The 57,671-nt window shown below is 50.6% G+C and carries 41 protein-coding genes (2 of these 41 only partly in view); 36 read left to right on the top strand and 5 right to left on the bottom strand.

Annotated elements, in window-relative coordinates; all coding sequences use genetic code 11:
• A protein-coding gene (gene serC, locus T320_RS11905) for a 3-phosphoserine/phosphohydroxythreonine transaminase (RefSeq protein ID WP_037356121.1) crosses the window boundary here: on the bottom strand, positions 1 to 473 show its start. 619 nt of this gene lie to the left of the window's left edge; 473 of the gene's 1,092 nt are visible here — the first part of the coding sequence; its start codon is at positions 471 to 473; its stop codon lies off the left edge, out of view.
• A gap of 615 nt (positions 474 to 1,088) precedes the next feature.
• Here serC and trpD point away from each other — a divergent pair.
• The 30 genes from trpD (at position 1,089) to T320_RS11755 (ending at position 46,291) form a co-directional block, all read left to right on the top strand.
• Positions 1,089 to 2,120, top strand: a complete 1,032-nt coding sequence (gene trpD / locus T320_RS11900; protein WP_037356118.1) for an anthranilate phosphoribosyltransferase — start codon at positions 1,089 to 1,091, stop codon at positions 2,118 to 2,120.
• Positions 2,117 to 2,923: an indole-3-glycerol phosphate synthase TrpC gene (gene trpC, locus T320_RS11895; RefSeq protein ID WP_037356116.1), complete on the top strand. Its 807-nt coding sequence runs from the start codon at positions 2,117 to 2,119 to the stop codon at positions 2,921 to 2,923. Before trpD ends, trpC begins: the two co-directional genes overlap by 4 nt.
• Entirely contained in the window at positions 2,920 to 4,110 is a 1,191-nt protein-coding gene (gene trpB / locus T320_RS11890) for a tryptophan synthase subunit beta (RefSeq protein WP_026761199.1), read from the top strand. The genes trpC and trpB overlap by 4 nt, the downstream gene beginning before the upstream one ends.
• Positions 4,103 to 4,876: a tryptophan synthase subunit alpha gene (gene trpA, locus T320_RS11885; RefSeq protein ID WP_037356113.1), complete on the top strand. Its 774-nt coding sequence runs from the start codon at positions 4,103 to 4,105 to the stop codon at positions 4,874 to 4,876. The genes trpB and trpA overlap by 8 nt, the downstream gene beginning before the upstream one ends.
• 245 nt (positions 4,877 to 5,121) lie before the next feature.
• Positions 5,122 to 6,291 (top strand): efflux RND transporter periplasmic adaptor subunit, encoded by a 1,170-nt coding sequence (locus T320_RS11880; RefSeq protein ID WP_197019430.1) that lies wholly within the window; start codon positions 5,122 to 5,124, stop codon positions 6,289 to 6,291.
• Positions 6,291 to 7,307: an HlyD family secretion protein gene (locus T320_RS11875; protein WP_026761196.1), complete on the top strand. Its 1,017-nt coding sequence runs from the start codon at positions 6,291 to 6,293 to the stop codon at positions 7,305 to 7,307. Before T320_RS11880 ends, T320_RS11875 begins: the two co-directional genes overlap by 1 nt.
• Positions 7,308 to 7,311: 4 nt before the next feature.
• A complete protein-coding gene (locus T320_RS11870) occupies positions 7,312 to 9,543 on the top strand; it encodes an NHLP family bacteriocin export ABC transporter peptidase/permease/ATPase subunit (protein ID WP_051608769.1) in 2,232 nt (743 codons plus the stop codon).
• 14 nt (positions 9,544 to 9,557) lie between these two features.
• Positions 9,558 to 12,320 (top strand): NHLP bacteriocin export ABC transporter permease/ATPase subunit, encoded by a 2,763-nt coding sequence (locus T320_RS11865; protein WP_051608768.1) that lies wholly within the window; start codon positions 9,558 to 9,560, stop codon positions 12,318 to 12,320.
• A gap of 46 nt (positions 12,321 to 12,366) precedes the next feature.
• Complete coding sequence (locus T320_RS11860; RefSeq protein ID WP_051608765.1) at positions 12,367 to 13,728, top strand: TolC family protein; 1,362 nt, start codon at positions 12,367 to 12,369, stop codon at positions 13,726 to 13,728.
• On the top strand, positions 13,725 to 14,279 hold the full coding sequence (locus T320_RS14100; RefSeq protein WP_051608764.1) for an RNA polymerase sigma factor: 555 nt from the start codon (positions 13,725 to 13,727) through the stop codon (positions 14,277 to 14,279). Before T320_RS11860 ends, T320_RS14100 begins: the two co-directional genes overlap by 4 nt.
• 84 nt (positions 14,280 to 14,363) lie before the next feature.
• Complete coding sequence (locus T320_RS11850; RefSeq protein WP_037356107.1) at positions 14,364 to 14,591, top strand: hypothetical protein; 228 nt, start codon at positions 14,364 to 14,366, stop codon at positions 14,589 to 14,591.
• Positions 14,592 to 14,658: 67 nt separating this feature from the next.
• Positions 14,659 to 14,988: an STAS domain-containing protein gene (locus tag T320_RS11845; protein WP_037356104.1), complete on the top strand. Its 330-nt coding sequence runs from the start codon at positions 14,659 to 14,661 to the stop codon at positions 14,986 to 14,988.
• Positions 14,989 to 15,028: 40 nt separating this feature from the next.
• Positions 15,029 to 17,164 carry a SpoIIE family protein phosphatase gene (locus T320_RS11840; RefSeq protein WP_037356100.1) on the top strand — a complete coding sequence of 712 codons (2,136 nt, stop codon included), beginning with the start codon at positions 15,029 to 15,031 and terminating at the stop codon, positions 17,162 to 17,164.
• Between the two features lie 5 nt (positions 17,165 to 17,169).
• The gene (locus T320_RS14095; protein ID WP_156032845.1) at positions 17,170 to 19,344 is read left to right on the top strand and encodes a SpoIIE family protein phosphatase; all 2,175 of its coding nucleotides are present in this window, start codon (positions 17,170 to 17,172) and stop codon (positions 19,342 to 19,344) included.
• Between the two features lie 135 nt (positions 19,345 to 19,479).
• Positions 19,480 to 21,066, top strand: a complete 1,587-nt coding sequence (gene serA, locus T320_RS11830) for a phosphoglycerate dehydrogenase (protein WP_026761190.1) — start codon at positions 19,480 to 19,482, stop codon at positions 21,064 to 21,066.
• Positions 21,067 to 21,268: 202 nt separating this feature from the next.
• A complete protein-coding gene (locus T320_RS11825; protein ID WP_037356095.1) occupies positions 21,269 to 21,622 on the top strand; it encodes a hypothetical protein in 354 nt (117 codons plus the stop codon).
• A gap of 113 nt (positions 21,623 to 21,735) precedes the next feature.
• Complete coding sequence (locus T320_RS11820; protein WP_037356092.1) at positions 21,736 to 22,329, top strand: helix-hairpin-helix domain-containing protein; 594 nt, start codon at positions 21,736 to 21,738, stop codon at positions 22,327 to 22,329.
• 16 nt (positions 22,330 to 22,345) lie between these two features.
• Positions 22,346 to 24,736, top strand: a complete 2,391-nt coding sequence (locus tag T320_RS11815; protein ID WP_037356090.1) for a DNA internalization-related competence protein ComEC/Rec2 — start codon at positions 22,346 to 22,348, stop codon at positions 24,734 to 24,736.
• A gap of 119 nt (positions 24,737 to 24,855) precedes the next feature.
• On the top strand, positions 24,856 to 25,047 hold the full coding sequence (locus T320_RS11810) for a hypothetical protein (protein ID WP_037356087.1): 192 nt from the start codon (positions 24,856 to 24,858) through the stop codon (positions 25,045 to 25,047).
• 101 nt (positions 25,048 to 25,148) lie between these two features.
• Positions 25,149 to 30,530 (top strand): autotransporter family protein, encoded by a 5,382-nt coding sequence (locus T320_RS11805; RefSeq protein WP_037356085.1) that lies wholly within the window; start codon positions 25,149 to 25,151, stop codon positions 30,528 to 30,530.
• Positions 30,531 to 30,611: 81 nt separating this feature from the next.
• Positions 30,612 to 31,046: a hypothetical protein gene (locus tag T320_RS11800; RefSeq protein WP_051608760.1), complete on the top strand. Its 435-nt coding sequence runs from the start codon at positions 30,612 to 30,614 to the stop codon at positions 31,044 to 31,046.
• Positions 31,047 to 31,061: 15 nt separating this feature from the next.
• The gene (locus tag T320_RS11795) at positions 31,062 to 33,650 is read left to right on the top strand and encodes a 3'-5' exonuclease (protein WP_037356083.1); all 2,589 of its coding nucleotides are present in this window, start codon (positions 31,062 to 31,064) and stop codon (positions 33,648 to 33,650) included.
• Positions 33,651 to 33,796: 146 nt separating this feature from the next.
• Positions 33,797 to 35,146: an NADP-specific glutamate dehydrogenase gene (gdhA, locus tag T320_RS11790; RefSeq protein ID WP_037356082.1), complete on the top strand. Its 1,350-nt coding sequence runs from the start codon at positions 33,797 to 33,799 to the stop codon at positions 35,144 to 35,146.
• Between the two features lie 127 nt (positions 35,147 to 35,273).
• Positions 35,274 to 36,317, top strand: a complete 1,044-nt coding sequence (holA, locus tag T320_RS11785; RefSeq protein WP_037356080.1) for a DNA polymerase III subunit delta — start codon at positions 35,274 to 35,276, stop codon at positions 36,315 to 36,317.
• A gap of 20 nt (positions 36,318 to 36,337) precedes the next feature.
• Complete coding sequence (locus T320_RS14430) at positions 36,338 to 38,440, top strand: NAD-dependent epimerase/dehydratase family protein (protein ID WP_051608759.1); 2,103 nt, start codon at positions 36,338 to 36,340, stop codon at positions 38,438 to 38,440.
• Complete coding sequence (locus T320_RS11775; RefSeq protein ID WP_037356078.1) at positions 38,440 to 39,351, top strand: hypothetical protein; 912 nt, start codon at positions 38,440 to 38,442, stop codon at positions 39,349 to 39,351. The genes T320_RS14430 and T320_RS11775 overlap by 1 nt, the downstream gene beginning before the upstream one ends.
• Positions 39,344 to 41,170, top strand: a complete 1,827-nt coding sequence (locus T320_RS11770; protein ID WP_037356075.1) for a DUF2194 domain-containing protein — start codon at positions 39,344 to 39,346, stop codon at positions 41,168 to 41,170. Before T320_RS11775 ends, T320_RS11770 begins: the two co-directional genes overlap by 8 nt.
• Positions 41,167 to 42,591, top strand: a complete 1,425-nt coding sequence (gene pelF / locus T320_RS11765; RefSeq protein ID WP_037356072.1) for a GT4 family glycosyltransferase PelF — start codon at positions 41,167 to 41,169, stop codon at positions 42,589 to 42,591. Before T320_RS11770 ends, pelF begins: the two co-directional genes overlap by 4 nt.
• A gap of 6 nt (positions 42,592 to 42,597) precedes the next feature.
• Positions 42,598 to 44,091, top strand: coding sequence for an exopolysaccharide Pel transporter PelG (pelG, locus tag T320_RS11760; RefSeq protein WP_051608756.1), 1,494 nt, complete (start codon positions 42,598 to 42,600; stop codon positions 44,089 to 44,091).
• Positions 44,075 to 46,291: a hypothetical protein gene (locus T320_RS11755; RefSeq protein WP_037356069.1), complete on the top strand. Its 2,217-nt coding sequence runs from the start codon at positions 44,075 to 44,077 to the stop codon at positions 46,289 to 46,291. Before pelG ends, T320_RS11755 begins: the two co-directional genes overlap by 17 nt.
• A 57-nt stretch (positions 46,292 to 46,348) precedes the next feature.
• On the opposite strand, the gene T320_RS14425 is transcribed toward T320_RS11755, so the two are convergent.
• The gene (locus T320_RS14425) at positions 46,349 to 47,350 is read right to left on the bottom strand and encodes an endo alpha-1,4 polygalactosaminidase (RefSeq protein WP_051608754.1); all 1,002 of its coding nucleotides are present in this window, start codon (positions 47,348 to 47,350) and stop codon (positions 46,349 to 46,351) included.
• Positions 47,351 to 47,576: 226 nt separating this feature from the next.
• On the opposite strand from T320_RS14425, the gene thiT reads away from it, so the two are divergent.
• The 4 genes from thiT (at position 47,577) to T320_RS11730 (ending at position 52,257) form a co-directional block, all read left to right on the top strand.
• A complete protein-coding gene (gene thiT / locus T320_RS11745; protein WP_037356066.1) occupies positions 47,577 to 48,185 on the top strand; it encodes an energy-coupled thiamine transporter ThiT in 609 nt (202 codons plus the stop codon).
• Positions 48,186 to 48,894: 709 nt separating this feature from the next.
• Entirely contained in the window at positions 48,895 to 49,464 is a 570-nt protein-coding gene (locus T320_RS11740; RefSeq protein WP_037356063.1) for a flavodoxin family protein, read from the top strand.
• A 192-nt stretch (positions 49,465 to 49,656) separates the two neighbouring features.
• A complete protein-coding gene (htpG, locus tag T320_RS11735; protein ID WP_037356060.1) occupies positions 49,657 to 51,621 on the top strand; it encodes a molecular chaperone HtpG in 1,965 nt (654 codons plus the stop codon).
• A gap of 144 nt (positions 51,622 to 51,765) precedes the next feature.
• Positions 51,766 to 52,257, top strand: coding sequence for a hypothetical protein (locus T320_RS11730; protein ID WP_037356057.1), 492 nt, complete (start codon positions 51,766 to 51,768; stop codon positions 52,255 to 52,257).
• Between the two features lie 63 nt (positions 52,258 to 52,320).
• On the opposite strand, the gene T320_RS11725 is transcribed toward T320_RS11730, so the two are convergent.
• A complete protein-coding gene (locus tag T320_RS11725) occupies positions 52,321 to 53,376 on the bottom strand; it encodes an AI-2E family transporter (protein ID WP_037356055.1) in 1,056 nt (351 codons plus the stop codon).
• A gap of 17 nt (positions 53,377 to 53,393) precedes the next feature.
• Complete coding sequence (locus T320_RS11720; RefSeq protein ID WP_037356052.1) at positions 53,394 to 54,467, bottom strand: M48 family metallopeptidase; 1,074 nt, start codon at positions 54,465 to 54,467, stop codon at positions 53,394 to 53,396.
• Positions 54,468 to 54,673: 206 nt separating this feature from the next.
• On the opposite strand from T320_RS11720, the gene T320_RS11715 reads away from it, so the two are divergent.
• The gene (locus T320_RS11715; protein ID WP_231465899.1) at positions 54,674 to 55,699 is read left to right on the top strand and encodes a nucleoside/nucleotide kinase family protein; all 1,026 of its coding nucleotides are present in this window, start codon (positions 54,674 to 54,676) and stop codon (positions 55,697 to 55,699) included.
• Positions 55,700 to 55,791: 92 nt separating this feature from the next.
• Here T320_RS11715 and T320_RS11710 read toward each other — a convergent pair whose 3' ends face one another.
• A complete protein-coding gene (locus T320_RS11710) occupies positions 55,792 to 56,082 on the bottom strand; it encodes a hypothetical protein (protein ID WP_026761172.1) in 291 nt (96 codons plus the stop codon).
• 174 nt (positions 56,083 to 56,256) lie between these two features.
• Here T320_RS11710 and rny point away from each other — a divergent pair, with 174 nt between their 5' ends.
• Positions 56,257 to 57,671, top strand: the 5' portion of a protein-coding gene (gene rny, locus T320_RS11705) for a ribonuclease Y (RefSeq protein WP_026761171.1). It continues 133 nt past the right edge of the window; only the first 1,415 of its 1,548 coding nucleotides appear in the window; the start codon lies at positions 56,257 to 56,259; its stop codon lies off the right edge, out of view.

Genomic DNA, 57,671 nt, shown 5'->3' with positions numbered 1-57,671 from the left:
GTACCATAAATGGTGTTGTTGTAGCAAAGGTGTACGTAGGCAGCATTCGGATTGATTTTGAGTTCTTCCTGAATAGGAATATGCTTGAAATCTCTGTCCTTGCTGGAAGCGGCGATTTCGCCTACGCCTAAGAGTTCCGCTTCTTTGTAGGCTTTGGAGGCAAAACTGCCGGACAGGACATAGCTGCCGGGATGGTCTTTGCTTGCAAAATTCAGCGGAATCATGGCGAATTGCTGGCTGGCGCCGCCCTGGCAGAACAGAACTTCGTAATCGTCGCCGAGGCCCATGAGTTCCTTGATATCGGCTTTGGCCTGCGCATGTACGGCGGCATAGGGTTTAGCGCGGTGGCTGATTTCCAGAATGGACATGCCGCTGTCACCGAAGTTTAAGAATTCTGCCTGTGTTTCCTTGAGTACCGACAGGGGCAGGGTAGCCGGGCCGGGGTTAAAGTTATATACGCGATTTGCTTCCATGGAGTACCTCCTAAAAGTAAAAAACTTACAATGTTACATATAGCGGATATTTTTCTTTATTTTACCCCTAATTTTTTATAAAAGCAAGGGCAAAAACAAATATTGTTTCTCTATAAAATACAGATGATGAAGCTGGAAAGATAAATTTTACAGATTTACGAAAAATATCTTGACATACCTGCGGAATAATGATAAGCTTACATCAATTTCAAAATTAAACAATAAGGAACTGCGATAAATAATATTGTAAGATTATTTTATCGTAGTGACCTAAACCGATGAAGCGGAGATAACGGCTTTTACGCCTTTACAGAGAGCCTGCGTTGCTGGAAGTCAGGCAAGAAACGAATTGTCAAATGGACCGCCGAGGGTGCAGTCAAATGGTTTGACCTGTCAGGCCAGAGTATTCTGCAACGTGAGGAACGCGTGAGTTTCCGGGGATATGGTTGTATCCTGCAAAGCGCATGGCCAAAAGCCATGAAAACAAGGTGGCACCGCGGATAGTGTGAAAACTTTTCGTCCTTGATAGAATGGATAGTTCTGTCAAGGGCGTTTTCTATTGCCTGAGTTATGGCAGAACCGTGCCGGAGTTTTTGTATCGAAGGAGGATTTACCATGATTGAGCAGGCTATTGTAAAGATTGTCAGCAAAGAGGATTTGACTTACGATGAAGCTTATGCCGTGATGAATGAGATTATGAGCGGCAAGACTAGTCCTACGCAGAATGCTGCGTTTCTGGCGGCACTTTCCACCAAGAGTGCCCGCGCGGAAACCACGGAAGAAATCGCCGGTTGTGCGGCGGCGATGCGTGACCATGCGACGAAGGTGGACACGGGCATGGATATCTGCGATATCGTCGGCACGGGCGGCGACCATTCCCAGAGCTTCAATATCTCGACTACGGCAAGTTTAGTTGCAGCTGCGGGCGGCGTAAAAGTGGCCAAGCATGGCAACCGGGCAGCATCTTCCAAATGCGGTACGGCAGATTGTCTGGAGGCGCTGGGCGTAAATATCGAGCAAAGCCCGGAGATGTGCAAGAAACTTCTCGATGAAGTGGGCATGTGTTTCTTCTTTGCGCAGAAGTATCACACCTCGATGAAATATGTCGGCGCTATCCGCAAGGAACTCGGTGTGCGGACGGTGTTCAATATCCTTGGCCCGCTGACCAATCCTGGCAGCCCGACCCGTCAGCTCTTGGGGGTTTATGATGAATACCTCGTGGCACCGCTCGCGCATGTGCTCAGCAGTCTTGGTGTTAAACGGGGCATGGTGGTTTACGGCAAGGATAAATTGGATGAGATTTCCCTGTCAGCGCCCACGGCGGTTTGCGAAATCCGCGATGGCTGGGTCAAGGCTTATACCATTAAGCCAGAGGACTTCGGCATGGAGCGCTGCACGAAGGACGATTTGGTGGGCGGCACGCCCGCAGAAAACGCCGCGATTACCCGCAGTATTTTGCAGGGCGAACGCGGGCATAAACGCAATGCCGTGCTCCTAAACGCTGGAGCGGCGCTCTATATTAACGACAAGGCACCGACTTTGGTGGAGGGCGTAAAGCTGGCGGTAGAGCTTATTGACTCCGGCAAGGCCATGGAAACTTTGGAGAAGTTTGCCGCTATAAGTCAGAAAGTGCAGGCGGTGGCATGAATGTATTAGAGCGATTAGCAGGTTACGCCCGCGAACGGGTGGAGGCAGCGAAAGAAGAAAAGCCGCTCGCGCAAATCCGTGAGGAAGCAATGGCTTTGCCCAAAGGGGATTTTGCCTTTGAACAGGCCTTGCGGAAAGGAAAACTGTCCTTTATTTGCGAATGCAAGAAGGCTTCGCCGTCTAAAGGACTTATTGCGCCGGACTTTCCCTATTTGCAGATTGCCAAGGAATACGAGGCTGCTGGCGCTGATGCAATTTCCGTGTTGACGGAGCCACGCGAGTTTTTAGGCAGTGATGCTTATCTGCAGGAGATTGCGGCGGCGGTGAACATTCCCTGCCTGCGCAAGGATTTCACCGTGGATGAATATATGATTTATGAAGCCAAACTTTTAGGCGCGGCAGCGGTGCTCCTGATTTGCTCCCTGCTGACGGAGGGGCAGATTCGGAAATACTTGGCCATCTGCGATAAGCTGGGGCTGTCAGCGTTGGTGGAAGCCCATGATGAAGCAGAAGTCAAGATGGCCTTAAATGCGGGGGCGCGGATAATCGGCGTCAATAACCGCAACCTCAAGGATTTTTCCGTAGACCTCAATAATAGTGTCAACTTGCGTGAACTCGTGCCTGCAGATATTATTTTTGTAGCCGAAAGCGGCATCAAGGATGCAGAAGATGTCAAAGCCGCTGTGAAGATGGGTGCCAGTGCCGTGTTGGTGGGAGAAGCCCTGATGCGGGCAGAAGATAAGAATGGAAAACTAGCGGAGTTTTATACCGCTGCGGATAGAGTAAAGGAGAGTTTGCAATGACCAATCCTCAGGGGAGATTTGGCATTCATGGCGGGCAGTACATTCCCGAAACCTTGATGAATGCCGTTATCGAATTAGAAGAAGCCTATAACCACTATAAAAATGACCCGCAGTTCCAAAAGGAACTTACGGAACTCTTAAACGACTATGCCGGCCGTCCATCACGGCTTTACTACGCGGAGAAGATGACCCGCGACTTGGGCGGGGCGAAAATCTATCTCAAGCGCGAGGACTTAAATCATACTGGTGCCCATAAAATCAACAATGTGCTGGGACAGGCACTCCTCGCGAAAAAGATGGGCAAGACCCGCCTGATTGCCGAAACCGGCGCGGGCCAGCATGGTGTGGCTACGGCTACGGCGGCGGCACTTATGGGCATGGATTGTGTAGTCTTTATGGGCAAGGAGGACACGGAGCGGCAGGCGCTCAATGTCTACCGTATGCGCCTGCTCGGGGCAAAGGTCGTAGCGGTTACTTCCGGTACGGCAACGCTTAAAGATGCCGTATCTGAAGCCATGCGCGAATGGACGACCCGCATCAGCGATACCCATTATTGCTTAGGTTCTGTTATGGGGCCGCATCCGTTCCCGACGATTGTCCGCGACTTTCAGGCGGTTATCTCGCAGGAAATCAAAAGTCAGATGTTAGAGAAAGAAGGCCGCCTGCCAGATGCGGTGCTGGCCTGTGTAGGCGGCGGTTCCAACGCCATCGGCAGTTTCTATCATTTTATTGAGGATGAGCAGGTACGGCTGATTGGCTGTGAAGCTGCTGGCCGGGGCATTGATACCTTTGAAACGGCGGCGACCATCAATACAGGACGTGTGGGGATTTTCCACGGCATGAAATCCTATTTCTGTCAGGATGAAAACGGTCAGATTGCACCGGTGTATTCCATTTCAGCGGGCCTTGACTATCCCGGTGTTGGCCCGGAACATGCCCACCTGCATGATATCGGGCGGGCAGAGTATGTGGCGATTACTGATGATGAAGCGGTGGAGGCGTTTGAATATCTCTCGCGGACGGAGGGCATTATCCCGGCGATTGAGTCCTCCCATGCCATCGCCCATGCCATGAAACTGGCACCGCAGCTGGACAAGGACAAAATCATCGTTGTAACGGTATCCGGACGGGGCGACAAGGACTGTGCCGCTATTGCCCGCTATCGGGGGGAGGATATTCATGAGTAATATTGCAAACGCATTCAAAAACGGCAAAGCCTTTATACCCTTTTTTACCTGCGGTTTTCCCGATATGGAAACGAGCAAGGCCGCGATTAAAGCGGCTGTGGATAACGGCGCTGACCTTATCGAACTGGGGATTCCCTTCTCTGACCCCACCGCCGAAGGGCCGGTAATTCAGCGTTCCACATTGGGCGCGCTAAAAAATGGCGTCAATACCAACAAGATTTTCAAAATGGTCAAAGAACTGCGGCAGGAAGTCAAGGTTCCGCTGGTCTTTATGACCTATGCCAATGTGGTGTTCTCCTATGGCGGGGAGGATTTCTTTGCCAAATGTCAGGAAGTCGGCATTGATGGCCTTATCCTGCCGGACTTGCCCTATGAGGAAAAAGAGGAATTTTCCGCACTTAGCGAAAAGTACGGCGTGGATTTGATTTCCATGATTGCGCCGACGTCCCATGAGCGCATCGCCATGATTGCCAAGGAAGCCACGGGCTTTATCTATGTGGTCAGCAGTCTGGGGGTTACCGGCGTGCGTAAGGAAATCACCACGAATCTGACGGAAATGGTCGAGGAAATCCGCAAGGTTACGGATGTGCCCTGTGCCATTGGCTTTGGTATCGCCAATCCTGACCAGTCCAAACGCATGGCACAGATTGCTGACGGCGTGATTGTGGGGTCGGCGATTGTGAAATTGCTCGAAAAATACGGGAAGGATGCGCCGGAGTATGTGGGTGCTTATGTGAAGTCTATGCATCCGCGAAATCTGCTGTAAGTTCCAAATTGTAGCCAGAAGATAGAATCACACTGGGATTAGCTGGCTAGGCTGAGCTGCCCGTTGACATGTCAAATTGACTTGTCAACGGGTTTTTCTTATGTGCAGGAATCTGGAATGATGTCCTAAAAGCAGGAATTTTACGAATTAAAGAGAAAATTATTAACTAATAAAGATAATTTTATATTTTTATAGAATAGGGGAAACACCGCGGAGAAATGGATTGGGAAAGGATATAGATGATTATGAAAAAATATTTTTATATTGGTATTGTCGTTATCCTCATGATATCCCTGGCTATTGTTGGTTATGGGGCATGGCTTAATTACAGTGATGAGAATCAGATAGCCAGTCGCATGGACAACAGAACGCTGCAGCTCAAGGCGGCCAAGGCGGAAGTTCGGGAGATGCAGCCCATCATTACCATGGAGACGGTGCGCTTTGTCAGTGAGCGTATGACGGATGCGGTGGCCCTTACGGATGGACGTATCCTGCAGTGGTATGTGGAGAAGAACAGCAACGTGAATAAGGGGCAGGTATTGCTCTCCATGGCTAATGACCAGATTCCGTTGAAGATACAGCAGGCAACCAGTGCGGTAAGCCGCGCTGAGGCAGCTCTGGCGCAGGCCAATAGCTCATACCGTCGGCAGCAACGGCTTATGGCCAAGGATGCTACTTCCCATGAGAAATACGAGGAGGCAGAGGCCCGCTACCTGGCTGCCAAGGAGGCCCTGCGCGAGGCTGAAAGCCAGCGGGATCAGTATCTGGTGCAGAAGAATTGGCTCTCTGTGACTTCACCGGTGGATGGGGATGTGCTCCTTATCTATCAGCGGGAAGGTGCTTATGTACAGGCGGGTACGCCCGTGGCGCTGGTGGGCAATTTCGACCGGCTGACCTTCGCACTGACGGTAGCAGACAGCAGTACCCGCCGAATGGAGCTGGGAGAGTCTTTCGAACTGAAATTCCCCAACCGCTGGAGTATGGGCAAGGCTTATGATACGGAGTTTGGCGCTGGCAATCAGGGCTGGAATCAGAAGGTGAAGGCGACGCTCCGGGAAATCGTGCCGCCGCTGTCCGAGCCTGCTGATGTGCGGCGGGCTGTATGGGAAGTGGACAACCGCACGCATCTGTTGGAGCCGCTGACCTATACGGGCGTCATTATGCAGGCTGTTAATCCCTATAAGTGCCTGACCGTGCCATTGAGCTCCATGTATGACAACGCGCGCAATGCGGTTTTTGTCGTGGATGGAGACGGCATTATCCATCTGCGTTCCGTGGTGACCGGAGCGGATGATGACAAGTATATCGAGATACGCGAGGGCCTGGCTGAAGGAGATATCGTGCTAGTGGGCAACTTCGAGGGCCTGGAGGATGGCATGAAGGCGGAAATCGTGCTGGAAGGGGAGAATAGCTGATGGACAAGCAGGAAAAGGATAATAAATCCCCAGAGGGCGCAGCAGAGCGCTGGACGCGCAGCAACAATCAGATTTTCAGCCAGGAGGCGCTGGACAAGATGCGCTCCCCGGAGAAACTGGATACGGTGCTGCCCATCACCACCCCACTCGGTTGGATGGGACTGGTGGCAGTAGCAGTAATGGTTTTTGCGGTGGTTATCTGGTCTGTTTTTGGTTCCTTTACCGTCAAGGCTGACGGCATGGGGCTTATCATGGATGTTTCCGGCGTGGCAAAGATTTCCACGGTATCCGGCGGCACCATTGATGAACTCTTTGTCCGTCCCGGTGTCAAGGTGAAAAAAGGGGAGATTGTCGCGCATCTTTACCAGTCCCAGGAGACAACGGCTGCCCGCATGGCCCAGTATGGGCCGGAGCTGGCTGCCAACAGCCGGGATGCAGTGAACCGGGTGCATGAGTTCGATTCGCGGCGCAATCAGAAGGAGGCGGCGGAGTATATTCACTCCCCCTATGACGGTACTGTGAGTGAAGTCCTCGTGGCTGCCGGTTCCGTGGTAGGCGGCGGGGTGCCCATCGTCAACGTGCGCGTGGAAAATACCAGCGGCGACCTTCGAGGCGTGCTCTATATCCCCGTGGACAAGGGCGGCAAGCGGGTGGAGAAAGGACAGACAATCCAGCTGGCCCCCAATGGCGTGGATGTTTCCCAGTCGGGCAGCTTGCTGGGCATTGTGCGCTCTGTCTCCGAGTATCCCATTTCGCCGCAGGCCATGCAGAAGGAACTCGGCAACGAACAACTGGCGCAGTGGATTCTCCAAAGTCAGCAAAGTGCTGTGATGGAAGTGAACTTTGATTTGGTGAAAGACCCCGGGTCGCAGTCGGGTTATCTTTGGACTTCTTCCGTAGGCGAGCATAAGCCTATAACACCGGGCAGTTTCTGCACCGGCTCCATCATCATCGAGCGGCGTCCGCCCATCGAGAAGGTTTTCTATAAATTGAGCCAATGGCTGAGGAACAGGTGAGGCCATGTTAGAGAAAGTGAAACGCATATTCACAAGGGACTGCAGCCGGGTAAAAGTTCCGACCATCCTGCAGATGGAGGCTACGGAATGTGGCGCGGCGGCTCTGGCCATGGTGCTGGCTCATTACGGCCTTTGGATACCGCTGGAAAAGCTTCGGGCTGAGTGCGGTGTAAACCGCGATGGTTCGAAAGCAAGTTGTGTCATACGGGCGGCACGGAACAGAAAGTGTCAGGCAGATGGCTACCGCTGGTCAACGGATGACCTGTTGGAGCTCCTGCCGGAAAATCCCTTTCCCTTGATTATTCATTGGGAATTCAATCATTTTGTGGTGCTGGAAGGTATCAAAAACGGCAAAGCCTATCTCAACGACCCCGCCATGGGGCGGCGCACCGTGCCGTTGGAGGAGTTTCGTACATCCTATACGGGTGTATCCCTCTATATCGAGCCGGGCGAGGACTTTGTAAAAGCCGGTCACCGCTACAATGTTTTCAAAGATTTGGGCAAAAAGCTCATGGAAGACCATTGGGCAGCCCTGTTCATTCTCATACTGGAATTTTGCGCCATTATTCCCGGTCTGGCCGGGCCGGTCATGAGCCAGATTTTTCTGGATGAAATTCTGACACGGAAGCATCTGAACTGGATGACGAGTTTTTGTATGGCCATGACGGCCTCCTTTATTCTGTCGGGCATCATGACCTGGCTGCGGGCGGTTGTGCTCACCCAGTGGCAGAGAAAGCTGACACTGGCGGATTCTTCCAGCTATTTTTGGCATCTGTTGAAGCTGCCCATGCAATTTTTTCATCAGCGCTATGCTGCTGAAGTAGCGGGCCGCGTGGGATTCAATGAATCCATTGCTGGTGTCCTTTCAGGGCCTGCAGCTACGGCTGTGCTGGACTTTTTCGTAGCGTTATTCTATCTGTTGCTGCTCTTGCAGTACAATGTGACTCTGACCATTATCGGCGTACTCTTCAGCTCGGTGGAAATCGTGTTGTTCCTGGCTATGCGGCGGCATCTGACCGACCTCAATATGCGCATACAGCAGGATGCAGGCAAGGCTTATGGTGTGGCCATGAATGGACTGCGCATGATTGAGACCATCAAGGCCAATGGGGATGAGTCGGATTTCTTCACCAAGTGGGCAGGCTACCAGACGAAAGTTCTTACCGCCTCTCAGGAGACGGCTCTTTGGGCCATGTCGGTGAAGATGCTGCCCACATTGCTCTCGGGTATCAACGGTGCCCTCATCATGACCATCGGCGGCTTCTCCATCATGGAGGGCGCCATGACTGCCGGTATGTTTATGGCTTTTCAGCATCTCATGCGCAGTTTTGAAGCTCCTGTCAATGCATTGGTGGGGCTGGGGAGCACCCTGCAGACCACAGAAATGCAGATGCAGAGGCTCAATGATGTGCGCTGCTATGAGGTGGACAGTCTGAACTTTCCTGCAGATGAAGAGGAAAAGAGCAAAAAATTTCCCATGGATAGGCTTTCGGGGGAGGTAACCCTTGATGATGTGAGCTTTGGTTACAGTCCGTTGGAGCCGCCCCTGCTGGAACATTTTAACCTCCATGCCAGCCCTGGCGACTGGGTTGCGGTGGTGGGTGCCTCCGGCAGCGGGAAGTCCACTTTTGCGAAAATCATCACGGGTCTTTATGAGGAATGGACTGGCACGCTGGCCTTTGACGGCACGCCCCGGCGGCAGGTGCCGCGGCAGGTCATCACGAGTTCGCTGGCAGCAGTAGACCAGGACATCTTTCTGATTACCGGCACGGTGGCAGAAAATATTGCCCTCTTTGACAGCACTGTGCGCAAGAGCGACATCATCGCGGCGGCCAAGGATGCCTGCATACATGAGGATATCCTGCAGCTGGATGGTGGCTATGAGGCCCAGGTGGCCGAAGGCGGCGTGAATTTCTCCGGCGGTCAGCGCCAGCGGCTCGAAATCGCCCGTGCGTTAGCCGTGAATCCCTCGATTCTCGTGCTGGACGAGGCCACCAGCGCCCTCGACCCCATTACGGAAAAGAAGGTGCTGGAAAATATCCGGCATCGTGGCTGCACCTGTCTGATTGTGGCCCACAGGCTGTCCACTATCCGGGACTGCGATGAAATCATCGTCCTCTCCCATGGCAAGATAGTGGAGCGCGGCATCCATCGGGAAATGGTGCAGCATGATGGCCCTTACCGTAGGCTTATCGAGGAGCGGGAGAAAGAAGAAATGGAAACTATGGATGAATGAAGGAGGTAATGCCCATGAAGGAAAATATGCGTTTATTAGCAGGGCAGCGCTTTCTTCTTGAGGACGATAAGAGCTTTTGGCAGGTGCTTTCCGGACAGGTGGAAGTCTATGCGGTGCCCAGCAGCGGCAAGCTTTCTTTCCGCCGCTGCTATCTTATGGAGCTGACCTCCGGGGAAGCAGTCTTTCCGGCCATGGATGAGTTCGAGGAAGTCCGTATACAGATTTATGCCGTAAATGATGCCGTGCTGAGCGGTGCTCCCTTGTCAGGGACAGAGCTCGCTGAATTGCGCCCGCTGATGGAGCACTGGTTCCGCAGTCTGGTGCGTATTCCCTGGCTGCGTCTTATCGCAGACAAGGGCGACGATATGCTCCGGCAGTGGCAGCAGGCAGATATGCTGGCAGGCTTTACAGACAAGGAGTCCCTGCTGGAGGAGTTCGTCCAGCATGAGGAGCTTTTATCCACGCTGCTTGGAATGCGTTTCGGAGCGGAGGACGAGCGTCACTCCCGCCGCATTTTGCAGAAGAAGAATGCCAAGAAGACGATGGTGGAAAACGGCATCCGGAGTCTTTTGGGAGAGGAACAGCTCTTTGCCGGGACGTGGACGCAAAACCGCAGCAACCATCTGCTTTCGGAAGTGGAATATGTGGTGGAGCAGGCCGCCAAGGCCCTTTCCATGCCGACGACGTTTCTGGGCAATATGAAGGATAAGGTGCAGGACAAGGAGCCTGTGGCGCTATTGCGCCGCTTCATCCAACAGGGCAATATGCAGATGCGCTTGGTGAGCTTGCCCGAGGGCTGGTACAAGAAGGACACAGGCGTCATGATTGGCTTCTACACCCCGCCGGGGCATCATGAGAAGCTGTTGGCGGCTTTTATTCCCGACAGCCCGGAAAGCTATCGTATTCTGCTGCGGGAAAAGCCGGAGGGCATCCCGCTTACGGATGCAGAGGTGAAGAACATAGCTAAGGATGCCTTCCAATGCTATGCGGGCTTCCCGTCCCGTGCGCTGAAACTATGGGATTTGGTGAAGTTCATGTTTCACCAGTGCTGGAAGGCAGACTATCGCACGATTATCATTTGCAGCCTGTTTGCGGGACTTATTCCTTTGGCAACACCGATTATCACGGAAACCATATTTCAGGACATTATACCGATTTTAGACAGGCAGGGACTTGCTACAGTCACGCAGGCGCTGATGGTGACGAGCTTCACCACGGCGGCGCTGGGCATCGTGCGCTCCGTGGCGGTGATGCGCATATCCAGCCGCATTGAGATTTCCGCCGAAGCTGCTATGTGGGGCAGGCTCATGAGTCTGCCGACGAAGTTCTTCCGCCGGTTCACCGTGGGAGAACTGGCCAGCCGCATGGCCGGTATTGGCATTGCCAAGAATCTGGCTTCCGGCGAGTTTGTAGGCTCCATTCTCAGCTTTATCTTCTCATTCTGGAGCATTTTCCTCATGTGTTACTACAGCCTGAAGCTCACGGCGGCGGCCATTGGCGTCTGGATTGTCTATAGCTTGTTCGTGGCCTTGGTGCTCAGACGGGTGCTGTTTTTCCAACGGAAAATCATTGAGGCGGGCAATAAGTCTGCGGGCACTGTGCAGCAGATTTTCGCCGGACTGTCCAAATTCCGGGTGCAGGGGGCCGAGGAACAGGCGTACAATCTCTGGACGCGTGCCTTTGGTGAGCACTGGAATTGGAGCCTCAAGCTGCGCTGGCAGAACAACTACACGAGCATAATTTCCAGCATCCAGCCCTTCATTCTCACGCTGATTCTCTACTGGATTGCCGTCTATGGTATGAATGAAGTGGGGCCGGACGGCAGGACGGTGAAGCAGGGCATCGGCTATGCGCAGTTCATCGCCTTCAACGCCGCTTACTCCAGTTTCAACGGAGTAGTAGGCGGTGTGATTGGCCTCGTGAGCCAGTATTTTGCCATCCAGCCGCAGCTGGAGAATCTGCGGCCCATTTTGGAGGCCGTGCCGGAAAGCGGCGAGGAAAAGCATGAGGCCGGCCGCCTTACCGGTGCTCTCGAAGTCAGCCATGTTTCCTTTGCCTACACCCATATGGTGACTGACGATAAGGGCGGCGTCAAGGAAGTCGAGGGCAAGGAAGTGCTTTCGGATGTGAGCTTTTCTGTGGCGGCAGGAGAAAACGTGGCCATCGTGGGCAAATCCGGCAGTGGCAAGAGTACTTTGGTGCGTCTGCTGCTGGGCTTCGAGGAACCCAAGCGGGGTAGCGTTTCTTTTGACGGGCAGGATTTATCGGAACTGTCCCTGCCCTCCGTGCGCTCGCAGATGGGGGTGGTGCTGCAGAATGGCCAGCTCATGACAGGAGATATTTATACCAATATTGTCGGGACGCGGCTGCTGACGCAGGAAGATGCCTGGCAGGCAGCGGAAGCGGCGGGCATTGCCGAGGACATCGCCGAGATGCCCATGGGTATGCAGACGGTCATCAGCGAGGGCAGCAGCAATATTTCCGGCGGCCAGCGACAGCGCCTGCTCATTGCCCGTGCTCTGGTGGGAAAACCCCGCCTGCTGATTTTTGATGAGGCAACGAGTGCTTTGGACAACCGTTCACAGGCCATTGTTACCAAGAGTCTGGACCGCCTCAGGGCAACCCGCATCATCGTGGCGCATCGTCTTTCGACCATCCGAAATTGTGACCGCATCATCGTCATGGATGATGGCAAGGTAGCTGAACAGGGGACTTTTCAGGAACTATTGGAAAAGGGCGGTCTGTTCTCAGAATTGGTAAAACGGCAGGTAGCATGATTGACACAAAAGTTATAGCAGATAGATTTAGAAGGTGAGACTTCCCATGAAAAAGACGATTTTACTGACATTGACGGCACTGTCCTGTGCTATGACTCCGGTTAGTGCCGTACCCTACGGGGAGATGTACGGGGAGAACAATGAGCCGGTGCAGCTGACTCTGGCCCAGTCCATCGAGATGGCGCTGGCAACGGATGAGCGAATTGAGGCGGCCCAGGCGGGCAGGGATGCTGCCAAGTGGAGCCTGTCGGCCACGCGGCGGTCCACAGGGCCAAGTGTCACATGGAACAGCCAGGCCTACCGCATCGGCGGAGAAAACTACAGGCTTTCTGGCTATCGCAGCACCTTTGCCAACAGTTGGAACCTCACGGTGCCCCTCTATACCGGTGGCCAGCTGGAAAATCAGCAGGAGGCCAAGGGTTATGCGCTGAACCGGGCGGACATGACGCTGGAGAATACCCGGCAGACCGTGCGCTTTCAGGCGGCGGAGGCTTACGCCAATCTGGTTCATCGGGTCAATCTGGAACGCATTGCCCAAAAGGCGGTGGACATGGGGGGCGCCCAGCTAAAACTCATCAACGATCAGTACACCGAAGGGGCGGTGGCCAAGGCCGATGTGCTCTTGATGCAGGTCCGGTTGGCCAACTACCAGCAGAATCTCAATTCAGCCCAAGCGGCCGTGGAAGTGGCAGAGTCAACTCTAGCCAGCAAGCTGGGGTTGCCCCAGAATACAGATATCGAAGCCGTGGATGTCTTTTCCTATGAGCCGTATGAAAAAGATTTGCCAGCCTGTGAGGCATATGCGCTGGCGCATCGTCCGGATGGGAAGGCAGCTGAACTGGCAGTCAAGAGCGCCGAAGCGGAAAAAGACGCGGCCAAGTCCGGCTACCGCCCCAGAGTCAATGGTGTGGCAGGCAAGAGCATTACCGGCACCAAAGCCTTCCAAAATGAGCGCAGTGACAGCTGGGAGGCGGGGATTACCCTGTCCTGGAACATCTTTGATAACGGCGTCACGGCAGCGAAGGTACAGCAGGCCAAGGCCGATGTTAACCAATATCAGGCCGAGGCCAACCGCATCAAAAAGACCATTCAGCTCGAAACCCGCTCGGCTTACATTCAGATGAAGACGGCGGAGGATAATATAAAAGCGGCGGCAGCAGCGGTGAAGCAGGCTGAAGAAAGCTATACCATAGCGCAGGTGCGCTATGAAGAAGGTGTGGACATCCTGCTGAGTGTCGCAGATGCGCAGGAAAAGCTCACACAGGCCCGGTCAAACTACAGCACGGCTCTTTATCAATATAATCTCTATCGTGCGACGTTGGAAAAGGCCATGGGAATCCCTGTGATTCGCTCTGATAAGGAGAGAAACCGGACAGAGGACATCCAGGCAAAGGAGGAACATACATGACCAAGGATATTGCTTATTGGAGCCAGGTGGCCCAGAATGCCGTCAAGGATGAGCAGGCCTTTACGGAGCTGTATGAGCATTATTTCCCCAGAGTCTACCAGTATCTTTTGAAGAAAACCTGTGACCATCATCTGGCAGACGAACTGGTGGAGAAAACCTTCATCAGCATGTATGAGAAACTCTCCCAGTACGACCCGGACAAGGGCGCTTTCTCCACCTGGCTTTTCCGCATTGCGCAGAATGCGCTGAACAAACATTTTGGCAGCAAGGCTGTCACCATGCACGCTACCTGGGAAGATAATTTTGACCCGGCCGCAGATACGGCTACCCCGGAGCAGCAGACGCTTAACACGGAGGAAATGACGGAATTGCGCGAGGCCATTATGCAGCTCTCTGAGCGTGAACAGAGAATTTTGGAGATGACCTACTGGCTGGACATGAAGTCGGGAGAAGTGGCCAAAGCGCTCGGCATGACCCCGGATAACGTGCGGCATGTGCTCATGGAGGCCCGGAAGAAGCTGCGGGTGCTATTGTCGGCAAAAGAAAAGTAATTTTTTTTGAAAACCCCTCACAGTTTTTGCTGCCAGGGATATAAAGGACAAGAAAGATAGAGAACAAACAAAGGAGGGAGAAAGATGAACGAGATGGAACTGGAACAGAAACTGAGAGCCTTTGATTATACGACACTGGATACCGTTAAAGAAAATCTGAAAGACAAAATTCTGGCCATGCACCGCCGGGATAATCAAACCGTCCTGTCCTTCCGCTCCAAGTGGAACGATAAGAGACTCAGCGAGGACGAACTGGACTATGCAGCAGCTGCAGGCACTCCTGGATGCCAGGAAAAAAAGAAGGAAAAATAAAATGAATAGGATAAAAAGCAGAGCCAAATAGCAAATTGGCTCTGCTTTTGGAACGGAGGAAATGAAGATGGATACACTGGAATTTGAAACGGGCAAGCAGAACGATTGGGTAGTGGTGAAAGCCAAGGGGCGGCTGGACAGATTGAATGCTGCCGATGTCAGTGTGGAGTGGGAGAAGATTCAGGAAGAAAGCCAGAAAATGGTTCTGGAACTTTCCGAAATGGATTATCTTTCCAGTGCGGGCATTCGGATTTTGCTGCGCCTGTCCAAAAAGGCAAAAGCGGAGGGCAAGGAATTTGCTCTTTGCTGCGGGGAAGGTTTTGTGAAAGAAGTGCTGGAAGATTCCAATATGGATATGCTGGTCAAAGTTTATGATAGTCTGGATGAATTGGCCTGACCATAGGGCAGAAACTATTAAAAGATAGGGGGCAGGGGCGATGAAGATGAATATCCACGGCAAGGCCCTGCTCTTTATTTGTGCGGCAGGTGTTTCCACTTCCTTGCTGCTGGGGAGCATGTTCTTCCTAGGGTTAAAAGAAGCGGAGAATCTGCTTGACCGTCAGGTGGTCACTCTGGCGGGGAATATTACGCAGGAAGCAGAGAACTTTGCCGAGGACGAAGTGCGGAAGCGCATGGAATCTGTCATTTTGCAAAAGGCCTATTATGTGGAAATATTTATGCAAGAACTGGAAGGCGATGTCGCTATCCTGGCCAAGAGCATGACAAATCTTACGCAGGAGAATAGCGCTGCTTCCGCATACCGTATCTATGACCCGCGACAGGAGAATGTGCGCTCCGGGCAGCTGTATTTTCTCGCAGGCGCTTCCGGAGGCAGCCCCTCGCCAAAGGCCTTGCAAAGTGCCAATATTGGTGATGTTATGCATCGCTTGGCCAAAAGTTATGAGGCAGCTCCCATGCTGTTCTATATTGGTTCCAAGGATGGCTGGAGCCTGCGCATGGATTTTATGTCGAATCCGGATGAATTGATTGTTCTGCCTGCGGAGGCTCTTACGCCTGCTTATGATACCAGAGACAGGTATTGGTATAAGCTGGGGAAGGAAGCCGTGGGCAAAGATGTGGCGGAGATTATTCCCATATACGCGTCTCTGGGCGGCGAGACACTGCTGGCCTGTGTCATGCCTTATGAGGATGCAGACGGCTTTGCCGGTGTGGTGGGCATTTCCATTGCGCCTGTTGTTTTGCAGCAGGAAATAAAAAAAGAGGTACTCACCGAGGACAATATCAGTTTTCTCATAAATCCCCAAGGGCAGATTGTCTTATCCTCCGCAAAAGAGGGAACCTTTGCCCCGAATCGTCCCGACTTTGACTTGCGGAAAACGGATAATCAGGCGCTTTCGCAGGCAGCAGAGGATATGATTGCCGGGAACAATAATTCAAAGCGTGTGCAGGTTGACGGGGAAGATTGTTATCTCGTATATGCCCATGTGGGCGATAAAGGCTGGAGTTATGGGGAACTGGTGAAGCTGGAGGAAGTCCGGTCGGATGCGCAGTTCATTGGCCTTTCGACGAAAAAGGAACTGCAGGAACTGCAGGGAATGGCGGCGCCGTTGCTGGAAAAAATTCGCATTTATTTATTCTGCGCTATGGGCATGTTGCTCGTGGTATTATTTTGGGTGAGCTGGCGCTGGGCAAAGAATTTTACGCGGCCCTTTACGGAACTGGCGGAAGGTATGCGCCGGGTGGCAGGTGGTCATTTCGATGAGAAAATCCATATTTCCACCGGGGATGAGATAGAGAAATTAGCAGATAGTTTCAATGCCATGACAGATGACTTGAACGTATATATGCAGGAACTTTCTGAGGCGCAGGCGAAAAAGGCCCAGGCTGCAGCAGGGCTGGACGTGGCCATTGGTATTCAAAAGGGCCTGCTGCCCAAAGCGTTTCCAAAAAGCGAGAAATTTTCTTTGTTTGCCCGCATGGAACCGGCTAAAGAAGTGGGCGGGGATTTTTATGATTTTTACTATCTGGACAAAAATCGTCTGGTTCTGACTATGGCCAGTGTCGATAGCAGTTCCCATGATATGGGGAAGGGCATACCTGCGGCACTCTTTATGGCGGTGGCGAAGAATATTCTCAGAAATTGCCTGAATACGAACCGGGGAAAAAATCCAGCGGCTGCCTTGCAGCAGGCCATGGAACGGCTGGCGGAGGAAAATGTGGAAAAATTATCCGTCAATGTTTTTGTCGGGATTCTCGATACCGGGACAGGCGAGCTTTCCTTTGCCAATACTTCGCCGACTCCGGCGCTCTTATGTCATGGGGAGGATATTGAGGAACTGGCTAAGCGGGAAGATGTGGGCGAGTTAAAGCAAGGCAGGGCAGTTCTTGCGCATGGCAATGTACTTTTCCTCTATACGGACAATGTATGGAGCCATAGCGGAGCGGACGGGAGCTATTTGGATTTGGCCTGGTTCCAAAAGACAATGGCGCCGATGGCTACTGAATCTGCCGAGAATATTACGCTTACCATGGAAGCGGCCATGAAATCTTATCGGCAGAAGTCCGGACAGGAAGGCGATATTGCCCTGATGGTACTGCGCTGGAACGGGTGAAAATCATGACAGACTGGTGGGAAAAGGATGTGTTGACAATGAGGCCGGGCATAAGAAAACGGCTGTTCCTGCTCATGTTATTGGGGTGTACTTTGGGCATTCTCTTTTTGGGAATGCCTATGCTTTATGGCATTTATGAAATGCAATCCCTGGTCAGCGGGAAAGACGAGATTATCTCACGCGCCGTTTCCTACTATACAACGGATTTTGCCAAGGAGCAGGCGCAGGAACAGATTGAGGGGGAAGCGGAAATCCGTGCCGGCATAATGGGGTATGAAGCGGGGATGGTGCAGGCAGATGTGCAGTATATTTGCGATGAATTGAACAGCATTCTGCAGGCACCCGGCAAGTATTCGCCCAAGACAATTCCCAATGCACTTTATGAGGATGTTCCGCGGGGGACGGTTTATGTCCATTTTAGCCCCGAACTGGTACAGAAAGGTGTTTCGCCGGAGTTGGAGCAGGAAATACGGAGAGTCGCCAATATCGCGACGACCATGACCAAACTGGGCGAATATTATCAATGCGTATTTGTGGTTTCCAAACATGGTTATATTATCCGCTTCGACGCAAAAAAAGAAGCAGACGCTATTTCGCAGTTGAGTAAAGAACCTTGGCGACATACATATGATGCCAGAAAGGGGAATTGGTATAGCAGCGGCTTAAAACATTCGTCACCTGCGTATACCGAGAGTTACCTGGGAACGGATGGCGAGCTGGTGCTGCCCTGCGTCACGCCTTATTATGATGCCAATGGTATTGCCGGTGTGGTAGGCGTGGATTGCAAACCCGACAACTTTCTGCCGGTCGAAGAGGAAGGCAATATTAATTTCTTTGCCTTGGGTAGCAACGGCGAAGTTCTATTAAAGGAGTTAGAAGAGAAATTTACTGCGGACTTTCCCTTGGGACAGGATTTGCAGAAAAGCAATATCACCAGTTTGTCTTTTGCAGCCCGCCGTATGGTGAAGGGCAATATTGGCTATCGAAAATTGAATTTCGAAGGGGAGGAATATTATCTTTCGTATGCACCTGTGCCAAGGCAGACTTGGAGCGTAGGCACTTTGATGGAGAAAGCCAGGGTGACAAAGGCGGCTAAGGATGCCCAAGGACGGATGATGGGCAAGATGGATGAACTGAATGCCTCGTTGCAGCGAATGGTGGCGCTTTTCGCGGGGCTGCTGATTATCAGTGTAATGCTCGCTGTAGCCTTGGTATCCTATGGAAGTGCCCGTGCATCGGAATTCTTCTGCCGCCCGTTGCGCAAGCTAATGGAAGCGGCCAAAGAAATTGCTAAGGGGAATTTTTCGCATAAATTGGAAGTGATACCCGAGGGGGATGAAATCAATCATCTGGCCGCCTGCTTCAATGGCATGACGGATGAATTGGAACGCTACGAAGATGAAATTGCCCGCATATCCTTTGAAACTTCCCGCATCGAGGCAGAGCTGGCTGCGGCAGCTCAAATTCAAATCAGTCTGCTGCCGGCCCCGCTGCCTAAAAATGAGGCGTTTCAGCTGGCCGCAGCCATGTATCCTGCGAAGGAAGTGGGGGGCGATTTCTATGATTTCTTTTACGTTGACCAGAATCACCTGACAGTAATCATTGCGGATGTGTCGGATAAAGGCGTATCGGCCGCCCTGTTCATGGCCGTAGCCAAAACGGTGCTCAAAAATTCCATCTTGTCGGGCAAGACGGAAAGGAGTTTGGCAGAAGCTGTGGCTCTGGCCAATGACCAACTGTCGGCCGAAAATGAAGAGGGACTCTTTGTGACGGTGTTTGCAGGCATTTTAGAGCTGAACACGGGAGATTTTACCTATGTCAATGGCGGTCATAATCCGCCCTTGCTGCTGGAGGGAGATATGCTGTCCTACTTGCCTTTGACCAAGAAAAGTCCTGTCCTGGGCATGATGGAAGGAATTCCCTTCGAGGAAAAAAAGATGTGTCTGGGCAAAGGTTCCCGGCTATTCCTTTATACAGACGGTGTGACAGAGGCCATGAATGTGAGTGGGCAGATGTTTACCAAGGAACGTCTGGAAAAGAAATTGTCCCTGCTATCTGTCAAGGCGGAGCCGGGGGAAGTCATAGAAGATGTGCTGCTGGAGGTCCAGCGTCATGCAGGGGCGGCTGAGCAGTCGGATGATATCACCATGGTGGCTCTGAATTATGCGGGCAGGGGATAGTTACATAAAGAATAAATTAATAGCATAAGGCTAAAACAAAAAATAAATCTTGTTTTTCTGCAAAATACACTTGCTGATATAAAGTGGATAAACTATAATGGAATAGTGTTATTTTGATTATAAGGAGCGATGGATATGAAGGTTTTGGCTGCTGATGGCATTTCGCCCAAGGGCATTGAGCTTTTGCAGAAGGAGTTTGAAGTAGATGTGCGGGACAAAATTTCCGCCGAGGAACTGTTGGAAGTAATTCCGCAGTATGATGCATTGATGGTGCGCTCTGCCTCTAAGGTGACGGCTGAAGTCATCAATCGGGCAGAGAAGCTCAAGATAATCGGTCGTGCTGGTGTTGGCGTGGATAATATCGACATTCCGGCAGCTACGGCCAAGGGCATTATCGTTATTAACTCTCCCGGCGGCAACACCATCGCCGCTACGGAACATACCATGGCCATGATGCTGGCCATGTCCCGTAATATTCCCATTGCCAATGAAACCATGCAGAAGGGCGAGTGGAATCGCAAGCAGTATGTGGGCGTGGAATTGCGGAACAAGACGCTGGGCGTTATCGGCATGGGCCGTATCGGTTCTGGCGTGGCCAAACGCGCCATGGCCTTCGATATGAATGTTATCGCCTATGACCCCTATATCAACGAAGACCGTGCCAAAGATTTGGGTGTGACGGTCGGCACGCTCGACGATGTCATCACGCAGTCGGACTTCATCACGGTGCATATGCCGCTGACGCCTGACACCAAGGGCATGATTGGCATGGAACAGATGAAGAAGATGAAAAAGGGCGTGCGTCTGGTGAACTGCGCCCGCGGCGGCATTATCGTCGAGGAAGATTTGGCCGAAGCTGTGAAGCAGGGGATTGTGGCCGGTGCAGCCATCGACGTATTCACCAGCGAGCCTGTCGGTGCAGACCATCCGCTCGTCGGTGTGCCGGGCATTGTGCTGACGCCGCATCTGGGTGCATCCACGGTGGAAGCGCAGGTCGGTGTATCTCTCGATGTATCCGAAGGTATTCTCGCAGCTCTCAAGGGTGAGCCGGTGGCAACGGCAGTCAATATGGCGCCGGTTTCTCCGCAGGTCATGAAGGTTATTGCGCCTTACCTTACGCTGGCTGAACGCCTGGGCGGCACTGTGGCATCTTTGGCTGAAGCTCCCGTCAAGAAGGTGGAGGTTACCTACAACGGCGAGATTACGGAAGTCAACACGGGCATGCTGACCACGGCAGTAATCAAAGGCCTCTTGAATCCCATTATGGAAAACGATGTGAACTACGTCAACGCACCGGGACTGGCCAAAGAACGCGGCATCAAGGTGACGGAAGTCAAGAAGAAGGAAGCCGAAGACTTTGCCAACCTCATTACGGTCAAAGCCGATATTGGCGGCGGCAAGAACCTCACGGTGCAGGGCACACTCTTTGGCAGCGAAGCCCGCATTGTGCGCATCAACAAGTTCCGTGTGGACGTTGACCCGCAGGCCCGCATTCTCGTGTGCCCGCATATCAACAAGCCCGGCGTTATCGGTACGATTGGTACCTTCCTCGGCGTGCATGGCATCAACATCTCCGGCATGCAGGTGGGCAAGACGGAAGTCGAAGGCACGAGCCTGATGGTGCTGACCGTTGACCATGACATTCCGGCAAGCGTGCTGAAAGATGTCAAGGGCATTGACGGCATCATTGATGCCAAGCTGGTCAATTTCTACGCCATTTGACAAGTCAAAACTGTATATAAAGCTAAAACAAAGCTCTGTGTTCAATGGACACAGAGCTTTGTTGTTTGGGAAGGTTTGCATTATGTATACGCATCGCTAACATTCACATAATTCAGTAAACAAAATTTTAAGTATACATGCATACAATTTGCGAACAATGTAAACTTGTGCTATTATATATCCACGGTAGGAGGTGCTGTGTATGTATACGAAAGAACTTTATATAACGAGAATTAAACTGATTGCTCTGAGCCGTATTCGTCAGATTGGGGAGGCGGTGCTGGAAAGCCCGGGCGATTTCCGCAAGGATACGCGGGACTATCTGGATGCCATGTATGAGGGGATTTCCTACATGCGTCCGGAGCGTCTGGCGGAGGTAGTAATGACTGTCTATGACGGCTACGCCGAAGCAGGGAATGCTGACGATGGCTGTGTGGCAGACTCTTTGATGTCCATTGCGCTGGCAGAATACCAGAACGAGCTGGGCGAGGATAATATCTACGATTTGGGCTGGAACAGCTGGGTGGAAGATTTCTTCCGCACAGAAATCGCGTAATCATAAGCAATCATTATATTTTATGCAAAAACTTCTGCAACTGGCAGGAGTTTTTTTATTGCCCGCGAAGCATTGATGTATAATGACAGGGGATAAAGGATGGTGGTTGTATTATGCCAATGTACAAGAAACAACTATTTGTCTTAATAATTATTCTGCTGGCGGCTATTGGCGGCACTTATTACGGCTTGTACAGCGAGGAGCAGTCTGCCGTGCTGGAATCCTTTCCACCTGCTGAGAATGCATTGCCTATTAAGGAAATAACCATCTATGTCACAGGGGCGGTCAATAAACCGGGATTGGTGAAAGTGGCCGAAGGTGCGCGGGCCGCTGATGCCATCAATGCCTGCGGGGGACTGCTGCCCATCGCGGACAGCGAGAAAATCAATCTGGCCCAGAATCTGAAGGACGGCCAGCAGCTAAAGGTGCCGGAAAAAGAACGGTCAAATAGCAACGTTGACAAGTCAAAAATTGACAAGTCAAAAGCTGACATGTCAAAGAATGGCGGCAGTGGCGAACTGGTCAACATCAATACCGCGGATGAAAAGGTTTTGGACACCCTGCCGGGCATTGGCCCCGCCATGGCCAAACGGATTATCGAGTACCGGGAGACGGAAGGCCTGTTCCAGTCCATTGAGGATATCAAAAAGATTCGGGGCATTGGCGATGCCAAGTTCGAGAAGCTGAAGGATAAGATTTGCATTTGATGTGGGATGTGAGGCCATGAAAATCGGTCAGGGGCAGGAAATATTTTTAGCGGGACTGCTCATAGCCTTGGGGACAGGGATTGGCTGTGCGAGCCTGCTGACATTGCCTGGAAGCATCATTCTGCCGTTGCTGCTCTTGGCATTGAGCTTATCTATCTTTGGCGCTTGGCAGGGACGGCAATGGACATGGATGGCTGTGCTGGCTGCGTTTTTTTGCGTGGGTATGCTGCGCTTTATGGCGGCGGATTATCTGTCGGAGCAGGATATTAGCAATTTTGCGCGAGAGACGGTGAAGGTGGAGGGGATTCTGCGGGAGGAACCGCGGCTGACGGAAGACAATCAGGGACAGCAGAAGCAGCGTTATCTGCTGGATGTGACGCGAGTAAGAATTAAAGGGCAGGAATGGCAGAAAGCCAGCGGGGGAATCTATGTCTATGCCCGCCATCGTGAGGCGCCTGCCGTGCGCATTGGCGATAAAGTGACGGCTGCGGGAAAGGTGCGCTCGCCGCACGGCTATCAAAATCCCGGCCAGCTGGATACGAAACTGCTGCTCAAGAGTCAGAGGATAACGGCTTCGCTGTCAGCAGGTAAGCAGGGCATCAAAGTGGAACCGGTGGAAACTGCCGCTTTTGCTCGCAAGCTGGCAGATGTGCGCAGCCATTATCGGGAACGAATGCAGACGGTCATGCCCAAAGAGGATGCGGCGGCTATCTTTGCCATGCTCTTTGGCGGCTATGATGGCGTTAATGAAGATTTGGTGCAGAATTTTACGCTCACGGGACTCATTCATCTGCTCTCGGTATCCGGCTCGCATATCAGTCTGCTGGCGGCGGTGATGGCGGGGGTGGGCACATTGCTGCGCATGCCTAAAGCCGCTACGACTGTGCTGGTGGTCGGGCTTATCGTTATCTATAGTCTGCTGGCTGGGGCGGTACCGCCGGTTATCCGTTCTGCGATTATGGGCGGACTGGCCTTTGTGGCTTTGGCGTTGGACAGGGAACGGGATGCCCGGCGGATTTTGCTCGTAACTGGCTTGGTGATGCTTGTAATCTGGCCGTTATTGCTCTTTCATATCAGCTTTCAGTTGTCCTTTTTGGCTACAGCGGGGCTGTTGTATTTGGCACCGAAATGGCAAAGTTTTCTGCGGGAGCGCGGCATAAACTCTTTTGTGGCGGCGGGGCTTTCGATTACGCTAGCGGCGCAGCTGGCTACCCTGCCTATACTAGCCTGGTATTTCAATCAGCTGTCCCTGTCCTCACTGCTGGCCAATCTGGTGGTGGTGCCACTGGTGGAACTTTTGATTGTGCTAGGACTCTTTGCCGGCGTGCTGGCTTTCGTCCTGCCGTTTGCCGGCAGTGTGGTCTTTGCCTGTGACAGTCTGCTCTTAGGTGTTGTGGAAGAATTGACCGCCAAAATCGCGGCTCTGCCAGCTAGTGCCATTTGGATTCCTTCTTTGCATTTCAGCGGGGGATTGCTTTACTACGTTTTGTTGGGGCTGTTTCTGTTAACGGCAGAACAGCGGGAAAAATTATGGGAGGGGTTGAAAGCCCGGCGTAAAGTGCTGGGGATGGCGGCGTTGGTCTTATTTGTCTTTGTCATCAGTTGGCAAATAGCAAGGCCCAAGGAAATGCAGGTGCATTTTATCGATGTGGGGCAGGGAGATGCGGCGCTTCTCATCACGCCGCATGGTCATGCCTTTATGTTTGACTGTGGCGGCACCAGAGATGGGGCCTTTGATGTGGGAGCCAAGGTGGATGTGCCCTATCTGCTGCATTATGGCGTGTTGAAGCTGGATGCTGTATTCCTTACCCATGCTCATGAGGACCATGCGGCAGGCTGTGGCTCGCTGATGAAAAAAATTCCGGTGAAGCAGGTGGTCACGGCAGATGAGGGGATTAGCGATTATGCCCGCAGTATGCGGCTGGGGGATAATGACCCGCTGCTGCATAAATTCCATACTGCCCGGCAGGGGGAGGAACTTATGGTTGATGGTGTGCGGATTGAAATCCTCTATGCGCCAAGTGTCAGTGGCGGAGAAAACAAGACTGGCAACGAAGCCTCGAATGTCTATCGCGTGAGCTATGGAAGAGCTAGTTTTCTCTTTACCGGGGATTTGACTAAAGAACGGGAAGCAGAACTTTTGGCAGCAGGAATAAATCCGCAAAGCACCGTGTTGAAGGCAGGCCATCATGGCAGTGATACATCAAGTTCGCCGGAATTTTTAGAGGCCGTCCGCCCTAAGTTCGGTATTTTTTGCGCGGGTGCCGATAATTCTTTCGGGCACCCGAAGCCGGAGATTGTCAAGCGCTTCCGCCAGATGGGAATCAAGACATACCGCACGGATGAAGATGGCGCTGTGGTGTTTTATACGGATGGGGAGAGAATGCGGGTAGAAACCTATAACTGACACCAAAGATGCTAAACATGGTGGCTTGAAGTTTTTGCGGGGACTGGGCAGGATTTTGCCTTAGAATGTGGAATTGTTAAAAATAGTATTAGTATGAAACAGCAGAAGGGATGATTTTTATGACAGCAGAAGAATTCAAAGATGAAGCCAGAAAGCTGGGCATTACGGAAGCGGCAGCTGACCAGGCCATTGAACTGCACGAGAAGTTTCTGCGCATGGGCATGACTCCGGCCAGCTATGAGGAGATACTGGCAGCGAAGCAGAAGAAATCCTGTGTGGAAGTGTTCGAGGCGGCGCTGGGAGCGCAGTAAAATAATATTACAACAAATGTCGCAAATTTAAGAAAAAAGGATTTGCTGCGATATAAGGGATAGAAGTACATAGGGATTAGCACTTGGGGAGGCGCAAGGGAATGGTTAAGCAAAAGAATAAGTGCAATGAGGAGCGGCTCACTCGCGCTGTTTTATTAGGATTAGCAACGACTACAGCACTGATGTCTTTTGGTGGGACAGCTTCGGCAACGACACTAACGGAGTATAAGGCACAACTGGCGGCGCAGGAGGCTGTGGAGGCAGGTAGTGGTGAAAAGGTGCTGCTGAAAGAAGTCAATGGTGATAAAAGTAGTGGCAAGGTGATTCATGCTAGTGATGGAGGGCAGATTTTTATTGCTGATACACCTGTTGCGGATGTTGCTAGCTACCAGAGTACGATGGCAGATACGGTGGCAGGACATTGGAATACGAAGTCTAATGTAGTAGTTGATTTGACCAACGATGTGTTTTTTGCCGAGGGCGAAGACAGCAAGATTACCATTGAGAATGGTACGGTGTTGGCCAAGGCCAGTAATTTATATGGGCACGGGGAAACGGAATTAACGGAAATACCTTATGAAGATAATGGAAGCTCATATATTAAACGTTATGGGGAAAAATCATATTATGATGCTGAACAAGGGAAAACTGTCGAGGAAAAGTTTTTAACACCTGAATATCCCGCAGGTATAATTGAAATTGGCGATGTGAATGAGTATAAAAATTGGCAAACTGAATCAAATACAGGTGCTTATGCAACGTTAAAGCTGATTGGCAATACAAAGTTTAATAACAGTGGTTGGACAAATGAAGTAGGCGAAGCAATAAATAATAAGAATTTTATTGTGTTGCGAAAAAACGGCATATTGGAGGCAGAGTCTGCGCAGATTTTTAATTTTGGACTTGGTGATGGCACGACAATAAGCACAGGTGGTGTGCGAAAAGATGCAAATGATGCCATTTTATTTGAATCAGGCGTAGTTTTACTAGGGGATGATAAATATAATAATGAATACCTTACGGATGCGAATATAGCTGTAAAAGCAGCAGATAATGGTAATACTGTTGTAGAGGTGAAAAGTACAGCAAAAAAAGTAGACGTAGGGACAGACGTGGGTAGTATTAAAAGTGAAATAGGGAAAAGTGACTATTGTTTAGAAGTTCATGAAGGTACTAATTATTCTTTGAACAATTGGTGGAACTTGGACGATGAATATATAAAGGGATATGTAGAAGACGGGAATAATCTGCACAATTATTATTGGAATACAAAGCATAATAGTATGCGGCATAACTATGTGCGTAAGCTTTATGTGGAAGATGGTACCGTGGTTAAGCCAATGACTGTGGCTGCCGGGTTTAATGATTCATATTCAGGTGATGTGTACATGATACACAGAGAACCAGATAGTGAAAGTAGTAATCTTTATTACCACGATCCAATAAAAGAATTAAATACTGTTGTGGATATGTCAAATGTGGTTTTTAAGGTTTCACCTGTTAATGGAACATACAAGTCAGGAAACACTGTAGAGGAGACATTGCCTACAAGAAATGTGATTGAATTTTGCAATGGTACAACGCTAGTAAAAGCATCAAATCTTTATGGGGACGAAAAAAATGTTATCAATGTAGCTAGTGTTCCTTATGATTATGAGTCCATGATTAATGACCACGAATATCGCGTCAATAATGCAACAGAGCCTCCATCAGCTACGTTAAAACTGATAGACAATGAAAAATTCAATTCTATATGGCAAACTGATGCCGGTGATATTGTTAATGGCAAGAATTTTATTGTTATCAATGCTACTGGTACATTAGAGGCTAATTCTGCGCAAATCTTTACTGTCGGCCTTAACAAAGCTGGCGATATTATGAGTCCGAAGTCTATCCGTGTGGATGCGGACAACGCGATTTACTTTAAGTCTGGCGTATTGATGTTGGATGATGAGAAGTATAATGTGGATTATCTGAATGAAGCCAACAAGTTGGTAAAAGAGGCTGATGGTGGTAATACAGAGGTAGAGGTTAAGCTGACGGCAGTAAAAGTAATAGGTAATCCTAGTGCGATGCCTGATTCAGAGGAAGATAATAACAATGATACAACTGTGTCTAAGTATAGAAAACAGTTCTCAGCAAATGGACCAGTGGTGTTAGCAAATGATACTCCTAAAACCATTACTGTAACAGATGATGTTTCTGAGTTTAGAGTTGAAAATGAAGTGTCATTAATGAGATTTGCTGATGATACAAAAAGCAAAGGTACATTGATTAATGTTAAGGCTGTTGCTTTGGAAATTGGTAATGTAGAATATAATGCAGAAAGTCAGAGTAAAATATATGGAAAATCTGAGGCTGTTACAGATTTAACCAATGATGTTTTTTTTGCAGAAAGTCCTATTATTTTCCTAAATGGTACATCTGAGGTAAAGGCTAGTAATCTGTATGGTAATGGCTGGGGGAAAGAAGTGCATTACTATATGGATGACTCGAATGAAGGGGGATTTATATCCTATTCATTGGGGACTATAGAAATTGGTAATGTATTGACTGGAGGCTGGAATTATAGTCAGGCGGAAGCGGCTGATGTAACGGCGACATTAAAACTCGTAGGAAATACTAAGTTTAATAACCATGGATGGACCAATGAGAATGGGGACATTAAAGATGGCAAGAATTTTATTGTCTTGCGAAAAAATGGTGTTTTAGAAGCGAACTCTGCTCAGATTTTTAATTACGGTCTTGGTGCTGAGGGGACTATAACAACTACGGGGGGCGTACGCACGGATGCTAATGATGCTATTTTATTTGAGTCAGGTGTGGTGTTACTAGATGATGAAAAGTACAATCTGGATTATCTGAATGAAGCCAATAAATTGGTCAAAGAGGCTGATGGCGGTACTACGAAGGTAGAAGTTAAGCCTAATGCAGAGAAAGTGGAGGGAAATCCTGATGCCGTGCCAGACATTAAACCAACACCTACAGATGATGATAATAAAGATTCGGTAATTCGAGATATTGGAGATGTGCCTGATGATTCGTGGTTCGGCCCAGTAACTACACAGAATACAGATATAACTATAAGTGATGAAGCAGGGGCTGATTCCAATGCGGATAAGCTTAATGCACAGTCTTTGGATATGGCAGAGCCGGCGGTTGGCAATACCAATAGTATTACCATCAATGGTAAACAGCTACGTTTGGGGAGCAGTACGCCGGGGCAACATCTGTTGACTGTTGGGGGGAAAATGCCTCCTCATCCTGTGCAAGTAAGTGTGCTTAACGGTGGTATTTTTGCCTTGGGTACAGGGAATGCAGCCAATGATGTGTATGCTGACATTACTGTTGGTAATAGTGTAGGCAATGATGCTTCACAGTTTAATGTTATGGCTGGGAAAAAGACTATAAATTCTCTAATTGCTAACGCCGGAGCATTAGTGAGCATAGCTATGAATACTATGCTTAATGTGCCTACTGTAACCTTTAACGGCGCTACAGTGCGGGTAGATGGGATTTTGAATATCACGGGTACAGCGAACTTTAGCACAAATTCGGTTATTTATGTCGGAAGTGCGACGTCGGCAGGAAAGATGGTAGTATCAGGTGACATATCTTCACTTGCCGGAGCGGCAATTTTCCTTGACCCTGTATGGAAAGATGGCGTAGAGATAACCGATGCTTCGCAGTTAGCTGTAGGTGACACCAACATTGATTATAATCTGATTATAGGACGCAATTCTGTGGCTAGCATTGGTACGGATGATTCAACCAAGGCGCAATTGGCTTTTGCGGAAACCCAACTTAATTGGGGCGAAGATGATATAACCGCCGCATTGTATTTGGCAAAGCCGGTAACTTTGGATGGCAGTGCTGGGCTTACTGTGGATGGTTCGTTGTCTTCATATGGTGCTCCTAATGCTAATACAGCAACATTTGCGGCAAATTCCCTGCTGATGGTTGATGCAGAAGCCTTGGGGGGAGAAGCTGCGCTGACGGCATCTTCAGGAGCGGGAACTTTAGCTGTAGATGATACGGCTAAACTGTATTTGGCCAATGCACAGGCAGGGAACAACTATACGTTGACAGCAGGTTTTACTACGACAACTGATGCTAAGGGCTGGTACACTGACACAGACAACGTGATTGTTAATAAGCTGTTAAAAGTTAGTAACACTGGTAGTACTGCTGCAGTAGATAAGGATGACAATTCTGTTGTATTGAAGAATTGCGCAATTCCCAATGCAGTTAGTGCGGTGGTTGATGAACAGGTACTGACTACAAACGAGGGGATAGAACCTTATTCTACAGGTGCAAATTATGTAGCTATGGCAACAAGTGGATTGCTTAAAGATGAGCAGTCTATAGAGCTTATTAACACAGCCGCTCAAGCTGCGGAAACTACAGGTGCTACTGCAAATGCGTTGGGAATGGTGACGACATTCTCAGAGGCTGTACAGAATCAGTTGTCATTTATGGCTCAGCCACAAATAGGTGAAATGGTCAAGGTGCAAAATGTAGAAAAGACTGTAATTAGGGGCTCGTCCTTTGCTGATGATAAGAAGGAAGCTACGCCTGTGCTGGAACTGCATATGAGTGATAAAGATAAGTCCATTAAGCAGATTGCTAGAGAGGCGAAATATGAAACGTCTAATGTTGAGTCAGGAAAAGGCAGGATTTGGGCGAAGGCTTCGTATGAACGGGGGAAGATTGATGGCAGAGCATTGGCTGGGACAAATACAATAGCAAATTATGACAATAATTTTACCGGGATTTCGGTAGGCTATGATTTGGCTCCAAAAGGGAATTATGAACAGGGGATTGCAGTAAGCTATGGTTTTGGTTCAGCTAGTGCAAATGGCGTTAATGAGCGGGATAAGTATCAAGGTGGTGGTGTTTCCTATTATGGCAGTATCAAGAAGGGTGATTCTAATTTAATTGTGGATGTAGGCGGTTATCAGGTTAAGCATGATGTGGAGGGCCTGTTGAAAGCAGAACCCAAGACTAATCTGATTACGTTAGGCATCACCGAGGAATATCGTAAATCTTTGGGCAATGGTGGTATGTTTGTGCCTCATATAGGCTTGCGTTACACATATATTGATACGCCTGCTTATGATGGCGTTTACAATGGCAAGACAGCTTTCCGTTATGCGCCAGAGAAGAATCATGTATTTACTGTGCCGGTGGGAATCGGTTATATGAGTCAATTTAATTCTGGTGGCTGGAAGTATAATTTTGCTGCTGATTTGTCCTATATTGGTGTTCTAGGAGGACAGTCTGCTAATATGGATGTAACGATTCCTGGCTTGAACGCAAAGGATTCAGTTTGTTATGATGTGATTGACCGGTCAGCTGTAAAGGCAACTTTAGGACTAGCGGCTGAAAATGACAGGATGAAATGGGGCGTGAATTATAGCTTTAAGGGAAGCAGCAATGAAAAATCTCATCGTGTGTCTGCGGGGATAAGCTGGAAATTCTAAGATATTGAAGGAGTTTGCATGGGGTGCAGGGAAATATATACCTGCACCTTTTTGATATAGCAGAAGATGGAGTGATGAGTATTGAACAATATGGCGGATATGTTTGCAACTTATTTGGAGTTTAAACACATCGAAGGATTTTCACGGGAAGATTTGTTGGACCAGCGGCAAAGTGTTGTCTTTAGAACCAATGTAGTATTGAAGGGAATGGCTGTACCTGTTGGAGTAATTATTGATAACTCACCTTATGTGATGGTGCGGGCCAATATTGCGACTCAAGCGATAACAGATGAAAATGCTTTTGCAGTCAGTAACTTGTTGATGCGGCGCAATTATCAGAACCGATTGTTCAAGTATTATCTGACACCTGATGCCTCTGTGATTCTTGATGTGTGTATTCCCTATCAGAAGGGGCATTTTTCAGCAGAATTGGTGTACAATATTGTACAGCTAATGGTTAAGGAAATAATGGAGCAATACAAGGAATTCGTCAGTGTAATTTGGTTGACAGATTAAATGAGGCAGAAAATAATGGAGTTACAAGAACTAAATAAGGAACAAAAAGAAGCAGTAAATGAATTAGATCAAAACATACTTTTGCTGGCTCCCGCAGGGACGGGCAAAACCAATACCCTGGCCTGCCGCATTGCACATATTATCGCCGAAAACCGCGCGCTGCCGGAGGAAATTCTCTGCCTGACCTTTACCAACAAGGCCTGCCGCGAGATGCGGGAACGGGTGGAGGCCCGGGCCGGGGACAGTGGCAGCCGCGTGATGGTCAAGACCTTTCATGGTTTTTGCTATGAGGTGATTAAGACCGAGGCCAAGCGCCATTCGGATTTGTTTACGGATTTTACCATCTTTGATGAGACGGACTGCCAGGGGCTGTTGAAGGAAATTGTGGCCGAGGAGTGGCCGCTGCGGGCGGTGCAGAATCTGGTGAACCAGCTCAAGGAGAAAAAGGCAGAGTTTACCGTAAACAGTGGGGATTTGGTTAAGGATTACGAAGATACCTTGAAGCGCCTGCTAAAGGAAGATGGGCAAAGTGTCAAGGCCTTGGCCTTGGATGACAGCTATCAATTCCATCAGCGCCTGTTTGAAGGCTGGCAGCAGTGGGGAGCGCAGACGGCGGCCCTTTATGATGAACGGCTGCATGAGCTTCATGGTTTGGACTTTGCGGATTTGCTGGTGCAGGTGGATGAACTGTTCCGTCAGGATAGTGTGGCTTCCAAATGGGCTAGGCGTTTTGTCTACATCAACATTGACGAGGTGCAGGATACCAGTCTTTTGGAATACCGCATAATCTCGCAGATTTTTGGGGCCAGCCATCTGCTGTTGTGCGGGGATTACTTCCAGACTATCTACGAATGGCGGGGTTCCCATCCGGAGCTCGTGCTGCGCAAGTATCAGCAGGACTACAATCCCCGGCGCATTGTGCTGCACGAGAATTACCGGGCTACGCAGGTGCTGTTGAACGCCTCCTTTGACTGGCTGCGCAATTCCTTCCCCGAGCGAGTGAACCTGCTCTATCCGGATGGTTTGCAGGCGGTGAGTCCTGACCATGGGGAACCTATCGTGCTGAAGGGCGCCATGGATTTTGCCGAGGAGGCCCAGTGGATTTACTATGCCATCCAGCAGCTGCCGGTGACCGATTACAGCAGGGTCTGCATTTTGACCCGCAGCAACCGCTACAACAAGGATTTATCGGCGCAGTTCCGCTCTTTGGGGCGGCTGCTGCCGGAAAATGAGCGTCTGCCCTTTATGCTCATTGACGAGCAGAAGTTCTTCCGGCGGCAGGAGATAAAGGACGCGCTGGCGGTGCTGAAATTGGCGGTGAACAAGCATGATGTGTCGAGTCTGGTGCGGGTGCTGAACCGCTACGTCAAGGGGATTGGCCCTGCCACCATCAAGAAACTCTCCAGCGAGGAAATCCGCGGTGCGGGTATCCGCCTGACGGATTTTGTGGATGAAGATGCCCGCAGGAGCGGCGACCCTTATGCGGGGCTGCTTGCGGCACTGGAGGCTGAAAACGTGGTAGTTTTCGATGTGGAGTCCACGGGCGTTGACACCACGCGGGATGAAATCATCCAAATTGCCGGCATTCGGCTGGATAAAAACGGCGGCGTCAAGGAAGAGTTCGTACGGCTCATTAAGCCCCTCTCCAAAGTGGGCGATTCTGTGCATGTTCATGGCCTTTCCGATGAATTTCTGGCGGAAAATGGGGATGACCCGCGCAAGGTTTTGCAGGAGTTTTGTGCCTTTGCACACGGTGCTGTGCTTGTGGGGCATAATGTGACCTATGACTTGCGGATTCTGGGCAGCGAGCTTTCGCGGCTGGAGATGCCGCCGCTGGAATATCCTCAGTTCTATGATACTTTGGATATCTTCCGGCGGTTCTATCCGAATTTGCCCAATCACAAGCTGGAATTTTTGGGCAAGTATTGTCAGGTCAGCCATCCTTCCTCCCATGATGCGCTGGATGATATTTTGGCTACGGCGGAAATTTTGCTCTATGCGGTGGAGCGGGATTTGCGGCCCAAGGTGGATGCACGGCGGGAAATCATGGAAAAGTATCAGGAACTGTTTAGCGAGTGGGCGGAGAAACTGACCGTTATCCGCCGTGAGGCAAGGCGGCTTCGTCCCTGGCAGCTGCTAGGGCAGATTGTGCTCGACTGCGGCATGAAGGCTTATTACGAAGCCCATAAGGAGCCTCAGCGGGTAGAGCATCTGCGGGATTTATTCCGGCAGGCCAAGGAGCTCGATGATGAAGCCATCCGTCCCTTGGATGCCATTGAGCGGTTCCTGCGCTACACCACCTTATCCAATACGGAGCTGGATACGCTGACCCGCCGCCAGCAGATTCCCATTATCACCATTCATCAGGCCAAGGGCTCGGAGTTTGATTACGTGTTTTTGGCAGGGCTGCAGGAAGGAACCTTCCCGGGTTTTCAGGCGGAGAAAAGCGGGCGGCTGGCCGAGGAATTCCGCCTCTTCTATGTGGCGATGACCCGGGCCAAGAAGCGTCTTTTCCTGTCCTGGTCGCAGACTCTTTATGGCCGTTATCGCCATATGAGCGGACTCGTGAAGAATATCCCGCGGAAATATCTGCAAAATGGCTGATACAAATATTCTGCCTTGTATACAGTGTTTTGGATATTTTCTCTTTTATGACAAAATTATGTACATTTAGGCGGGTTTGTAGTATACTATTGTTTGTTGGTAAGATTGTATGAGTTTTATAGGCAAATGACAAAGGAGCGATTACTTTGGCAGACATGAAACAGTATGTACAAGACACATTAGACCTGATTGCAAAACGCGACCCGGACCAGCCGCAGTTCAAAAATACGGTATCGAAGGTTCTGGAAAGCGTTATTCCCGTGCTGGAAGCACATCCTGAATTCAAGAAACAGAAGATTCTGGAACGCATTATCGAGCCGGAACGCGTGATTACTTTCCGCGTGCCCTGGCAGGACGATAAGGGCGAAGTTCATGTAAACCGCGGTTTCCGTGTGCAGATGAGCAGCGCCATTGGCCCCTACAAAGGCGGTCTGCGCTTCCATCCCAGCGTAAATCTCGATATTTTGAAATTCCTGGCCTTTGAGCAGGTGTTCAAGAATGCTCTGTCCGGTCTGCCCATCGGCGGTGCCAAGGGCGGTTCGGATTTTGACCCCCATGGCAAATCCGACAATGAAGTCATGCATTTCTGCCAGAGCTTTATGACGGAGCTCTACCGCCATATCGGCCCGGATGTGGACGTTCCGGCTGGTGATATCGGCGTAGGCGGCCGTGAAGTAGGCTATCTCTATGGCCAGTACAAGCGCATTCGCGACAGCTATGATGCAGGCGTCCTGACGGGTAAGCGCGTGGACTATTGGGGCAGCCTTGCCCGTACCGAAGCTACCGGTTACGGCCTGCTCTATTTCGTCAAGAATATGCTTGACGCTAAAGATATCAGCCTCAAGGATAAGACGGTTGTAGTTTCCGGTTCCGGTAACGTGGCAACCTACGCCATCGAAAAAGCACAGGCTTTTGGTGCCAAGGTGGTTACCTGCTCCGACTCCAACGGCTATGTTTATGACCCCAATGGCATTGATCTTGCTGCCGTTAAGGAAATCAAGCAGGTTCGCCGCGGTCGTATCAAGGAATATGTGGAAACGCATCCGCAGGCTGAATACCATGAAGGCTGCAAGGGCGTTTGGACGGTCAAATGCGATGTGGCTCTGCCGTGTGCAACCCAGGGCGAAATCGACCTCGAAAGCGCGAAAGCCCTCGTGGCTAACGGCGTAATTGCTGTTGGTGAAGGTGCCAACATGCCGTCCACGCTGGATGCTATCGCTTACTTCCAGCAGAACAAGGTGCTCTTTGCACCGGGCAAGGCAGCAAATGCCGGCGGCGTATCCGTATCCGCACTCGAAATGGCCCAGAACTCCGAGAGACTTCAGTGGACTTTCGAAGAAGTGGATGGCAAGCTGCAGGATATCATGGCCAACATCTACAAGAATGCCAAGGCCAATGCTGAAAAATATGCTGACCCGGATGATTTGGTAGCCGGTGCCAACATCACCGCCTTTGTCAAGGTGGCGAATGTTATGCTGGCTCATGGGTTAGTCTGATAGTTATATGTGATTTTTCTCTGACCGGTCAATTCGTTGGCCGGTCATTTTTTAATCTTATTTTAATGGAAAAACTTCTCAGACTACGCTATAATACTAAGATAATCTTAATGTTGAGGTAGAAACGTTGAAATTTGGCGATTTTATGGCCAGCCTGCAGCGTGGGGAATTGAAACACGTTTATTTACTGGCAGGCGAGGAACATTATTATATTGAAAAGGCGCAGGAGCGAATTCTTTCACGATTGTTTGCCAACCCGCAGGAGCAGGGGGAGGCAATACAGAAAATATCGGGGGTTGTTGACTCTGATGATTTAGTGGGGCTTATCGAGACCGCGCCTTTTTTTGCCAGCAAGAATGTGCTGCTGCTGCAGGACACGAGCTTGTTCAAGGATAAGAACGAGGGGGAGGAGAAAAAAGCTGGCAAGGACAAAAAGCTGGAACGGCTGCTGGCCACTTTGGCGGATATGCCGGAGTTCAGCTATGTGATTTTTGTCCAGAATGGCAAGGCCGATAAGCGGCGGAAAATTTACAAGACCATAGAAAAAAATGGCATGGTGCTGGAGGCGGAAGCTATCCGGGCCTGGAACATCAATGACTGGCTGCAGGGCAAGCTCCAAACCATCAACAAGGATATGGATAAAGAGGCCATGGCCTATTTCAGCGGTGTCGTCAGCACCATGCAGACGATTTCCCTGGAATTTCTGGACAGGGAGTTTGACAAGCTGGCGCTGTTTACGCAGGACAGGCGCATCACCCGGGAACTTTTGGAAAAGGTCTTTGCGGGGCTGCCGGAGGTGTCGGTTTTTGCCCTGCTGGATGCCATCAGCGAGCGCAAGGCGAAAAAGGCTTTGCAGCTTTTGCGCCGGCAGTTAAATGATGGCACTTATTTTACGGTGATTCTGGCACTGCTTACCCGCCATGTGCGGCAGCTTTGGCAGGCGCAGGTACTGCAGCAACAGGGCATCCGGGGAAAAGCATTGGCCAAGCCTTTGGAGCTGAATCCCTTTATTGCCGAGAAGTTGGGGCGGGCGGCTATGCAGTTTCCCGCTGCCGTGCTCAAACGCAATATGTTAGAACTAATAGACGCAGATTATTTTTTGAAAACAGGACAAGCAGGAGACGAAGTTTTAGAGCACATAGTGATTGACTTATGCCGTGGGGAGGCATAGGAAAAGGAGCGAATGTTTTTATGGCTGAGGAGAAGGTTAATCAGCTAAAACGCAGAGTTATCCTGACAGGTGTAAAACCTTTCTGGGATGAGCAGATGGAACGGCTGTTCATCAAGGAAAATTGGGAATTTTTCCGGGGTACGGAGAGTCTGGAACAGACCCGGGAAATGTTGCGCATTTACAATATACCTGTGCTCATTTATGTGTGGCCGGCGGAACGGCAGGCAGCTGAGCGCATGAATGCCCTGCAGCGGCTGGCGGATGTCTTGGCACTGGCCTATGAGTATGCGGTGGAAGCGGTGTATTTTATTTCCACGGCAGCTGCTGTACGAGGTGAAACGTCTGAACGGGCGGCTGATGGCATGGCGCTGGTGGCGGAAAAGGCTGTTAAGGTCTGGTCGGAGTGGGCGGTTATTCCGTTGACCATTATCCGCCTGCCGGAGGTCTATGGTCCGGACAGCGGCCCGCAGGACGGACTGGTGGCGCGTACACTCTATGCCAGCTTGAAAAAGAAAGTCCTGCCGCGCATGGATGATGAAACAACACCCCGCGATTTTTTGTATTCGGCAGATGCAGTATACGGCATCTATCGGGCGGTGGCCCGTGGCTGCCAGGGGGAGGAACTGAACCTCGGCACGGGGGAAGGCCTGTCGGCAAGGGGCTTTGCGGACTGGGTCAGAAATGTAACGGAAATCCCGGATATTTATGATGATGCGGCCAGCTTCAAATCCTTTTCCTATGTGCAGCCGGTGTTGGAGAGTAAAAAGGCTCAGCATGAATTGGGCTGGCGGTTAAAGTATGACCGGAAGTCCGGCCTGGCCCAGACCTGGGACTATATTCAGGCCAAGGTGGAAGCTGACCAGTTGGAGGCACAGGCCCGGAAGCAGCGGATTAAATGGCGGGTTTGGGGCAGGGAAATCATTCCCTATGTAGAAAATGCCGTAGGAGCAATTCTGATGGCAGGTATTGCTTATTGGCAGCAGGGGACCACGGTAAATCCGCAGACGCAGCTGGATTTGAATTTTGTCTATATCGGTGCCATGGGACTGCTCTACGGCAAGAGACAGTCCTTTATCGCCATGGTGGCGGCGGCGTTTATCTTTATTATGGGCTCCCTGGCTCGTGGCGGGGAGCTTATTTCCCTTACCTATGTACCGGAAAATATCCTGCATCTGACGGCCTATCTCTTTACGGCGGCCCTGACCGGATACTTTGCCGATGCCCGGCGTTTTGAGCGAGAGGCTGTGGAGTGGCAGAAGCGCCAGAGCCAGGAGCGTCAGTCCTTTATGAAGGAGATCTATGAGGATAATCTGGCGGTAAAGGATAAGCTCTATCGGCAGATTGTCAATACCGATGACAGTATCGGTCGTTTGTATCGTATTATCAAGCAGCTCGACAGTGTGGAGCAGGAAAATATCTTCACGCAGGCAACGGCGGTAACCGCGCAAATCCTCAATGTGGACGATATTGCCATCTATGTGGTGGGAACAGACGGCCACTTTTTGCGGCAAAAGGTGCGCATGGGCAAGCTGGCCGGACGTCAGCCTCGTTCTTTGCGGGTGGAGGACTATTCCTATCTGCAGGTTCTGTTGCAGGAACAGACGATTTTTGTGAATAAGGATTTGCTCAAGGATACACCGGATTTGGCCGCGCCCATCGTATATCAGGATAAGGTCATTGCCGTTATTACCATTTTTGGTCTGGGCTTCGAGCAGTGGAGCCTTTACCAGCAGAATCTGTTATCCATTACCACGCGCCTGATTTCGGCGTCTATGGCCAGAGCTTACCGCTATGAGCAGGAGGTGCAGGAGAAGCGCTTCGTGGCAGGAACCCGTATCCTGCAGGCGGAAGAGTTCCGGAAAATCATTCAGGAACTGCAAAACCGGCGTACGCTGCAGGAGGATTTGACTGTGGCCGTGTTGAAGGTGGTTATGGGAGATTTGGATTACGAAGGCCTTGACAGACGCCTGGGGCATGTTATCCGCAACGAGGATTTTGTGGGGGTAGGCGGCGATGGTGTCTACATCCTGCTGCCGGATGCGGATAAGAAGATTACAGCCATGGTGCAGGAGCGCTTGCAGGGAGCTGGTGTGGCAACAACGGTTTGTGAGGCGGTGGGCTGATGGACTTTTATGCAATTTTATTGCTACATCTGGCTGTGACCTTGATTTATTTTCTCGGGAACTCATGGCGCAAGCCCCGCTTGCAGGTGGTGACGGAAACGGTAATCGCTTTGGCCATTCCCTTCTGTGGTGTGTTGCTGATGGTGAGCTATCGTCTTTGCTGCCTGCTGCTGGCGTTGAATGGAGGCCGCCAGCCTGAAGCAGAGCAGGAGGGAGAGGCGTTATTTCAGGGAACCCATCTGAATGCGGATATCATTCCTTTGAACGATGCCTTTCTGGTGGAAGATGTCCAGAAGAAGCGCCAGTTTTTTACCGGAGCCATCAAGCAGGCTGTGGTGGATAATGAAAGCATTTTGCAAATGGCCATGCATGACCGGGACAGGGAAATCGCCTATTATGCGGTGGCACTGTTGACGGCCCGCATGGAAAAACTGGAAAATGAACTGTTTTCCCGCGAAACCATGATTGTAAGTGGTGAAGGGCAGGAGAATTTGCCCCGGCTGGAGGAATATGTGCAGCTGCTGAAGAACTATCTGGCACAGGAGAAATTTATCGACCATGTAACCTATGCCAAGAAGCAGGGGGATTATATCGGTTTATTGGATTACCTGAAAAAAGCCTGCCCGGATAAGATGGAATATTATATTGAAGAAATAGACCATCTTTTGGCTACGAAAAATTATGTGGAGGCAGAGCTGGTTTGTGCGGAATTGAAGGAACGTTTTCCAGAGAATGAGGAAAGCTATATGATGTATATCCGGCTCTATCAGAGCTGGCGTAAGCCCCGACAATTACAGCAGAAAATCCGGGAACTGAAGGCCTGCCCGATAGAGTTGTCGCAGGAAGCCTTGCGGGCTATACGCTATTGGGACAAAGATGGACACAGACAGGAGGAGGCAATCCATGGATAAGCGTGGTATTGCAGGCGTTATTGTCCTGGTTATCCTGTTGGGCTGCTTCTTTCAGTTCAGCAGAATGGATGGCTTTTTGAAACTGGATTATTTCCGTAATTTGAATTTCGTGCCGAAAAATATCCTTCAGGGTACGCATACGCAAGGAGAGAAAGAGAAGTACCTTATCCTCTATGACCCGCGGGATGTGCCCAGCGTCTTTGCTAATCACCGACTGACCTGGCTCCTGGAGCAGCAGAAGAAAGAAGCGGTTTCCTGCTCCATCTACGAGGATACAGAGGTGGATGCCTCCTATCGCGGCGTATTATTGGCTGCCGGCAACTGGAATAAGACCGTCGTTCTGCCCAAACTGGCAGACTATGCATCCCAAGGTGGCACAGTGGCCTTTATGATGCATCCGGAAGTGGAGGCTGGCGTGGGCGTGCCGGATATCTGCCAGGAAATGGCAGGTTTTGCGGTGGCCGGTGGGCAAAAGAGTGTTCTGGGCATCCGCCTGCATACGGATTTTCTCTTTGCTGGCAAGGGCTTTTCCTTTGGCGAGGGGACGCAGTACCATACGGATACCCTGTCGGTAACCTTGCAGGATGATGATGTGGTGCATATAGCTGCCTTGGATGGCAGTCCCCTGTTATGGGAACATGCTTATGGTCAGGGAAAATGCCTGTTCTACAATGGCGCTGTGCGGGATGACAAGACCAATATTGGTGTGCTAACGGCAATGCTCGCTCATTGTGGCGAGGATAGCATTTATCCCGTAGTGGGCACCAAGTTGTTTTTTATCGACGATTTTCCTGCGCCTGTGCCGGAGGGCAACTTTGATAAGATATATGACGAACTGCATGTAGATACGGCCGATTTTTTTCGTCATATCTGGTGGCCCTTTATGCGGGAGTGTGCAGATAAGTATTCCTTGAAGTATACTGGGCTGATTATTGAGTCCTACGGGGACCAGGTAAAGGGGCCGTTTGTGCCGACGCAGGGCAGACAGGCCCGGGACAATTTAATCGTCTATGGCCGGGAACTTCTCGACATGGGGGGCGAATTGGGCTTGCATGGCTACAATCACCAGTCGCTGGCGCCTGCAGGATATAATCAGGACGAACTGGACTATGTGCCTTGGGAAAGCAAGGAAGATATGGTGGAGAGCCTGCAGGAATTGCGCCGTTATATCAAGAGCGCCTATCCGGACTACGATTTTCAGTCCTATGTGCCGCCTTCGGATATTTTAAGCCCTGAGGGCCACGAAGCAGTAAAGGAAGTATTTCCAGAGCTTAAAGTGTATTCGTCTCTCTTTGATGGCCTTTATTCGGAGCGGGGCTATTATCAGGACTTTGGGCGTAATGCGGATGGAACCTATGAGATTCCCCGCTTTACCTCCGGCTATGCGCCTGATAGGCAGAATATGTGGGAAAATATCAGCGTGATTAATTACATTGGCGTATTTTCTCATTTCGTTCATCCCGATGAACTATTCTATGAGGAAAGCAAGGATTTGACTTGGGCGATGATGGTGCAGGGCTTCCATAACTTCCTGGCGGAGATAAATGACCGCTTCGGCTGGTTGCGCCCTGTAACGGATTCTGAATGCGTGGCTTATTTTGCCGACTATTTGGACATGGATTACCGGGTGACGCGGGAACAGGATAAGCTGATACTGAACTGTTGGAATTATCATTATCCCTTGCGGTTTGTGCTGCGTTCTTCAAAAGAGATTGCAGAAGTTACCGGGGGCAGTGCGCGTAAAATCGGTGATGATGCCTATATGATTGAAACGGAAAAACCGGAAACCATTATTCAATGGAAGGAGAAAGCCAAATGAGAATCTGTCTGTTGACGGAAGGTTCCTATCCCTATGTGGTGGGGGGCGTGTCCTCCTGGTGCCAGATGCTCATTCAGGGGCTTCCCCAGCATGAATTCTTCATCTATTCCATCGGGGCTGAATCAAAGGATAGGGGGGCTTTCAAGTATAAGTTCCCACCCAACTTAAAGGGAATACAGGAAGAATTCCTCGATGAGATTTTAAACCAGCGTTCGCAGGATATGCTGGAGAATATCCTGACGGCAGAAGAGCGGGAGGCCATCTATGATTTGGTTATGGGTGGCAGGCCGCTCGATATCCATAAGCTGGCTTCGATTTTCCGTGAGCGCCGCCGCTTTGCCAGCTCACTGGATATATTTATGTCCAGTGATTTCTTTGACATCATTCAGCGGGTCTATATGGAAAAATACAGTTATTTGCCCTTTACGGATTTTTTCTGGACCATTCGCTCCATGCTGCTGCCTCTGCTCTATCTGTTGCAGCAGGATTTGCCGAAAGCAGATGTCTATCATAGTGTGGCTACAGGGTATTGCGGCGTGATTGGCGCCATGGCGGCCGAAATTTATCATAAACCTTTTATCATCACGGAGCATGGCATCTACTCCCGGGAGCGGGAAGTGGAAATCATCAAAAGCGATTGGGCGCAGGGGGATTTTAAGTCTGTCTGGATTCAGTATTTTTATAATTTGGCAAAGCTGTCGTATAAGACGGCGGACAGGGTGTATACCCTCTTTGAACACAATGCTGAAATTGAGCAGGATTTGGGCTGTGCCCCGCATAAGATTGGCATTGTGCCCAATGGTGTGCATATGGAGCGCTTCGCAGGAATCGGGGAGTTGCAGCCCCATGAGGGGCCGTTAACCATCGGTGCGGTGGTGCGGGTGGTGCCGATTAAGGATATTGTGACCTTGCTCCGGGCGTTTTTCCTGTTTCAGGAAGAATTTCCCGATGCCCGCCTGGTGATTATGGGGGGCTATGGGGAGGACAAGGAATATTACGACTTGTGCCAGCAGACGGTTTCCATGTTGGGCATAAACCATGTGGAGTTTGCGGGGTCCGTCAATGTGGCAGAGTATCTGCCTAAAATGGATTTCTTAATGTTGTCCAGCATCAGCGAGGGGCAGCCCCTAGCGATTTTGGAGGGCTTTGCGGCGCATCGGCCTTTTGTGGCTACGGATGTGGGCTGCTGTCGGGAACTTATCTATGGTGACAGTCAGGATGATTTGGGCACGGCAGGCGCTGTAGTGGCCCCGATGGATTTTGAGGCCATGGCCGGGGAAATGATTCGCCTAGGCAAGGATTTTAAGCTGCGGCGGCAAATGGGCAACATTGGTTATGAGCGCACCCGGCGCGGCTATACCTATGAGCTGTTCATCGAACGGTACCGGGAGATTTATCAGATGTATGTGCAGGAGGCATAAGGGAAAGTGGCAGGCGTAGGTTTTGAGTTAAAGAAATTGTTTACGGCCCGCACGGCGGCAGGCCATATAAAAGCATATTCCTATTCGGCCATCATCACGGCCGGCCCCTTTGCCCTGATGACCAGTATGGTCTTGGCCGTGCAGAGCCTCTTTGCCTATTATGGCATTGAGGGGGAAGCCAGCCAGGTCTTTGTGGCTTCGGTGGTATACGCCTTTGTGTTTTCCCAGATTCTATCGGCCGGCTTTATCATGGTTTTGACCCGTTATTTGGCCGATTCCCTGTCCTTGGGCCGCTTTGAAAATGTGACTGCGTCCCTCTTTGGCATGGGGGCCATCATCACGGCGCTGGGAGCTGTGGCTGCGGGGATTTTCTTCTGGGATAAGCCCTTGCCGCTTCTGACCAAGTGGCTGGGGTATCTCTTTTTTGCGGAACTATTGCTGGCCTGGACGGAAAGCGTTTATCTGTCGGCAGTGAAGCGATATTCCCGCCTGCTCGTCAGCTATTTGACCGGTGTGCTCGTGAGTGTTTTTCTGGTTTGGATTTTTTTGACCCAGACCAGCCTGCAGCCGGAACAGTCCGGGCTGCTCGCCATGGATATAGGGATGGGGCTTATCAATCTGCTCTTTTTGCTGCACATTACCAGTTACTTTGGTCTGAACAAAGGTGGGCAGAATTTTGCCTTTCTGCCGTATTTTGAACGTCATTGGCGGCTCTTTCTTACGGCTGTCTGCTATATGCTGGGGCTTTTTTTGCCCAATATCATCATCTGGCAGGGGGATTGGGGTGTAATGGTAGGTGGTACGTATCTTTACTCACCCATCTATGATGTGGTGACCTTTTACGCCTTCCTGTCCATTTTGCCGCTCATGACCATGTTTGTGGTGACGGTGGAGACGAATTTTTATGAGCGCTATGCGCATTACTTTGCTTATATTACCCAGAAGGGCAACTTTCGGGAGATTGATGATGCCCGCAAGGATTTGCTGCATACACTCTGGTTTGAGCTGCGGCATATTACGGAGTTCCAACTGGTGTTCACGCTGGTGGCGCTGGCAGTGGGGAACTATCTTCTGAGCTGGTCGGGCATTACCTACAATCAGGTGAATATGTATAATGTACTGCTCTTTGGGGCCTTCTTTACCGGATTGCTGCAGCTGGTGTATATTCTGTTGGTTTACTTCGATTATCAAAAAAGCGTTCTGAGTTTATCGACGGTGTTTTTCCTGTCCAATCTGTTGCTGGGGCTTTGGGGACTCTACTATGGTGGCAGCTACAGTTACGGGTTCACTTTCTTTTTGGCGGCGGCGCTGTCGTTTATCTGGGCCTTTGTCAAGCTGAATCATTTTGCGCAGCGGATTAATTATCTGGTGTTCTGTTCCCAGCCGGTGTTTTACCGTTCCACCAGCGGGATTCTGACGAGGTTCACTCTGTGGCTTTACGGGGATAAGTATGTAAATCTGGAAACGGCAAGGAGCGATAACCATGAGAACAAGCCGTAGGGCAAGACAGCGGCTGGCAGAAGCAGCTCAGCTGGAAGAGGAGGGCCGGAAGCGCTGGGGCGCAGTGGCCTTTCGCATGAGCCGTAAGCGCCGTAAAAGGTTGGCTAAGGCACAAGTGGGGGAAGAACCCCGCCTCAAAAGATTTGTTCTGCAGCAAATGCGCATGACTCGCAGCCGTAAGCGGAAGATGCGGGAGGAGGCGGCCCTGCGGCAAACCGCGAAAGCGGCTTCCATCAGTGCTTTGGCTTTATTGCCGCCTATGGCCGGGGAAGCGGCAGGTATCAGCAATGCCATGAATGATATTCCGGCGGCTTTTGAATCCCTGCGCAATGACAGGGACAGAATAAGGGATTTCAAGGAGGCGCAGCAGAATGCTGCAGAAGCGGCCCAGGCCTTGCTCGAGGCTAAAGCTGATTTGCAGCAGGCAAAAGCAGATAAGGAAAATGCGGCCAGCGCCCTTCTGGAAGCACAGCAGAATTTGGAGAAGGCCAGCCTGAATCTGCAGCGTATTGCTCAGGAACTGGCGAATGCCCAGCTGGAAAGTGCTCAGCGCACTCGGGAGGCCATTGCCGCCCAACAGGCGGTGGCAGATTTTGCCCCGCAGGTATGGGCACAGGAGGGGGCCGTGGCAGACGTGCAGGCACGCCGCAACAGCACGCAGGCAGCCTATGAAAGACTCGGCAGGGAGCTGGGACATCTGCGGACGGAAAACGATGGATTAGAAGAACGTATCCGTCAGGCTTGGGAAAGTGTGGGATATGCACAAAACCGGCTGAACGATGTTATGGCCATGGTGAATGGGGCACAGGCAGCTGCGCCGGAGCGGCAGGCTGAGGAAGCCCAATGGGAGGCCTATGAAAAGCAGCTGGAATCCCTGGATGCTGAGGTGGATGATGCCGAGGCCTTGCTGGATGCACTGAACAGCCAGCTCGATGACCTGCAGGATGCCCGTATGGCTGCGGAAGATGCCGAACAGGATGCCCGGGAATTGGTGCAGGATTTAACGGCAGAACAGGCCGAAGCAGAAATAGATGTGAAGGAAAGCGCCAATGATGTAACGGAGGCTGAAAACTGGCATGAGGAAGCCATAAGCGGTGTTGCAACTGCGGAAAATAATTTAACAGAAACCCAAAACTGGAAGACAAAAGCCGATTATGATTTAGCACACTTTGGGGAAGGCAAGGGGCTTAGCACCGGCTTTGAATATTACACCTGGCATGGGGCCGGTTTGCCCAGAGGATACCAGCTGTATCAGCCTGTTGAATTTTATGCGACGGAGAAAAAATGGGATGTTTCCCTGTCTACTGGCTGGCTGGTTTCCGATACCGGCCTTCCGCATGGCCGCGTCAGTGGCTGGACGGATACGCAGCTGGGCCTAACCTATAAAAATGACCATAAAATCAATGATGTTCATTATAAGCTGACCGTCAACGCGCCGACAGGAGAGCAAAATGCGCATCAAAATGCCATGATGGCGGATAATTTGGCGGCCTTCAGCTCCTTCAGTGAAGGCTGGCAGTTTACGCCGGAAATCGAGGCAACCCACAGGCTTACGGAAAGAGACAGCCTGATAGGCAGGTTGAGCTACACGATTAGACGGGATTACAGCTATCGGATAGAATATGAAGATACAGATGCAGGAATTTATGACCCGGATGTTGCCATGGAAATATCTCCCCGCAATAAGTTCCAGCAGGAAATCGAATATCGTCATATCGGCGAGCAGCAGCAGTTTTCGGCGAAACTTATCCATGTGAATGCCGTCAGCGCTTACTATCGCAACCGATATAGCAGCGGGCGCTTTGAAGATGGCGAGGATTGGACTTTGCAGCTTTACGGCAGTCAGGATATCGACGAGCGCAATTCCTGGCAGTATTACCTATGGGGAAATTATCAGGCGGGTGATGTCGAGGACATCTATCGCTATTATGGCGGTTGGGGCTTAACACATCAGTTTGATAAAAAGCAGCGGGGCTATGTACTCCTTAACGGTGGCGGAAGCTACGGACAAAGCTACAATTGGCGCACGAATACCTGGCGGGGCAATCGTCATTTGTATGCGCTGACGCTTGGCTATGCGTATCGCATCGATGATACCTCGGAACTGCGGGCCAAAGTGGAACGCTATTATATCCAGGGCAGTGAGACAGATTCATACCAGGGCTGGAAGATGAGTCTGATGTGGAATCAATCCTTTTAAGTGCCTATATAAAATAATCCCCTTGGCGGTATATCAGAACCGCCAAGGGGATTATTTTTATTCGTTTCCATTTTGGAAATACTGGTAGACATCAATGACATCGAGAAAAGCGCCGTCAAAACCGGCGGCCAGGATTTCATCCAGATAGGCATTAGGATTGCCATAGAGCAGGTGTTTCCACTCCGGCATCCAGAATTTTACGCGGTAGTTATCCTGCCAGTCATCGTTGGGGGCGTCCAGCCAATGGGGGCGCTTCTTTTTCCATTCCGGCTGCCAATAGTGACGATAGGTTTCCGCCTCGCCGACGCTCATATAGGCCAGCACCAGGCGGCGCCCGCCATGGGCTTTGTGCTTCAGTTTTTCCACCTCACCAGCAGTCAGCAATGTATCGCCGGCGTAGAGGTCGATAATCAGCATATCGTAGTCGGTAGCTTGCAGCTGGGAAAGGTATTCTTCGCGGGAAGAAAATTTACCGGGATTGAGGAGAATCAAATAATTTTTGACATCCTGCAGCCGGGTAACATCTGCCGTATTTATATTGGCAGATGGGTACGGGGGCAGTTGGTCTAAATCGCGATAGGGGGTGGCCAGCGGAATGTAGCCCTTGGTTAGGCATTGCTGCGTAGCATCTGCCGCCTGACGAGCGTCTTTTACATAGTCCAGCACGAATATGGGCAGGCCGCCTGCTTTGGCGGCATCCAAGGTTTGCAGGAAAAATTCTTTTTCCTCGGGAGGCGTCTTCTCGCCATCTTTCATGTCAAAGCCATAATGGACGGATTCCGCCAGTTGTCCATCCACAACCTGCAGCATCTTGCCGACATTGGCAGGCGTATTGCCATCGATGGGCAGATATAAGGAGGAGCCGCCATTGGCCAGCAGCTGGAACCGGGGATTTTGTCTGTGCGCGTAGTCGTGGAGTTCCCCTAGAAGCCCTACCATGGCGGTGTCATAGCGGGCGGGAGCAGAGGCTTCGCTGCCCGACAGGGTTGCTGTACTGGCAGCCAGGATTCCGAGCCCTAAAAATAAACGCTGCCACCAGGTCTTGTCATTGTTCATCATGATTGCCTTTCCTTGATGATATTTTAGTGATGAGCAATTATAGCATGTTTGCCCGTCAGGAGCAAGATGTCTTTGGACAAAGGTTTTGTTGAGATTGCGGTAGAAAAATAGCGGTGAGTGGTTTATAATCATAAATGTATGTATTATGCTGATATTGACGGGGCGGCTTGTCCTGGATGGGGCGCAGTTGTTCCTTGTATATGATTGGGGAAGGTAGGGAAACGTTTTGTTGGAAATTGTTGCACAGCCAGTGGTGCTTCTAGCACTGCTGGGCGTATTGATATTGGCCATTGGCCTTATGCGTGTCCGTCATGAGTCCTTTGACACGCACACGATGGTTACTTCGGCGTTGCTGCTGGCGCTGGCGGTGGTTCTGCACCAGCTGCATATCTTTCATCTCCCGCAGGGGGGAAGTGTGACGGCGGGCGCAATGCTGCCGTTGATTCTGATTGCCTATCGCTTTGGTGTGGGCACTGGGGTGTTGGCAGGTTTTGTCTATGGCATGATTAACATCATACAGGACCCCTTTATCCTTCATCCGGTGCAGGTGCTTTTCGATTATCCGCTGCCCTTTATGGCCATGGGGCTGGCAGGTCTCTGCCGCAATCATCTGTATGGGGGAACGGCACTGGCCTTCGGCGGGCGGTTCCTGTGCCATTTCATTTCCGGCGTGGTGTTCTTCGGCAGTTATGCGCCCGAAGGCATGAGTCCCGTGTTGTACTCCCTGACCTTTAACGGCTCTTTCCTGCTGACGGAATTTGCCATCTGTTGTCTGATTCTGAAAGTATTGCCCCTCAAGCGGTTGGTGGAAAAAATGATGCCGGTTCATTCGTAAGAAACAAATAGGGAAATCCCTTCGTATATTTCCAGTTTGACAGTTCGTGCTTATGGTATCTCGTTCATGCGTAGTCAGGGACGAACGGGGAGTAATTTTTCTGTTTTCCGCTAAACGACCCCCTCGTTAAATAGCGATGTCCAGTTACCTGCGCCGGGCAGGCCAACGGCGCTGCTTTCAGCGTATTTGCTTAGCCTCGTTCTACATGTGGCCGGCCTTCACTGCGTTCAGGCAGTCGCTCCTAACAGAAAAATCACTCCCCGTTCGTCCCAAGATGCGGATTAGCCTATTGCCACGAACTCGTTGCTCTCGTAACAAGAACATCGATGTGATTGTGGCTTTCAGCCGAAACGTGGCAAATATATATAACCATAACTTTGGGTGGAGGTGGGGATGCTTTTGCGCAAACGAGCGACTGCCCGAACGCAGTGAGGGATGGCCCGCAAACATTCGTTACTGGATGCTGAGCTGAGCATACGCGCCGCCGGCCTGCCCGGCGCTAGTAAATAGAAAGCGCTTTTTATGCTGGCGGGGCATTTTAGCGAGCGGCGCAAAAGTATTCCCACCTCCGCCCTATTGAGCTGTAACAGATTAATTTAAGCTCGCACTAACAAATGCAATTTCACGACTTATTCTTGTAACAATGATTACAGCTGAGTCCGTAGAATTCTGCTACAATAAACGGGAATAAATTTTTGGAGGCGGTATTTTGAGTAAATGGGCAGTAATTTATTCCTCGGTGACAGGCAATACGAAAATGGTGGCGGAGGCTATTGCCGGGGCGGCAGAGGAAGCGGATATCTTTCGGGTGCAGGAGGCTCCTGTTGACTTGTCAGCCTATGACATTGTGGCTATTGGTTACTGGCTGCGGCTGGGCCAGCCGGACCCTTTGACGTTGAAGTATCTGGCCAAGGTTCAGGACAGCAAGGTGGTCTTCTTCCAGACCCACGGCGCAGAGCCTACCAGTGAACACGCCATTACCTCTTTTGCCCGGGCAGGTTATAAACTCGGGGCGGGCTGTGAGATTCTCGGCACCTTTGGCTGTCAGGGAAAAATCAATCCAGCCTTGCTGGAAAAGCGCAAACATGCCGGGAAAGATGATCCCCATGGTGGTGCTGAAAGTCAGAAACGCTGGCAGCAGGCCGCCAGCCATCCCGATGAACAGGATTTGGCAGACGCTCGGGATTTGGTAACTCGCATGGAGCGCAAACTGGAATTGAAGAAAAAGTTCCTAGCCAAGCAGGCGGCCAAATTGGCGGCCCTGCAAAAAGAAGAATAAATGACGCCAGGAGGCGGCTGACTTGTCAAAATTGACAAGTCAAAGCTGCTCCCTGGCTTTTTTTGTGCGAAATGACAAATTTGACTTTTTGCCGTTTTTAGCGTATACTAAGCCATGTACGTTAGCACTCCAAGTGAAAGAGTGCTAAATCTTAGGTAACGTAATATTTTACATAAAGAGAGGCGTAAACACATGGCTAAAGAAACCCATGAATTTCAAGCGGAAACAAAACAACTGTTAGACCTCATGATTCATTCTATTTATACGAACCATGAGATTTTCCTGCGGGAGCTTATCTCCAACGCATCCGATGCGATTGACAAGGTGCATTTTGCCAGCCTGACGAATCGCGATATCCTCGAAGGAGATGACAGCTACGAAATCTTCCTCGAACCGGACAAGGAAAATCATACCCTGACCATTCGCGATAATGGTATCGGCATGAGCCGTCAGGAAGTTATCGAAAACATTGGCACCATCGCTAAATCCGGCACCAAGGCATTCATGGAACAGCTCAAGAAGGCCAAGGAAGCTAGCGAGGGCGCTGAGGGCAATACCGACAAGGAACTTATCGGTCAGTTCGGTGTAGGTTTCTACTCTGCCTTCATGGTAGCCGAAAAGGTGGTTATCGAAACCCGCAAGGCAGGCGAAACGGAAGGTACGCGTTGGGAATCCACGGGTGACGGTTCCTACAGCATTGAAGAATGCGACCGTGACAAGCGCGGCACGAGCATCACGATTACTCTGGGCAAGGAATTCTTCGGTGATGATGCCGAAAATGACTTCACGGAAAACTACACGCTCGAACGTTTGGTCAAGAAGTACAGCGACTATGTGCGCTACCCCATCAAGATGAACTTCGAGCATGAAGAAACGCCGAAAGATGATGAGGGCAAGGAAATCGAAGGCGCTGAGAAGGTTAAGACCATCGAATGCCGCACGCTGAACTCCATGCAGCCGCTTTGGACGAAGAACAAGTCCGACATCAAAGAGGAAGAATACGACGAGTTCTTCAAAAATCAGTTCCATGAATGGGAAAAGCCCATGGAAGTATTCCATACCAAGGCTGAAGGTTCTGTGGAATACACGGCGCTGCTCGCCATTCCTTCCTGCGCACCGTTCAATCTCTATCATACGGATTATGAACCGGGGCTGCAGCTCTATTCCCGTCATGTGTTCATCATGGACAAGTGCAAGGACCTGCTGCCGGATTACCTGCGCTTTATGAAGGGCCTGGTGGATTCTCCTGACCTTTCCTTGAATATCTCCCGTGAACTTCTGCAGCAGAGCCGTGAACTCAAGGTTATCGGCAAGGCGCTCGAAAAGAACATTCTCAAGTCTCTGGCCCGCAAGCTTAAGAACAAGCGTGAGGATTATGAAAAGTTCTGGAATGAATTCGGCAAATCCCTCAAGATTGGCGTTTACAACAGCATGTATGCTGGCAGCGACACCATCGACAAACTCAAAGACCTGCTGCTGTTCATGAGTTCTAAAGAAGGCAAGCTGGTTACGCTGAAAGAATATGTAGAACGCATGCCGGAAAGCCAGAAGAAAATTTACTATGCTACGGCCAAGGATAAGGAAACCATTGAGCACCTGCCGCAGATGGAAACCCTGCGCGATAAGGGCCTCGAAGTGCTTTATCTCTTGGACCCGGTGGATGAATTCTGCATTGAAACCCTGCGTGAATACGAGGGCAAGAGCTTCCATTCCATCAGCCGTGGCGACCTCGACCTCGACGATGCCGAAAGCCAGGAAGTCAAGAAGGAAACGGAAGACATTCAGAAGAAGAATGATGACCTGCTCAAAGACATCAAGGAAGCTTTGGGCGAAAAGGTAGCTGACGTTAAAGTTTCGGCCCGTCTGAAATCCAGCGCCGTCTGCCTCGTAGCTGACGAAGCAGGTCCGTCCCTGTCCATGGAACAGACCTTCGCTGAAATGAACAATCCGATGTTCAAGGCTAAGCGCATCCTCGAAATCAACCCGCACCATGAACTCTTCACGCGCCTGCAGAGCCTCCATGATGGCGGTAAGGAAAGCGCTGACTTTAAGGATTACTGCGACCTGCTTTACACTCAGGCACTCCTTATCGAAGGCATCCTGCCGGAAAATCCGGTGGACTTCGCCAATAAGGTAGCTAAGCTCATGGCAAAATAAGTTCATATAAAAAGGACCGAAGTCCTATTGAAAAAGATACTTTCATCTCGTATCCTAGGTACAGGTGAAAGTATCTTTTTATTAAATTAAATGCTACCAAAGATATTAGAGCGAACAGGGCAATAATCAGAAAGAGGAAACAAAGTGTGGATTAATAAAAAAATGGCCGATTACATAAAAGAAAAGATATATATTGATGAGCTGAATGTGGCCAAGATGATAAAAAAATCCTTTTGGAATTTGAAAATTAAAAGCGATTCCGGATGCATATTGTTGCATGAAATAGAAACGAAAAATCTTGATTGGGAATATATAATCCAGGAATATGAAAACAAAACTGGTTTTGAATTATATGAAAATGAAATATATGTGGAGACGTATATAAAGACTAAAAATTTTGGGAAAAAAGTGTATGTCGCCAGACGTATGGCCGATTGTCTTAGAATGAGATTGCGTAAGGAGTATCCTCTGGAAAAAATATGTATTATTTTAAGTGTGTCATTAGATGAGTATTGTGATGCTAAAATTTATTTTTGTAAAGTTAGGCCGGAGGAGTTTGAGCGGTATTATTATTCAAGTCAAGAAAAGATAGATGAATTTGAAAATGAAATGATAGAAGTCTTATTTACAAAATGAATAGTGCAGGGGGCGGATGGAAAGAAAAAAGTTGACATGTCAAAATCTGACATGTCAACTTTTTTATTTGTGCGGTTCATTTTTCTTGGCCAGCCAGCGGGATGCCTGTTCTTTTTCGTGGGTCAATACCCGGTCTTTATAGATATCCTCGATTACCAGCTTGCAGATGACGATAAAGGGCACGGCCAAAAACATGCCGGCGGCACCAAGAAGCTCGCCACCCAGCACAATGCCAAGGATGATGGCAATGGGATGGAGATTTAAGGATTTGCCGATAAGCGTTGGATAGACGAAGTTGTGATTGACCTGCGTGAGCAGGAGGTAAAAGCCTGCTGTTTGCAAAGCCACCATGGGATTGACGGTGGCCGTTAACAAGGTACCGAAGGCGGACGCCACCGTGGGCCCCAGCACCGGGATGAACTCGCAGATGCCGGATACGACGGCGAAGACCGAAGCATAGGGCAGGTGGCGAATCGTGAAGTAGAGAAAGACAATCACGGCGGTGATGCAGCAGATGACCAGCTGGCTGCAGATGTAAGTCCGCAGGGCGCTTAAGATTTTGTCAAAAAGGTGCATGACCCGTTCATAGTCTCGGGCAGGGAAGAGGCTCGCGAGATATTTTTGGATTTGCTCGCCGTCCTTTAACAGGTAGAAGGTCACAAACAGGATAATCACCAAATCAATGGCCTTGCTGAAGAAGGACAGCAGCAGGGTCAGCGAAGATTTGAGCACTTCGGTGCTGGCATTTTTCATTTCCGACCAGATGTCCGAGAGCTGCCCCTGTAGAAAGTCAGATTCCCGCAGCCAGGGAATGTTTTGTATCTGTTCCGTAAGCTGCGGAAAATCTGTGACGAAACGGCTGAATGTCGGAATGAAACTCTTGGACACCAATCCGATAAGCAGCAGGGCAAGGCTTAGAAAGCCCAACAGTACCAAGCCTGCCGCCAGCGCCCGTGGAATTTTGCAGGCCAGCTTGTTTGTCAGCGGCAGAAGCAGCAGCTGCAGGAGCAAGGAAATAAATATGATAAAAGCCAGCTGCGGCATATACCAGAAGGTGGACAGCAGTACCGTAAAGGTGACGGCCAGCAGGATAGAGGTGCGGTATTTTTTGAAGGCCATGGAGACTTCTCTCCTTATTATTTGATTTTATTGAGGCGGTCGGCCAGAACGCTGGCACTTTCATCACTGCTGTTGCAGGTGATGATGGGCTGCTGGCCCATCATTACCGTGTTGCCGTCAGCATAAGCATTGGCTTTGTTGTGGCCGTTATGGTAAGCGGCAGCCAGATTGCCCATGACAAAGTAGGCACGTTCCTTGGCACTCATGTCACCGTGGGCTGCGGGGGTGCAGAAGTCCTTGGTGTTGATTTTGATGGTGCCGTCCTTGTTGGTGACATGGCCGCCGCTGTACTGGTTCAGCAGTTTGGCGTAAGTATCGCGGCGGTCATCGTTGGCCGGATGGTCGGACATGAACTGCTGGAAATCGGAGGGGCGGCTCTTGGACTTGTCCATAACGCGCTGCCAAACGGCGGCACAGGCCCCCGGATTGTAATTGGTGTGGGTGATGTAGTCAAAGGCCAGTTTGTCGGCTTCGCGTTCCATGGGTTTGGTGATATGGCGGTTGTTGACGACGTTGGCCATGATGACTCCGAGCTGGGAGCCGGTAGCTGCGCCGAGAATCTGCATGTTCAAGGACTGGCGTGCACCTTTGGCCGGATGGTCCTTTTGGCCGTGGCCCATTTCGTGGCCCAACACGACAGCAATTTCATCTTCGTTGGTCAGCATTTTATAAAGGCCTGTGTTGACGCTGAGATTGTGACCCAGCGTGCAGAAGGCATTGAAGCTGCCCTGATTGTTGATGAAATAATTATAGGGTTTATCGTAAATCGAGGAGTCAACAGCGCCGATACCGGCAGTCAGATTCTGCATGATTCGGTCAAGCTGCGCATTCAGATAGGGGTCTTCGTTGACGCCGTACTGTGCCTTCATCTGCTGAAACAGCTGCTGACGGCCCTGCGGGTCATTGTTGTATTTCCGGATGGTGCTGTCCAGCTGGCTGTGGGCAACGGCACCGGAGATTACGGCACCGATGATGCTGGCGGTGCTGGCTTCTGCCGCCGGAGCTGCAGAGGGAACATAGGTCAGCGGCAGGGAAAGGCAGAGGGCTGTGAGTCCAGTGAGTATCTTGCGTTTCAAAGTTTTGTTATGCATGGTCAAAATCCTCCATCTGTCAAATTTTTTATCTATCATTATTATAGCGAAAAATATCAACATTGTGTTAATCTTCCTTAATTTTTAATAGAAATTTAACGATAATATAGGTGGAGCATTTGCTGCGAAATTTTAACGTGTAAGGGCGCAGCTTGCACAGTCAGGGAAAGACTGTTATTCTGTTTAGAGAAAGGCAGGGAGGCAAGATGATGAATGATAAAGTTTGGCGCACCTGCAGGCTGATGATTAACGGCCTGGCGCATAAAGTACAGTACAATCAGGCGACCATTGACACGTTATTCCTGCCCTTTTTGCGGCGTATGAGCAAGATGCAGCAAAAATTGGGCCGGCGGATGATTGTTTTTCTGGCGGCGCCGCCGGGCGTAGGCAAGTCCACGTTGGCTTTGTTTCTGGAGCGGCTGTCCAATACCGATGAGGAAATCGTGCCGGTGCAGGCTCTGGGGTTGGATGGTTTTCATTATCCCAATTCGTATCTGGCATCCCATAGCATTGAACGGGATGGCAAAGTGATTCCCCTAAGTGCCATCAAGGGAGCGCCGGAGACGTTTGCCGTGGAAAAGCTCATGGGCAAACTGACGGATGCGCGCAAGAACAATGTGCGCTGGCCGATTTACGATAGGACCATCCATGATGTGCTGGAGGACATGGTGACGGTGAAGCGGCCCATCGTGATTTTGGAGGGCAACTGGCTCCTCTTAGTCGAGGACAAGTGGCAGAATGTCCGCTCCTTTGCCGACTACAGTCTCTTTGTCAGCGCCGAGCCGCAGGATTTGAAAGAGCGTCTGATTCGCCGCAAGATTGCCGGCGGCAGCACCATGGAAGCGGCCAAGAAGTTCTATCAGAAAAGCGACCGGCTCAACGTGGAACGCTGCCTCAAAAAATCCTGGCCTGCCGATGAAACCTGGCAGATGCTCGCGGACGGCGACTATCAGCTCAAGAATAAGATTATGCCCACTAGAATGGTGGACAGGGATGCACTTTGGAAGAAGCCCGATGTGCAGATAAGAAACACCCTGCTCGGTGGTCTCAACACGCGCAACGCCGAACAGGGACTGCAGCCGCCTCTCTATGATGAAGGCTATGCCAAAGGCATGGAGGAGGCCAGAAAGGTTATCCTAAAGAAACTCTACGAAAGCGGCACCATGAGCAGCAAAGCCATTCTGGACACCTTCCAGGTGAGCGCGGAGGAGTTTAAGGATATCATCAAGTGATGGTGTAAAAGAAAAGGAAAGCCCGGTGGCTGGTGATGTATATTACCAACCACCGGGCGTCTTAGCACCACGATGTAAACTGTAAATCGTAATTATTTAACTTTACTAGAGAACAAGTAAACCAGCACCGTCAGCACAATGCCGCCGATACCCCACTCTACGCCTTTCTCCATAAAGGCGTAAACCGTAGCGCCCAGACAGAAGAGTACAGCCCAGAAGGTCTGCTTGGCGTTTTCCTTGCGGAAGGCAAACGTCTTGTAATCCACGCCGGTGAGCTTCTGAAAGCACTCGGGACAGATAATCCGCTGTTCTCCTTCTTCGTTTTTATTCACAAGTGCCTCTTTTTCCGGCAAATCGCGCTGGCACTCTGAGCATTTCAACATATCATTACCCCCAAATAAGTCCAAAAATCAATACCCTATTCATTCTACTTCATTTAGGTCGTTTTGGCTAGGATTTCTTGACACTTATGGAGAAAAACATTAAAATAGTAGGGTATAGTTGAAGAACTATCCAGACAAATAAATCATGCATGAACGCAAATAAGTAACAAGGGGGTGAGTATTATCGTTATCGAAATAGTAGTAGCGGTAATAATCGCAGCAGTCATCGGTGCCGGCTTAGGCTATACCATGCGCAAGCGCACGGCTGAAGCCCAGATTGGCTCCGCTGAAGAAGAAGCAAAACGCATTGTAGCGGACGCGGAAGAAAAAGGCGAGACGAAGAAGAAGGAAGCCCTGCTCGAAGCGAAGGAAGAAATCCATCGCCAGCGTCAGGAACTGGATCGTGAGACGAAAGAACGTCGCAGCGAACTTCAGCGTCAGGAACGCCGCGTAGTACAGAAAGAAGAAAATCTTGACCGCAAGCTGGATTCTCTGGAGAAGAAAGAAGAGAGCCTTTCCCGCAAGGAGGCCCGCATCGACAAGACCCAGCAGGCGATTGATGAGATGCACGAACAGCAGAAATCGGAACTGGAACGCATTTCCAGCCTGACTGCTGAAGAAGCAAGGGTAATGCTCATGGCCGAAGCCGAGGAAGAACTGAAGCACGAAAAGGCCATGAAAATCAAAGAGTACGAGCAGCAGATTAAGGATGAGTCCGACAAGAAGGCCCGGGATATCCTGAGCCAGGCCATCCAGCGCTGCGCCGCTGACCATGTGGCAGAAACCACCGTATCCGTGGTGGCCCTGCCCAACGACGAGATGAAAGGCCGCATCATCGGCCGTGAGGGCCGCAATATCCGGACGCTCGAAACGCTGACGGGCATTGACCTCATCATCGATGATACGCCGGAAGCCGTTATCCTGTCGGGCTTTGACCCGGTACGCCGCGAAACCGCCCGTATCGCACTCGAAAAGCTCATTCAGGACGGCCGTATCCATCCTGCCCGCATCGAAGAAATGGTCGAAAAAGCCAAGCGGGAAGTGGATATGCGCATCAAGGAAGCCGGTGAACAGGCAACCTTTGATACCGGTGTGCACGGTATCCATCCGGAGCTTATCAAGCTTCTGGGCCGTCTGCGCTACCGTACAAGCTACGGGCAGAATGTGCTGAACCATTCCATTGAGGTTTCCCATCTGGCTGGTGTCATGGCTTCTGAACTGGGCTGTGATGTTACGCTGGCCAAGCGCGGCGGTCTCCTCCACGACATCGGCAAGTCCATTGACCATGAAGTGGAAGGCAGCCACACCACCATTGGTGCGGATATCGCCCGCAAGTTCCGGGAGTCCAAGGACGTCATCAACTGCATTGCCGCCCACCATGGTGATGTGGAAGCTACCAGCGTTGAAGCAGTGCTTGTCGCAGCCGCTGATGCAGTATCGGCAGCCCGTCCCGGTGCCCGCCGTGAAAGCCTGGAATCCTACCTCAAGCGCCTTAAGAGCCTGGAGGAAATCGCCGAGTCCTACGACGGTGTTGAACGTTGCTTTGCCATTCAGGCAGGCCGCGAAATCCGCGTCATGGTTAAACCGGA

Origin of the sequence: Selenomonas sp. FC4001, assembly GCF_000701565.1 — a bacterium.
Lineage (GTDB): Bacteria > Bacillota > Negativicutes > Selenomonadales > Selenomonadaceae > Selenomonas_A > Selenomonas_A ruminantium_B.
The sequence above is the reverse complement of the archived record's forward strand: the minus strand, read 5'-3'. Positions and strand labels throughout refer to the sequence as shown.

Excerpts from the sequence above, each read along its gene's own strand:
- trpD (WP_037356118.1), top strand. The coding sequence starts at position 1,089 with ATGATTGAGCAGGCTATTGTAAAGATTGTCAGCAAAGAGGATTTGACT.
- trpC (WP_037356116.1), top strand. The coding sequence starts at position 2,117 with ATGAATGTATTAGAGCGATTAGCAGGTTACGCCCGCGAACGGGTGGAG.
- trpB (WP_026761199.1), top strand. The coding sequence starts at position 2,920 with ATGACCAATCCTCAGGGGAGATTTGGCATTCATGGCGGGCAGTACATT.
- trpA (WP_037356113.1), top strand. The coding sequence starts at position 4,103 with ATGAGTAATATTGCAAACGCATTCAAAAACGGCAAAGCCTTTATACCC.
- T320_RS11880 (WP_197019430.1), top strand. The coding sequence starts at position 5,122 with ATGAAAAAATATTTTTATATTGGTATTGTCGTTATCCTCATGATATCC.
- T320_RS11875 (WP_026761196.1), top strand. The coding sequence starts at position 6,291 with ATGGACAAGCAGGAAAAGGATAATAAATCCCCAGAGGGCGCAGCAGAG.
- T320_RS11870 (WP_051608769.1), top strand. The coding sequence starts at position 7,312 with ATGTTAGAGAAAGTGAAACGCATATTCACAAGGGACTGCAGCCGGGTA.
- T320_RS11865 (WP_051608768.1), top strand. The coding sequence starts at position 9,558 with ATGAAGGAAAATATGCGTTTATTAGCAGGGCAGCGCTTTCTTCTTGAG.
- T320_RS11860 (WP_051608765.1), top strand. The coding sequence starts at position 12,367 with ATGAAAAAGACGATTTTACTGACATTGACGGCACTGTCCTGTGCTATG.
- T320_RS14100 (WP_051608764.1), top strand. The coding sequence starts at position 13,725 with ATGACCAAGGATATTGCTTATTGGAGCCAGGTGGCCCAGAATGCCGTC.
- T320_RS11850 (WP_037356107.1), top strand. The coding sequence starts at position 14,364 with ATGAACGAGATGGAACTGGAACAGAAACTGAGAGCCTTTGATTATACG.
- T320_RS11845 (WP_037356104.1), top strand. The coding sequence starts at position 14,659 with ATGGATACACTGGAATTTGAAACGGGCAAGCAGAACGATTGGGTAGTG.
- T320_RS11840 (WP_037356100.1), top strand. The coding sequence starts at position 15,029 with ATGAAGATGAATATCCACGGCAAGGCCCTGCTCTTTATTTGTGCGGCA.
- T320_RS14095 (WP_156032845.1), top strand. The coding sequence starts at position 17,170 with ATGACAGACTGGTGGGAAAAGGATGTGTTGACAATGAGGCCGGGCATA.
- serA (WP_026761190.1), top strand. The coding sequence starts at position 19,480 with ATGAAGGTTTTGGCTGCTGATGGCATTTCGCCCAAGGGCATTGAGCTT.
- T320_RS11825 (WP_037356095.1), top strand. The coding sequence starts at position 21,269 with ATGTATACGAAAGAACTTTATATAACGAGAATTAAACTGATTGCTCTG.
- T320_RS11820 (WP_037356092.1), top strand. The coding sequence starts at position 21,736 with ATGCCAATGTACAAGAAACAACTATTTGTCTTAATAATTATTCTGCTG.
- T320_RS11815 (WP_037356090.1), top strand. The coding sequence starts at position 22,346 with ATGAAAATCGGTCAGGGGCAGGAAATATTTTTAGCGGGACTGCTCATA.
- T320_RS11810 (WP_037356087.1), top strand. The coding sequence starts at position 24,856 with ATGACAGCAGAAGAATTCAAAGATGAAGCCAGAAAGCTGGGCATTACG.
- T320_RS11805 (WP_037356085.1), top strand. The coding sequence starts at position 25,149 with ATGGTTAAGCAAAAGAATAAGTGCAATGAGGAGCGGCTCACTCGCGCT.
- T320_RS11795 (WP_037356083.1), top strand. The coding sequence starts at position 31,062 with ATGGAGTTACAAGAACTAAATAAGGAACAAAAAGAAGCAGTAAATGAA.
- T320_RS14430 (WP_051608759.1), top strand. The coding sequence starts at position 36,338 with ATGGCTGAGGAGAAGGTTAATCAGCTAAAACGCAGAGTTATCCTGACA.
- T320_RS11775 (WP_037356078.1), top strand. The coding sequence starts at position 38,440 with ATGGACTTTTATGCAATTTTATTGCTACATCTGGCTGTGACCTTGATT.
- T320_RS11770 (WP_037356075.1), top strand. The coding sequence starts at position 39,344 with ATGGATAAGCGTGGTATTGCAGGCGTTATTGTCCTGGTTATCCTGTTG.
- pelF (WP_037356072.1), top strand. The coding sequence starts at position 41,167 with ATGAGAATCTGTCTGTTGACGGAAGGTTCCTATCCCTATGTGGTGGGG.
- T320_RS11755 (WP_037356069.1), top strand. The coding sequence starts at position 44,075 with ATGAGAACAAGCCGTAGGGCAAGACAGCGGCTGGCAGAAGCAGCTCAG.
- T320_RS14425 (WP_051608754.1), bottom strand. The coding sequence starts at position 47,350 with ATGATGAACAATGACAAGACCTGGTGGCAGCGTTTATTTTTAGGGCTC.
- htpG (WP_037356060.1), top strand. The coding sequence starts at position 49,657 with ATGGCTAAAGAAACCCATGAATTTCAAGCGGAAACAAAACAACTGTTA.
- T320_RS11725 (WP_037356055.1), bottom strand. The coding sequence starts at position 53,376 with ATGGCCTTCAAAAAATACCGCACCTCTATCCTGCTGGCCGTCACCTTT.
- T320_RS11720 (WP_037356052.1), bottom strand. The coding sequence starts at position 54,467 with ATGCATAACAAAACTTTGAAACGCAAGATACTCACTGGACTCACAGCC.
- T320_RS11715 (WP_231465899.1), top strand. The coding sequence starts at position 54,674 with ATGATGAATGATAAAGTTTGGCGCACCTGCAGGCTGATGATTAACGGC.
- T320_RS11710 (WP_026761172.1), bottom strand. The coding sequence starts at position 56,082 with ATGTTGAAATGCTCAGAGTGCCAGCGCGATTTGCCGGAAAAAGAGGCA.